The following is a 57,671-nucleotide window of genomic DNA, read 5'->3' on the forward strand; positions in this document are numbered from 1 at the left end:
ACTGTCCCTAGAAGGAGAATGGGCAAAACGGCAATACAAATATTTGTGAGGATCATCCGAAAGCTTAATCTATACTTTGTTGTATAGGACACCAGTTCTTTAAACATGAGATCCTCCGAGACATATGATGATAGCAACAATTTCTCAGTAGTTCGGACAAGGGTTAACGACTCAATAATGTCACAATATAATCAGTTTGTCTATGTGTTTTATTGTGGATTCGGGTGTGCTTTTATGTGTTTTTTATTGTGCGAACCCGCAAGCCTTCAACCAATTGAGAGCCATTAGCAAATTCCCTGTCGAGTTCATGTGAACTTGATCCACGGTTAGTGTTTTCCCGCGCTGCTCCCTTAAATATGCTGTAAATGACTGAAACTGAGGCACGAGAATGGCTTCGAATTCCGCCGCGACTTCTCTAATTATCTGATTATAGGGAAGAAGTCGTTCATTCTTCCCGTCGTTCGAATCTTCGGATAGGATTGTCGTTTCCATTAATATCAACGATGACCCCGTTTTGCTTTTCGTTTCAGCCAATAATTCCCGGTAGGTATCTCTGAAATCATCGCAGCTGACATTTTTCCATTCATCATTTATGCCAATAGATACGGATAGCCAGTCCGGCTTTAACTCGATTACATCTTCATTCCAACGTGCCTTTAGATCCAATATCGTCTCACCGCTTATCCCACGGTTCTCTACCTGCAAAGAGATCTCCGGTCGTACGATCGATAAGTAATCCCGAACGATGCGTACATATCCGCCTCCTATATTTTCAGGATCATCCTTTCTGCCGCAATCCGTAATGCTGTCGCCAATAAATATCATTTTCTGTCCTTCCTGTAGCAACATGTGCCATCGCTCCCTTTATTTATTCAATAGATTGTAAACGAGTTGGGCAGCTTCCGCCCGCGTCGCATTGCTCTGAGGTGCAAACAAGTTGCTTCCTCTTCCACGCACCAAGTTCGCTTCTTCGGCAGCGGYAATGTAGGGTAGAGCCCATCTCGGAATATCTTGCGCATCCGTATAGCCGACTGTCGCCACAGGCTTCGGTTGAATGCCGGCCGAACGCACGATCATCGTGACCATTTCCGCTCGGCTGATGAATTGGTCTGGGGCAAACTGATTTGCGCTTATCCCTGAAGTGATTCCAGCTTTAATTGCTGCCGCTATACTATCCGCATACCATGCTTCTTCTTTGACGTCGATGAACGAATTGCTCACACCATCAGCTTCCAGGTTTAAAGCATTCGCCAGTAAAGTTACGAATTCTGCTCTGGTTGTTTTTCCTTCAGGGTTAAATCTCCACTCATCCACACCATTGACAATATGCTTTGCTGCCAATATTTGAAGCACCCGCTTCGCCCAGTGACCTTCCTTCACGTCGCTGAAAGTCTTGTTATACTCCATAACCGAATACACGCTAAGATGCTGCAGCGTTACCTTAACTTGATTCATGACCTCATCGATTTCACCGCCGACATATTCCCATTGCATCTTCGCCTTATCGTAATAGTAAATACCGAGAAGCTTCTCATCGACTTGACCGGGATCATAAGGCAGAGATAGCGTAATGCCGCCTGAGACTATATCGGTTGGGATTTCACGATTATCGGCAGTCTTGAGTTTGACTTCAAAATCATAAACTTCACCTGCGATTTTCATCGTCGCTTTGCTGCCGCTGATCGGCACGTTTAATATAGCAGAATTGTTAATAGGGCTCATGGTCACTTCAATTAAAGTACCAGCGATAATGCCTGATTGTTTTCTGAGATCATCCAGCGTCTTTTGACTTATGGTAATCGCCACTTTGCCAAGATGCACTTGAAGCGGATAATTCCCGACTTCCGATAAGAGGACGACAGCTTTCGATTGACCTTCATCCAACTTCACTTGAGCCGCCCCGTCCTTAATCTCTACCTTTGAGTGAGCGTTGCCGACTTGGCTTCCAGGACTTCCGATACCACTCTCGCCTAAAGCGACGATTGATACTTCGTTAGAAAGACCGCTTTCGCCATATGCATCGTAGGCTTCCGCAACAAAGTAATAGGTCGTATCCTTTGTCAGCCCAGATACAGTAAGATGGGTGACGCTCCCTGCATCAATCTTGCTAGAATGCACTCCGCTAGCTGTACCGTACTTAATGTTATAACCTGTTGCTCCGGCTACCGCACTCCAACTTAATTGCGCCTCTCCATTTCCGGCTATCGCGCTAATCGTTGGAGTTTCAAATATCTGTTTGCTAAGAATCAAATATCCATATTGAATTGGGGCTTTTCCAGCTCCGATCCCACTATTGTATTCAATCCATCCATTTCGGGCATCTCCATTACCCGGGTTGATGAAGCTTCCGTCGCTATAATTGGCAAGTACAGAGATCCCTAAGGCGGAACCGTCTTTAACTGAAATTCCTCCCGGAATGATTTCGCCCCAAGGAATACTCAATTCGTAACTAGTAGACTTCGTCGCTTCGTCTCTGGTGATCTCCATTTCGCCTGCGGTAAACTCGCCTGCAGTTTTGCCGGCAATAGCATTGTAACGATACCCGACAGCCTGGCCTTCATCTGTTAACCCAAATGCGAATTCAGTGTATCCTTTGCTTCCTGGAATAGTTCCTCTATCGGGATCTATGGCGATCTGAATGCTGGAGCCTTTCCACAAATCGGCCGCATTCGAGATAGGCAAACGATGTACGTCTTCCATAACCTTAATTGCGATATACAAATTGTCATTATCCCACCGGGTATGCCCTATTGCATTTAACCTTTGCGGAGACCATTGATCAGAGAAAGTGCTTTCAATACTTTTCACCTGGGCTTTCTGATCCATGACAAACTCGGGCGTACCCCATTCTTGGATTGAGCCGTCAATTGTCGGCCTAGATTGTGTGAATAAGCTGCGCAGGGCGGTAACTTGTTTGTTTACTTTAATCCGTCTCGACTCGGTAACAGTCCCGGTCATATCGTAAACCTTGTATTGCAGAGTATGCTCTCCATTGCTTAAGCCCTTTACGGTATATGCATAAGGCGATACCGTCATTTCCTGAATCAATCTATCATCCACGTATAGCTCTACTTTTTGAATGGGTCGTATTCCCGCGATATAAGGCATAGTCTGTAAATCGGTAACATTTAATTGATAACCATCTCGAAAGGTTGCAAAATCAACCATTTTCGGTTGCTCGGTTTCCGGGACAGTCGGTCCGGTAGTTAGATGGACAGCCTCTGAAGCAGCCCCTACATTTCCGCTCCGATCTTCCGCTTCTACCTTGTAATAATACGTCGTGTTTGGCTGTGCTTCTTCCCTGTCAATAAAATTTGTCGTAGCGGATTCTCCCACCATATTGGAATAAGCTGGCGAAAAAGCCGCGTCTTCGCTTCTATAGATGTTATAGTGCAGGATCCCATTCCCTTGATCTTCTGCCTCCGACCAGGATAACTCAGGATAATCGTTAAGCGTCGCGGTAACTTGATTTACCGTCGAAGGAATCGATTCATCAATCGGCAGCACTTGTGTATTGCCGTCAAACCCTGTACCTTGTTGCCATGATCCAAGACTCGTATAGGTTGTTCCATGATAAATCGAGCTAAAGGCTAGTGCTTCATTAGTGACATCGTTATGATCAATAACATCAAAGTTCGTATTTGAAGCAATATCGAAAATATTGAAGTTCGTTATTCCTCTGGCAATCGCAACGTGATTATTATAAATCTTATTTCCTGTCCACGTTCCATGGGGATTAGAAGCGCTATTGATCGCGGCCGTATTCTCTATGTCTACGATGATCATATTATTTGCAACATCAAGATCATGCTCTCCTGATGAGAGATCGGGTCTACCCGTGAAATTCCCGAGCGCAATTTGACCATTCCCGTTCGATTGTAGCCCTTGATTGCCTCTGACTTTGTTATTCCATATTTTTGTTCCGTAATTACTCATTGTCGTTATTCCATTGCCTTTGTTATCGTGCGCGTAATTATACTGAACGGTAATATTGTCACAGTACCAATCCACGTTGACCCCTGATCCGTCATAACCCGATTCCGCGTCCTTCATGTTATAAACTTCGTTAAATTTAATTACAGAATCCCGGGAGGCAATGATCCACAAGCCACCTGGCCCCCAAGTGTCCACACCGAGACCTCCGTCATGAACAACATTTCTTTCTATAACGGAATGATGAGCATCTTGCAGAACGATTCCTTGGCTGGCAGTATGATGCACGTAGTTTCCGCTGATTTTAAATCTTCCAAAAAGCATCTGGGAGCGCAAATCCTCGTTTTTCGCGGTATCCCATCCAGCAGTGGTTATTCCATACCACCCCACATTATGGACCTCATTGTTAATTATCGACACATCCGTTGCAACCTCTTTGATGTCTGTTCCCGGAATCAACGCCGTAATCATAATTCCATTGCTATTACTGTTGTAATTAGCGCTGTATACCTCATTCTCTTCAATTCGAAGATTTTCGTACCGCTGGGCATTATCATAAATAACGTTTATTCCTGCTGTAATATTGCTCCATGATAACGTTGAAGAGGTTAGGATGTTAACGGCTAATCCCTTAATCGTCCAGTGGCTTAAATTATGTCCAGTGACTACACTTCCACCGTATGGAGCATTCCACGAAATGACAGGCTTAGCGCCTGAACCATAAGAAGAAACAGTAATCGGATATTCCTTCGAGCCGAACCCCTTCAAAACAAGCTGTTCATTCCATGCGTCGCCCGATTTCAAGAGGATGGAATCCCCTGCACTGAAAGTCGAAATATTGATTTTATTCAGAGTTTTCCATGGGCGTTCAGCGCTTAAACCATCGTTCGCATCATCGCCAGTGCTGGAACTAACATAATAAGCTGAATGACCATCCGAATTAACAGGTGCTAATACCTTTTGCACCTCGATATTATCAAAGTTCGCAGTTGCCCTCGACATCGTCAAAGCAATCTTTCCGGTTGCAAAAGATGTGTCTACTGTAGACAGTAGTTTAACGCCGTTAATATATAAATCGATGTATTTCCCCCCTGCTACACCTTTGAACGTATAGGACTTGCCCTTTTCCATGCTGAAAGCCGCTTCTGAAAGCGTTGTCACTTCTCCGTCCAAAACTTTGACAATCTGGATTTTCCCAGCTTCGATATATTGTAGATCGTATCTGTTATGACTATCCTTATATCTCAGGCTTAAGCCTACCGTTCCATCCTCGCTTATCGCTGTCGGCATAACTTGAGCTTGTACGGAATAATCAGCCCAAGTACTATTGCCTGTATTGGAAATACCGCCGCTACTCTCCGTTTGCGAATAAACTTGATTAGCAGACAGATCTGTCACGGCAACATGATCGAATTGCGCCGATGAGGCCCATGTGGCAAGCGCTACTTTACCGGATGGAATATAACCGTTATCGTCCGTAGTCTCTATGACCAAATCACCGTCTTTATATACTCGGATTTGATTCCCTATCACATCGATTTTCAGATGCACAAACCTCGAGACATCAAGTGAAGGACCATCATATGCCTTTAACCAATCTTGAGCGCTGCCGTTTTGTTTCATCAGCCTGATGTACGATTCACTCATATACAAATAGTAAAAATTCTGGTTATCCTGATGCCGAAAATCCAGCATCGCTCCAGCGCCGCTGATCAGCTTCACATCCGCTTCAAAGGAGTAATCTGTCCAAGCATTGCTCCCTGCAATTAGCTCTGCTCCCCCGTTGCTGGAACTCTGTTGATAGACTTTGGACGTTTCGCCTTGTACGCTAGACCACTCGCCCCCATTATTAGTCCACCCTGCAGCACTTCCATTCTCGAATTCATCAGAAAATAAAGTTACTCCCTTACTATTAACGGTAGCCCAGGTTCCACTTTCATGGGTCCAGGCTGCAGCTTCTTCATCTTCAAAATTGTCAAAGAAAATCGAGCTTTCACCTGCTTGAGCATATGAAATATTCGTTCCCGTCGGCCAACTCATCGTCAACAACATCACAATCATCACAACTAGGAAAACTCGATTCCAAATCATTGTTTTCAATTAAATACCCCCCGTGATAGTATCCCTTCTTAACATCATTATCCTATCACTTCGTCCATCTCTATTAACATGTACTTATCTTTGAAACTGCTATGTGTTTTGGTGGTATTTTAGCTTCAATATTTGATGAATCTGATCAAGCATAACTAGTATGGTTGGTAGACAACGTAGATTCTGTATAATATTCGGCAATAAAAATGAACCAACCATTGTGATGTCACAACGATTGGTTCATTCATCCTTATCGATTTCATTTCAATAACAATTAAGTGATACATAAAACATAAGCGTAGAGACAAATTCAATTAATGATATCTATGCTAAGAAGATGGTTGTCTCGGCAGTTTGACAAATGGAAACCATTTCTTGATTCGGTCTTTCGTCCGTAATTATTGCTGTGACAACTTTCAAATCCGCGAAAGAAACCAGCATGCTCGTACCGAACTTAGAGTGATCAATTACAATATACGACTCTTTTGCTTTTTGAATGGCAACACGCTTGATTTCTGCTTCATGCATATTGGAGTTGCTGAATCCGTGCTGAGGATGAAGTCCCGTTGCTCCTAAGAACACCTTGTCAAATGCCATACGAGAAATCGTCTCCAGTGTGACAGGCCCAACCATTGACTTGGTCGTATCCATTAATATTCCACCAAGAACTATGGTCGGAATCCTTTTTTCTGACAACTCGGCAGCTACGTTAATAGCATTCGTAACAACGGTAATATTGGCATCTTCCGGAAGATGCCGTGCAATCTGAAGCGTCGTAGAACCTCCATCAATAAATATCGATTCACCAGGCTGCACTAAGCTGGCTGCAAGACGCCCGATTCGTTCTTTCTCTACTCCTCGTACAATAGAACGCTCTCCCAGGGCAACATCTTTCGATGCAAGAATGGCGCCACCGAACGTTCTTTTAAGCAGGCCGCTGCGTTCCATTTTCTCCAAATCTCTTCGCACAGTCATATCCGTTACGTCGAAGTGTTCCTTCAATTCCGATATTTTGACCTCACCTTTGGTCTGTAACTGTTGAATTATTTGTTTTTGTCTGTCATTCAAGTCGTCCTTCATGGCACTCCCTCATATCTCCAGCAGATGGTTTTTAAGCAAAAGCAATAAACGATTACATTTCCGAAAGGTTGTACCTTTATTGTATGGAATGAATTCTTGGAAATCAACAAAATATGTTTCATTTCATAATGTTTTCGTCTATTTTAAACATTTTACTACTTGAAACTACTTCATTACTAATCGATGTTCAATCGATCAAATAGAAAATCCACGATATGGACAGCTTTCATTCGTTCAGGAGAGCCGTGCTTCTCAATCCCATGCTTCATTTGCAGCAAGCAGCCAGGATTGCTGGTCACAATGTATTCCGCCTGTGTATTATTCGCGTGCACCATCTTATGCTCCAGTATTTGTCCTGCCATTTCCGGTTGAGTCACATTATAAATACCTGCAGAGCCGCAGCAGCGATCCGCTTCTTTCATTTCAACATAATTTACGCCATCAATCTCTCCCATAAGCTTTCTTGGTGCATCCGATGCACGCATGACATTACGGAGATGACAAGAATCTTGATATGTTATACGGAGTGATTTCTCCGCTTTACTTTTACCTCGTTCTGAGAACTGCAGCTTGCGGCCTATCCGAACCAGAAGATCGGAAATGTCAATGACCCGCTCGGCAAACCATTTGGCATCTGCTTTCCAATTCGGATCATCATGGAGTAAATGATCGTATTCGACCAGTATTGCTCCGCAGCCTCCCGCATTGGTTACGATAAAATCGACGTTCGCATCCTTAAAGGCTCTGATATTCACCCGTGCCAGAGATTTGGCTTCTTCGGACTCCCCACTGTGGGCGTGCAAGGCGCCGCAGCAATTTTGAGTCACGGGTATGAGCACGTCAAATCCCGATTCCGTTAACAATTTAACGGTATGGATGTTGGTTTTCGTAAACATCATATCCATGAGGCAGCCTCGAAATAATGCAACGGTAGCGATTCTTTCCCCTTTAGCCAAGTGCCTGACCCCGATTTTCTCGGCCACTCCTTTATATGATGTGTCAGGTAATATGTTCTCCATCTCCCGCAAATGAGATGGAAACAGCTTCATCATCCCGCTGGCGTGAGCGACTTTGCGAAGCCCTGTTTTCTGGTAGGCCTTAAGAGCGCCACCCAGCAGTCGCATCCGTTTTTGATGAGGGAACATCTCTTTTAATACGGTGCGGCGAATCCCTTTTACCCACCAACGATGCCGATCGGTATGTTCTTCAATTGCATCCCGCGTTTGTTCGATAAGCTGCCCGTATTTCACGTCGGCGGGACAAGCAGGTTCGCACGCTCGGCAGCCAAGACAATGATCCATTTGCTCCTCAAATTGCTGGTCAGGCTCCATTATGCCGTCAACAACCGCTTTCATTAAGGCGATTCGTCCTCTTGGTGACTCTGCCTCAATACCGGTTTCCCTGAAGGTCGGACATGCAGGGAGACAAAATCCGCAGCGCATGCAATTAGTTAGCTGCTCATAATCCAGTTTGGCTGCGAGCTTAGAAGCCATCGGACTTCTCGGCTTGTCTATGCTTTTCTCATGCATGTCCGATTACCACCCTTTTCCTTGTTTCCTTCGCGAACATTTTTCCTGGATTAAGAATGTTCAGTGGATCAAACGCCGACTTGATCGCTTTCATTACTTCAATACCTGCCGTACCTACTTTCCATTCTAAGAATGGAGCCTTCACGATACCAACTCCATGCTCCCCCGTAATAGTACCTCCCAAACGGATAGCTGCTTCGAAGATTTCCTCGAACGCGGCCTCCACGCGATGCACCTCTTCATGATCTCGAGCATCCGTAGTCGCCGTAGGATGTAGATTACCATCGCCAGCGTGCCCGAAGGTGCAAATCTGAACATTATGTTTCTTGGCAATACGGTTTATTTCCAAAACCATGTCAGCTATCTTTGAACGTGGGACAGTTGCATCCTCAAGTATCGTCGTAGGCCTCAGTCTCGCTAACGCCGTGAACGCACTGCGGCGTGCTGTCATTAATTTCAGTGCTTCTTCTGCGGTTTCTGCAACATCAATACGATCAGCCTGCTCACTTCGGCATATTTCTTCAATCATAGCTATGTCTCGCTCAACTGTCTCAGCTTCGCCATCCTGCTCGATAAGCAAAATCGCTTCCATATCCCTTGGCAATCCGAGCTTCGCATAATCATCGACTACCTGAATGGTTGGACTGTCCATAAACTCAAGCGTCGCAGGAATTATCCGGTTTTCGATGATTTTGGATACCGTTCTCGCAGCTCCATTGATATCTCTGTACATCGCCAGCATCGTTTTTTTTGTTTTTGGAGGTGGAATAAGCTTAAGTGTAGCCTCCGTAATAACGGCAAGCGTTCCCTCTGAGCCGACAAGAAGCTTCGTAAGATCGTAACCAGCCACATCTTTCATCAGCTTTCCGCCCGTTCGCAATATATCACCATTGGCTAAAACTGCTTCGAGTCCGATAACATAATCTTTGGTCGTTCCGTATTTGAGACCACGGAGACCGCCAGAGCATTCTGCAATATTTCCACCGATTGTGGAAATGGACATACTGCTCGGATCAGGCGGGTAAAAAAGCCCTAGATTTTCAACCTCAGTGATAAACTGCTTCGTGTTCACGCCGGGTTGTACAACCGCCGTCAAATTTTCAAGATCAATCTCCAATATCCGATTCATTCTGTGCATAACCATTACAACGCCACCAGTAACAGGAACAGTTCCTCCGCATAAGTTGGTTCCCGAGCCGCGGGTGATCAAGGGAATACGATGACGATGGAGAACCTTCATAATTGCTGAAATCTGATCGGTCGTTTCCGGATAAATGACGCCATCAGGCAGTGCTTGCTGCATCGGCGTACCGTCATAGGAATGGGTAATCAGCGACTGGGGATCGTCTTTAAAATAGGAATCGCCTACAATCATTTTTAACTCACTTTTAACTTCAATACTCAACATCGCAAGTCCCCCCGGAATGAAAATGGACGAGAAACACAAACAGCTCTTAATAGCGCACAACAGACAGGAGCGTTGGTTTCTCGTCATAAAAACATCTAGTATTTATGGTTCAAACGGTAATATAGATCATTCCAACGAATCTCGTTCTCCAAGCTCGTCATCGTAGAGGTCTGATTGATAATGATGCATTCGATACCGGCCATCTTAGCCCAGTCAGCCATCTGCTCGCTTGTAACATGAAAAGAGAAACCAAAGTGGTGCGCGCCGCCAGCCAAAATCCACGCTTCCGCAGCATCTGATAACGACGGCTCAGGTTTCCACAGAACACGCGCTACCGGCAGGTTCGGCATTTCCTTCTCGTTCTTCACAGCAGTTACTTCGTTCACTATCAGACGAAATCTGTCTCCAAGATCAACTACGGTAGCATTGATTGCTTTACCACTATTCCCATTAAAAGTGAGACGAGCCGGATCGGCTTTACCGCCGACGAACAGCGGATGAACCTCAATCTTTGGCTTGCTGACGGAAACTGTCGGACATATCTCTAGCATATGAGAGCCGAGCACAAGCTGATTGCCTTCCTGCATGTGATATGTATAATCTTCCATAAAGGACGTGCCTTTGTTTTCAGCCATTATTTTCATAATGCGAACAAGAGCGGCAGTTTTCCAATCACCCTCTGCTCCGAAGCCGTATCCGGCAGCCATAAGTCGCTGCGCAGCTAGCCCGGGCAGCTGTTTCAAGCCGTGTAAATCCTGAAAGCTTGTTACAAATGCACTGTAACCGCTTTCTTGAAGAAACGCTTTTAATGCTATCTCGATACGTGCTTGTTCCCGAATCGCATCACGCTCGGTGCCTTCACGTTGGCCGTTCTCTGTGAAGTCATAAAGCTCTGTGTACTCATCCATCAATTCCTTGACTTGTCCATCCGTGACATCCTGCACACGTTCCGCCAGATCACCTGCAGGATAACCGTTAACCGACCAACCGAACCTTATTTGTCCTTCTACTTTATCACCTTCCGTGACGGCGACATAACGCATGTTATCACCGAAACGAGCGATCTTCATCGTTTGGCTTTCCGTAAAGCCGGCAGCCGTTCTCATCCAAGAACCGATTCTGCTCCGTACTTTCACGTCTTTCCAGTGACCTGCAATGATTTTACGGGCTATGCCAAGACGGGCTCCAATAAATCCGAATTCTCGGTCGCCATGTGCCGCTTGATTCAAATTCATGAAATCCATGTCAATGCTGTCCCATGGAATATCTACATTAAACTGCGTATGAAAGTGAAGCAACGGCTTACGCAGTTGGGTAAGGCCTGAGATCCACATTTTTGCTGGCGAGAACGTATGCATCCAAGTAATGATTCCCGCACAATGATCGTCTGAATTCGCTTCCAGACAGACACGACGGATAGCTTCCGGCGTTGTTACGACAGCTTTAAATATGATTTTATAAGAAAGAGCATCGTCTTGATCCAGCCCAGCGACCATTTCCTTCGCGTTGTCCTCCACTTTTGACAAAACATCTTCACCATACAGTCCCTGACTTCCGGTTACGAACCAAAATACATAAGGCTTAGTCTGCAGCATACCTTTATCCTCCTTAGAATGTGTTTAAATAAATCGCAATTCCAATCGATAATCGACGGTTTCACTCGGCTCTAATATACGGAGCGATCCTCTCTCCCTTTCGTCCGTCCTTCCTCTCGTCCAGCAATTAGAAGGCTCCAGTCCGAGTACATGCTCACCTGACCCTGGCATTCGCCACTGAACGAATTTCGGAAGCGTGACAGGATCCCATTCCAATTCTACCGATAAACCATGTGAATTGGTGTTTGCAGGACGAATCGGGAATGAGGGACTATGAATACGTGCAAAGACCGCATCCTTACTTTGATCAGGTTTATGATAATACACTTGTTCTCTAAAGGCAGGATCAGGCGATTGCCATAATCCCATCCTTCTCATATCCATATCGCTGTCGCGAGTTGACGTTCTTCCTTTGGGAAGTTCCACTGTCGTGTCCTCGGCAAGCAGCGGGAATCCGAAGTTGAAATGATATAGCATCATATGAGGCGCAGGACGGAATCCAACGTTCTGAACGGAATCTAGGATCGTTATGCGATTTTCACCTAAATGGCTAGTTATTGTTCTAGTCAGGCGTAGATGCTCTCCAAAAATCGAGGTCTCCTCTATGACTCCACGGACTCGCAGCACATAATCATCGCCCGCCCATTCTGACCAAGATGAAATTTGACGTGCTGGCGTATGATGAATTCGGCCATGAAGACCGTAAGCACCGTCGATGTCTTTACCCGGCGATCCAACCTGTGATAATCCGCAGGTCATAAGCAATCCACCGGATGCTGTTCGCAGCCATTCCGCTTCTCGCTGATCGTAATAAGAAGGGTGAGGCTCTCCATTGCTCGAGGACCAACTAACTGGTATGCCATGCATTTCAGCAAGTGAGATGTCCATTCCCTTGCTTGGCGTTACCCAGTAACATAACCCCCCTCCGGTTCGCACTCGGAACGTGTCTACTCCCGCTTCAGGCCCTTCACTTCTTGTATAACGTTCAACACCGCCAATTTGCTCAATGCGGCCAACTCTCGCTTCCAGCTCGCGACGTTTCCATTTCCTTCCGTAAAGCTCCACGTTTTCCTCCCCCTTAAGCAGTCCTATTCCCAGTTCAGCAAAACCGTATTATCTGTTTTCTCTGACTCCAAAGCCGCTGTGAATAGTCGATGGCTCATGGCCGCTTCTTCCGGTTTCGCACATTGGAAGGAAGATTGGTTGTCTTTTCCATTTGCGATCTCATCGCAGAAAGCTGCCCACATCTGTAAAATCGAGTCCGAGAAGCCGAATTCGAAAATACCTCCAGTAATCGTTCCATAGGTTGATTTATATGGAACATCTGAAATATGCCATGCCTGCTCGCCCCCTGGCTCGTATGGAAGGAATGCGACTTGCTTCGGGTTCTTGGTCGTGAACTCTGCAGAGCCTTTTGTGCCGTTAATGCGGATAAACCAAGTATTGGCATGACCTGGAGCAATCCGTTTCATGGAAAGCACCATCGGGAAATTATACTTATCTGTTTTAACGTCACATGCCAATATCGCATTATCCCATGTTTCACAAGCGGCCATGCCGCCTTTACCATCCGGACGTTCTTGCACGATTTTACTAAGCAGTGACCTTACGTTAGCTGGCTTCCAACCGAAACGGAACGGCAGATGTGCGACGTGCATGCCCAAATCACCCATACAGCCGTATTCACCATTAGTTCCGATACGACGCTTCCAATTGATCGTTTTGTTCGGATCGAGGTCACTGCTATGCCAGAAGCCGGCTTCAACCTCGATAATTTGTCCGAATTTTTCTTGATTAACCCATTCGACAATCCGTTGGGCTCCCGGGAAGAATGGAAATTCAGAGGAGCAGCGAACGATCACGTCCGGATTCTCCGCGATTGCTTTCATAATTGACTGATTGGCTTCTGCATCGATGCCAAATGGCTTCTCACCAAGCAAATGTTTTCCAGCTTTAATGATATCTATATATAATTGCTCATGCAGGTTATGCGGCACTGCGCAGTAGACAGCATCCACTTCCGGATCCGCAATGAGCTCGCGGTAATCGGAGGTGGTTTTCTTCACGCTAGGCACGTTATTCTCGAACCATTCTGTCGCAGGCAGATGCGCATCGCATACATGTGTAATCTCAGGAATATAATCCACATTGCTCAAGTGGCACCAACGCGCTGAGGCGCTTGCAAATTCTTTTCCCATTAATCCACAGCCGATAACGCCGAAGCGAATGACTTTTTTCGCCATGCCGATTACGCTCCTTTCAAAATAGCTAATGCTTGCTCAGGCGTCGCGCCTTGGTGAACTACAGCCATAAATGCGCGAGTCATCGCCTCTGGATTATTATGTTGGATGACATTGCGTCCATATACAATTCCTGAAGCTCCCTGCTGCATAAGTGCGTAAGTTCTCGACAATATTTCTTCGTCAGAAGCCCGTCCGCCGCCACGCGGCAATACCGGCTTGCCTGATGCCGCTTCTACAACCTTATGATAATCCTCTACGTTATCGCATGGATCGGCTTTGATAATATCCGCGCCAAGCTCCGTACCTTGACGAACAAGCGGAACGATCTTCGTAATGTCACCGTCGACCATATAGCCGCCTTTTTGCTCATTCGGAAGCATAACGAGCGGTTCAACCATAAGTGGCATGCCATAACGCTCACATTCCGTTTTCAGCTTTGATATATTTTGCACGCATTGACGATGAAGCTCCGGTTGTCCCGGCAGAAGCAGCAGATTTACAACGACACATGCTGCGTCCAGGCGAACTGCTTGTTCAACCGGATTATGAATGAGTTCACTGAATAAGTGTGAAGGAAGCTTCGTGCCATATACGTTAGCAACATCTGTACGCAGCACGAGTGAAGGCTTTTCTTTGCCTGGAATAGCTTGAAGATGCTCTGCTTGACCAACGCTAAGCTGTATCGCATCGGGATTGGCACGTACAATGGTCTCGATTGCTGCTTTCATATTCTCAATGCCGGCCAAGAATGAATATTCATTGAAAAAGCCATGATCAATCGCGACATCAAAGCACTTGCCTTGTTCACTAAATAAACGATTTAAACGAGCGGTAACGGACATATTTGACACACCCCATATACTTGTTTTATTGGTGATTACGCTTTGTTGCTGCTGCGGAACGTGCGCATAATATGCTGCGCGTCTTCTTTAAAGTCCTGAATGACATTCATCATGAATTCGTGATAGAACGTCTTCTCTTCCGACTGGATAAAACGTTCTTTAGCCCGGTCAACAACCTTAAGCGCCATCCCTGTGTAATAATTGATTTTAGACGCACCGTGATCGATCGACTTATGGAAGTCTTCCTCCGACAATCCAGATCCACCGTGCATCACAATCGGAACACCGGCCGTATTCCGAATTCGCTCCAAGCGAATTAAATCCAAAACTGGTTTTTTCAAATAAACGCCGTGCACAGTACCGAATGCAGCAGCAAGCGCATCAATACCGGTTCGCTCAACAAACTCCCTTGCCTGCTCGGGATCGGTATAAAGCGAAGTATCGTCAATGATGGAATCATCATCTTCACCTTCCGCCCCGCCGCTTTTTGGCCGAGTTACGTAGCCGAGCTCTCCTTCCACCGAAACGCCAAGCGTTTTAGCAATCTTCACGACCTCTGCGGTTCTGCGAACATTTTCTTCATACTCATACTCCGAACCATCAAACATGATTGCGTTAAAGCCTAAATGCATCGCATTCGTTACCGCGGAGAAGCTCTTTCCGTGATCGAGAAGGATGCTGACCGGTACCTTGGCACGGTTCATCGCTTCTACCATAATGGGTGCAATCTGCTCGAGCGGTGTATACTTAAAATGAATTTCAGCATGGCATAGGATGACTGGCGACTGTTCATCCTCAGCGGCCTCAATGATTCCGCGAACCATATCTAAATTTATTGCGTTAAAGCATGGGACCGCATAGCCCCTACGAGAAGCATCCCGCAGCATTTCACCCATGGAGACTTTAGACAAATTACCTTCCACCTTTCTATCAGTCTATATTATTTAATGTTCGTTTCAAACATATTATAGTTAATTCCTATGTAATAAGCAACCACGAAATTATAATATTAAAATTCGTTTTTTTCGAATATAGCATTTCGAATAGCAAAATTCCATTAATATCGCTACATATCAAAGTTTTCAGCTATTTTGTTTAAAAGATTATTTTCAAAATTTCTATTATACAAACAAACAAAAATTGTTTATAATGAACATATACTTATTATTGGAGGGATTATAAATTGTCACTAATGGGACTCGACATCGGAACGACTGGATGTAAGGCTTCGCTCTTTGATGAGGGCGGAACTCTTCTATCAGCCGCGTATATGGAATACCCTTTGGAACAGCCTAAACCAGGAGCTTTTGAGCTAAATCCAGAACGAGTCTGGGAGTCCGTCAGACGGGTTATCGCGGATGTGCTCTTAGCTGTTCCCGGCGTCATTGTTCACGCCCTCAGCATTTCTTCCTTGGGTGAGACGGTTGTTCCCGTCGACCATGATGGAAATGTATTAAGCAATGCCATTTTGTATACGGATTCAAGAGGTATAGAGCAAGCTGCAATCATTGAACAAAAAATCGGTAAGGAACGGACGATGGAGCTTACCGGAGTCCCTCTGCATCCGATGTTCTCCCTTCCGAAGGTCATGTGGATCAAACAATACCAGCCTGAGATTTACCAAAAAGTATGGAAGTTCATGCCGTTTGGCGATTTCATTGCTTTTTTACTCACGGGTATTTCGGTTACAGACTACACCTTGGCCTCTCGCACGATGGCCTTTAATGTGTCCAAAAAAGAATGGGACTCTGATATGTTTGATGCCGCCGGAATTGAAGCAGACAAATTTCCTGACCTCATTCAGTCTGGTCAAATCATTGGCCCCATTCGCAATGAAATAAGACAATCGCTAGGCTTCCGGTCAGAAACGTTAGTTGTAGCCGGCGGCCATGATCAAGCCTGTGCAGCTCTCGGTGCAGGTATTTTACATAACAATCATGCGGTGGACGGTATCGGAACCGTGGAATGTATTACGCCTGCCTATTCTTCACCAATTCTGAATACGAAGATGCTCCAGTATCAATTCAATTGCGCACCGCATGTCATTGAAGGTTTATATTTGACATATGCCTTCAATTTTACTGGCGGTTCCCTTATTCGGTGGTACCGAGACAAGTTCGGTCAAATCGCCGAAGCAGAAGCCCGCAAATTAGGCATTAACGTTTACGACTATTTGAATTCAACATCTGCAACATCACCTACCGATTTGCTCGTGATTCCTCATTTTGCCGGATCGGGTACGCCATACATGAATCCCGAAGCCAAGGGTACGATTTATGGATTATCATTTGATACAGATTCCACCCATCTGTACCGAGCCTTAATGGAAGGTGTTACGTATGAAATGCGCTACAACCTCGAATGCCTTGCGGAAGCGGGCATTCCTATTGAGTCGCTGCGCGCGGTAGGCGGTGGGGCTAAATCCGACCTGTGGCTACAGATTAAAGCTGACATTATGAATTGTCCTGTAGAGAGATTAAACGTTAGTGAAGCTGGAACGATGGGTAACATCATTCTCGCTGGAAAAGCTTCCGGGGTTTACCAAACTTATGAGGAAGCCGTAAACATACTTGTCAAACCGCTGCGGATATTTTACCCAAGTGAATCTAATACGTCCCTCTATCAGGATCGCTATGAGAAATACAAAGTACTTTCACGAGCAATTTCAACCTTATAATTTTGATAAATAAACATTCCAGGTAGCAGCAACCAAGCTGCTAAGTCTGGAATGTTTATTATTTTAAGTTTTATATTGTATTCATTGAATGCAAACCTTAATTGGGCGAAAGCCATCAGCGTGAGTCCGACAAGCACAAGCCATTGGGTCGTTTTTCCCGCCTGCTTTACTCGACACTAGTCTGGATAAAAAGAAAACCTTGAAGGTTTCATCCCTCAAGGCCAGTCATCTTTTCACTTATTTTGTTATACAACTCAAGCCTATCTGCTTCAAGAAATTGTAATGCCAATTCGTTCACTGCACCAAAATTAGTAAAATTCTCACGTGCTTGGGTAAGGGACATATGGTTAGGAGAACTATAATATTGGGCATTATGTTAATCGTATTTTTGATAATATGAAGAGTTGCATCTTCACGTTCCAATATGTTACACCTCACTTTAGAGGGTTATGTTGTTTTTTAAAAAAATTTTGACGTTTATTTAGCAGTCCTTTCTCTCTCAACAATTCTAATTTATGATATGGAACGCTATTTATAAGTCCTCCCTTTGATACATCCGATCCTTCCTAGTCTACATAACGATGAAATCGTCTGTAATGGGAATCGACTCTGACCAATCAAGCTCGTTTATAGCATAAGCAACCTCATGCCAAAGTTTCTTTCCTTGCACCCACCAATTGCTTTTAACACCCCAATAGTTGATGAGTTTTCTTAAATTTTCAAGCAATTCACTATTGTTTATAGAAACCTGATAATTACCTGGATGCTCTCCGGAATTTGATATTGATGTATATTAAACCTTGTTGATTATCAAGTACTTTGTATAAAGCTCCAGAAGCATCATATTCAAAAAATGTATTTACTCTAGATTCATAACCTCTTTTCCCGCTAAACTGAGGAACGGATCATTACTAACCTCTGTAATTACTGGCATCTTGAAAAAGAATTGCTTATTGCGGTTATATTGAGGCGTTATCCAACAAAATCTTAAAAATTGGTTAAACAGTTAAAAATATGATGATATTAATATGCTTCTATATAATGGTTTAATATAGATAACAATTTAATGAAGGAGAAATGCATGACTAAGATTTATATTCCGGTTGAAAGCGTTCTCTTATTCAGGTGCTTTTACAGTACATTGGGATAGAGGTTTAGTAAAAAGAGTAGTTCCATTTCGATCTAACCAGTGCTGATGTCCACAATCAGGCTTATAATAACGAAGGTTTAATAGAAGAATCCCTAGGATAGGTGAAGAAATATGTCAGTTATTAAGTCCCCAAAGGGAATGTTGTCCCGACTCAGGCTCAAAGATAAGACATCCTCTTTATTCATTAGATTACTAGTCAGCTTTTTAATTATTATTTCTCTATTGGTATCGTTCATTTTATTTTCCGTTGTCTTCTACAGGGGGAGTATTAAAGATGAAATTATTAAATACAATACGCTCAGCATGCAAAAAACAACTGAAAATTATGAGAACCTTATTGCAATGATTCATAGCTCAGTTCTAACTTTTTCTCTAGATATGCAGGGGACACAAGAGAAATCTATTGATTACGTAAATGCGGCTTCCACGATGCAGAAGCTCAACTTTTTTTTATCAAATCGATTATTACACTTAGAAAATATTATTATGATGTATAAAGAATCCGGATTTGTTCTTGAAAAAGGCCGAGGAGCTGATGTGGATGTCATGTTTGAACGCTATTACAACAGTCAAGATTACAGCGCCTCATTTTGGAACGATCAGTTTACACAGCCTTACAAGTTCCAAGTACTTCCTGCATCTTCGTTTGCTGAGATTGTTTCTAATCACCGAGCAGGAGAACGAATGTTGCTTCCAATCATCGTCAAAAATGACCAGCTCCCGAACTTTTATTTAATCGCTATGGCCGATGCAGACATGATTTACTCTGAACTTGGCCAGACGATTAATGACAAATTTTATATTTTGAATGATCACAATCAGCAATTGTATACCTCTTCAAGGTCTGAGCAAGTCTCTTTACCTAAGTTCACAGATCAGTCAGGTTATGTCATTCAAGATAGCATCTACTACTTCTACATGAAAGGTGAAAGTGGCTTAACCTATATTCATGTGGTTCCAGATACAACGATCTCGAGTCAGATTCGCTGGAATTTCTCATTCGTATTATTACTCATCCTTACTATTGCCATTAGCGTGATTGCCTCCTTCCTGCTTAGCGTACGCATCAATACACCCGTTAAACAGATTATTGATGCTATGCAGAAGTGGAACACCACTCAGCCTTCGATAAGTGGAATCAAGGAATTCAATATTATTCATAACAAAATAAGTGATATTTTGAAAACGAGCCGCGATATTCATCAGGATATGTCTGAGAAGGAGTCACTGCTTCAATATTACGCTTATTCCAATAAACTGAAGAAGATTCGTCATCAGAATGGAGATAGCTCCCCTTGGGTTCCATCGAATCGTCCATTTGTGCTGCTTTTATTCAAGGTAAGTTACAAGTCTATGCTGTATCGTATAGAGGTAGATGAGGAGCGAGCAACTTCTTTCATCAGAGAATATGTCAATCGAATTATTATGGAGACCTACCCTGACTCCCTAACCTTCCAAATGGAGAAAGATCAAATCCTATCGATTGTATTCACAGAGATGACCGATCCGAACATAAGGCTTACACTTGAACAAATCAATCATGTGCTAGAAGCCGAGAGAAAATATTGCTTCCTGACGATTACAGCTTCAGGTGGCATAGAGGATTGGAATGAGGCTTATCAAACCGGCCTAGAGCAGCTTAAAAAGAGAAAGTTCGATGATGAGACTCAAATTGTTGTCGATATAGAGCGGCAAGACGAGGATATTCAATTATCACAAGCTCAAGAAGAAGAACTAGATGCGAATCTTTACAGCGGAAATGACACCGATGTGATCCAACTGGTAAGACGAGTGCTTGGAAGAATGAAAAAGCGCAATGAAAGTGCATTGAGTGTCCTTCAATTCGCCGAATCGATCATGCATCGAACACAGAAGATTCTTCAGCAGCGCAATATCGACCCTGCTACCGTGCGCCATGCTCTCACTGAATTACAAATTTGTTACACCTATGAGCAGCTTGACACCATAATGTCCTCGATGATTCAGAGCTCCGCTTTTCTTGTTAAGGAGCTCAAAGATAAGCGAGACCATATTATTGACTTCGTTTATGAATACCTTGAAAAAAACTATGACAAGGAAATTACTTTGGATGCTATAGCGGATAAGCTTAATATCTCTCGCAGCTACTTGTCTACGTATTTTAAAGAAAAAACGGGCGATTACTTTGTAGATTATGTAAATTCAGTTCGAATCAATAAAGCCAAAGTATTGCTGCTTAAGCCAGACATTCGTATCCAAGATGCTGCGCAGTCCGCAGGCTACCAGAACATTAATTCCTTCAATCGTATGTTTAAAAAGCTCACAGGCTTCACCCCAAGCGAATTCCGTAAAAGCAAGTTGCATTAAGCGTTTAAAAAAGCAATACAAAAGCCCGTACACCGTCAAGCTCTCGTGTGCGGACTTTTGTTATACGCTATTAATATTTGTTTCCACTCGCCATTAATAGCTGACGATTCTAATAAGTATCCGGTCTCCTTTCACGAGCAAACAAGTTGCGTTTATCACCAAAAGTTGGCCCTACCGACATCCAATACTCCATGAATTTAGCATTTAAATCGATTTCCAGGCCTAACACTTTAGAATCTTCTGGACCGATTTCACCTAAAATTTCTCCATTAGGGTTAATAATTCGGCTTGGCTTACTCCCTGGGTCACCGATCCAATTGCCAAAGCCGCCATCTATTATATCACCATTAATTCCAGCAACTACGACATACATGCCATTATCAACCGCACGAGCGATTTGTTGGATTTTCGCTTCACCTGCCGTAGAAATACAGAGAATTTCCGCGCCTTTCATCCTAAGACACCGAGCAGACTCCACAAAACTCTGATCCCAACAAATCAAAAGGCCAATCCTACCGAAATCCGTATCGAAAACCGGATAATCACTTCCTGGTGATACACCGTCCTGGGCCTCAAACAAGGGAAGATGAACCTTGCGATATATACCAGCAACTTCTCCGCTGCGATTAATTAATAGGCTTGTATTATAAAAGCATAGCCCATCCTTTTCATAAAGATTAAATACAACATATGAACGGATTTCTTTCGCTTTTTGACAAATGGCTTTCACTAATTCACCATCAAGGGGTTGTGCAATCTCCTGTACGCTATAACCAGAAGAGCGATCATATAAGGTCTCAGATAGACAAACCAAATCTGGTTGTTCGTGTCCTGCAAGCTCAAGCGTATCCAGCAGTTCCTGTAAATTCGCGGAAAGATCCGATCTATGCTCGCCATATGGATTCACATAGGTAGTCACCAGCTTAACCTTACGTGACCTAGCTGGCTCAACCAGATTAAGTGATGCTTGCCTGAAAGTAACGGAGCTGCCTTTTGACCAACGAAATTCAAGCTCAATCTTCACCGCTCCTGAGCCTGCTGGGGAATCCAATCTCTTCTTTAGTTTTGTAGGACCATCCTCCGTATCCTCGTAAGTATCCACATATTCTCTTCCCAACCACTTTCCTGATTTATCCATCCAAGTCACAATCATATTTACGGATACAGATTCATAATCGATCTGCTTCGTTTCATATTCAGCCATGATTTCATAAGAAGTACCCTCAAGTACGTCATTGATTTCACAATTCCAAGCACCGTAAGCATGAAAGGAGTCTAAAGAAGATATGACAAGCAACGTCTCCTTATTTTCTAATCTTCTATCAAATATCGGCGCTATTTCCGGTCTAGGTGTCCACGACTTCCATTTTTCAGAAGAAAATGGAGGCATTAGGTTGTTATCTTGCTTACTTGTTTTCATTTGCAGCTCCCTCTAAATGAAGTAGGACAGATTCTTGTGGGACGATGCGGTAGCCACTGTTTTATCAGTACCTACCGCATCTGTAGCATAATTAAGAAATTACTATTCTATATCAAGCGATAAACCAAGACTAATATTAAGCATACGCATGATCATTAGCAGGGACTCTAGTCGGGTAGCATTAGCTTGAGGCTTGAATGACCCGTCAGCATTACCCATCACGATACCCCTTTCGAATAATGCATCAATTGCATTCTCCGCCCAGCTGCCAGAAACATCATTGAACTTAGATGGCTTTGGAATTGAGGTCGTATTTAATACTTTGGAAAGCATGGAAACCATTTCTGCTCTAGTGATGCTTTGATTCGGCTTAAATGTACCGTCCACATAACCGTTAATAATACCGCTTGATTTTAGTGTCATGATTTCGTTTTTTGCCCAATGCCCCTGGGCATCTTTATAGTTTGAGCTGCCTGTGCCTTCTAAACCAAGTGCCCTTACTAACATAGCAGCAAATTCTGCCCTAGTTACAGAAGCGTTAGCACGGAACAAACCGTCTGCATCCCCCTTTACGATTCCAAGCTTAGTTGCAAGCTCGACTGCTTTTCCAAATGAAGCACCCTTAGGTACATCCTTGAATGTAACGGACTGTACAGAATTCGCCTTTTCCGCTAACGCCTTAACCACTTCCAGACTTACCTTTTCGTTGTAGAACGGCAAAGCCGTTGGCGTTGGTGTTGGCGCCGATGTTGCTGTCATTGTTGCTGTTGGTGCTGCTGTTGGTGCTGCTGTCGGCGTTGCTGTGGGCGTTGCCGTCGGTGTTGCTGTCGGTGTTGCTGTTGGTGTTGGTGTCGGCGTTGCTGTGGGCGTTGCCGTCGGTGTTGCTGTCGGTGTTGCTGTTGGTGTTGGTGTTGCTGTCGGTTTGTGCAAGACTGCTTCCCATATTGAATTCCAATTACCTATCCCAACTACCCGAACATACCTTGCTCCGATCGGTGTAAAGAAGATATCCTCCAAGCCTCTCGTGGTTCCGCTGTTATAGCCTTGGAACACAGTCGTCCATTGCTTTTGATCATCTGAGACCAACACATCGAAATAATGCTTTTCTCCTTCGTACCAGGAACTACCTAGTCCTGCCACCATGTAGGATGCGCCCAGATCAAATTCGATCCATGCCCCCTTGTCTTCGCCCGTCCACATCGTTCCCAAATTGCCGTCAATAACCTCTTCTCCCTTGCCTCTAGAGGACCTTACAGCTTCAACCTTGTAATATGGCGTAGCAATGCGCATCTCTTTGAGTGATACTTCACCGCTGCCTCCCAGATCTGAGCGATATCCGTTCCCAATTAGCTTAACGAATCTAGCTGATGCAGGGGCAAAATACGTCGCTTCATAGGTATCATCGCTTCCTAAGCTCTCCCCAGTATATATGGATGTCCAATCGCTGCCATCTGGTGATGTTAACAGCTGGTATTGATAGTAACGATCTTGCCCATTGAGCCAGGCGAGATCGACATGATCGAACTTCCGAGTTTCACCGAGATCATAGACCAAGTAAGCACCTGGTACACTCTCCGTCCATACGGTGTTCAGATCGCCATCAGCTGCTTGTAAGGCAACATCTGCGGTCGTACTGGAATCAATTTCGACTACTTTATATTCGGTGCTCGGTTGAATCGAAGACACTTTCGCTTTTCGAGAAAATTCATCCCACTTGACCATGGCCCATTTGGCTATAGAGGCGACCTCAAGCGGAATATAAACGATTTCATTTCTTAGGGTTACCGGTGTTTGTAGGGTTGCGGGTTGACCATTGATGGTGATCGCATTGCTAGAAATGGTCATCACAACCGTTGTTCCTCGGCGACTCATTGTCAAAGTCGATCCTTGCAGATTGGTTGTCAGACCAAGCTCAGCAGCCAGCCGTTTATAAGGAATGATCACCTGACTGTCACTTATGCCCAGCTCTGAATTAAAAGCGAAGTCAACGCCATTAACTTGCATAACGACGGCATCCTTCTCAGCTTGTACCGGTAAGGTTGCAAGCGCTACTGGTACGGATAAAGTTCTTGTAGGAGAATGGTGTAAGGTATACGTACCTCCGGTATCGGCTGCAAAATATAACGTACCCTCATCAGGCGTTACTTCATATTCGACTGAAGATGTTTCCCCAGCTTTAGTTACCGTCCAATAGCCAGTGCTTAGATCAGTTATCAATACACGGACATCTTTGTTCGATACTGGCAGTTCGAAGCTCGCTGTGTTCGTTATATCAACACCCGTTTTAGAAAAAAGCACAGCCCGATCTTCAATCTTTACACCAACCATCTCATTCGAAACGATCGATTCCGTAGCGAGCGGCTGAGGTCCGTTAACAGCATCCATCACTTGCATAACATTTAAGAAGACATCTGTCTCGGCGTTATCCTTCGGAGAAACTTCCACGCGCCAGGAACCCGCTTCTGTGCTATCCTCGGACCAGGGTTCTTGCGGATAATTGACACCATCGACAATAAATTCTTTGCCTGGTCCGCCAATCTTGGTGATTTCAGCATTATTGCTAGCGGGCAGCAAAGTGCGATTGACCAATTTGCCATTATAGCCATTCTCTGTTCGTTCAAGGGTGACTGTATCGCCGGATATATCAGGTTCGTTCTCGCTATGCAGCAACCAAGTTTTCTTGAAGCTAGCATCCGCAGAAGTTACCTTATCGAATACAATCAATGCAGCGGGATGTTCATCATTCTTCAAGTTAAGAAACACAAAAGAACGTTTAAAATCCTCCATTTTGGACGTATAAGCCTTAGTCAGATCTCCCTTGATGTAGCTGTAATCCGGTGTAATTGCATCCGGACCAAACTGATGTTTGACGACGTCAGCAACTTCATAATTATTCGAGGGATTAAGCAAATCTGTCATCGTAGCAGGTTCTTCATATAGAAAGCGCTGACCGCCATCATTCGAACCTGCCGGGAACGTTTCGTCAGGGTCATAGACTAACATCGTATTATGGGCAATCGTACGTTTATTGTAATTAAGATCGTGGGGTTCAAAGTATCCCCCATTCACACCTTCATAAATACCCGAATCAATGGCCAAACCGCCTTTGTAATACAGCTGGAATTGTCCAGCATCCATATGCTGGTGGTTCGTGAATAAGGTGGTGCCAACCTTCATCGTCGCAACGACGGTAGAAGACTGTATGCCGCCTGTCCAGCTCGTACGAGCAGTCATCTGACCAGAAGGTTCGGGAAAATATTTGGTGAGCGGAAACGTTTGTTCATTCATTGTCGCTAGCTGAGGGTCATCAAATAATATAAGCCAAAGATCATCCTTGGATGATTTGTTGTAGCTATCTTGCCTAAGAAATTCATGCTTCAAATAAGGATCATTATAGTAGCTGGCAGGCAGCATATTAGGCATAGGCTCGGACCAATATTCTCCAAGTGGCCGTTGCGATTGAAAGGTGTCACCGTTACGCATGAGCTGCCCATCGGGACGACGTGCATAAATCCATTCATAGGGGGTCATCTGTTGATCGGAATTAAATACATTGCCAGCACCCATCCGCTTGAATATCCATGAGGCAAACACATCCCATTGATAGCGATAAGGTCCATAGGAATCACCCTGATGCTGAGCATTAGAAGCGTATACATAATTACGCGGCTTCACATACTCAGCGAAGAACCGTCCAGCTACTATGTTATATATAGCTGGATTCTCGTCATAAACCGCAATACCAACACTTAACTGATCACGCATCAGCTGCGCTTCGCTGCCATGTCCGACTACAGCTCCTTGTTCAATCGGAGGAAAGCCAATCTCCATGCCTTCGGCGATAGACACAAAGCGCTGAATGAAATGCGATCGCTGTTCCGGGCTCATCAGCGGGTAACACCAGTCATAGACAATGGAACCCAAAGTAATAACTTCACCCATTGGACGATAATCGTCACGGTGGAAGGCGACTGTGTCCAAATAATTGCTCATCATGCTGACGGCTTGCTGGCCGTTTGTTTCGTCTGCTTGCAGTAAATATAACAGGGCCTTCGCTTGGATTGTCTTCATAATGGCATCGTTCATATTATTCTTTCCTGAAATTGGAGCTGAAAGTATTCCGGTATAGCTTTGCCTTGCAGCATCCAGCATCCTTTCCCAAGCATCCTTGACTTCAGATTGCGCTAGGTGACTGCGAATTTCATCTAGATCACTTGCCCTAACGAACAGGCGCGGATGTTCGGCTGGCGGCAGCACAGGAGGAGCCGGGTATGGATTATCAATTGGTATTGTACCGCTATGTTTTCTTAGCACAAAATCATCTAAGTAATAATTACCAGTTGTATTATTTGTCCATGTCCAGATGACAATCTTCTCTGTACCCAGCGGAGCAGTGAATGTTTTAGATCGCAGCTTATAGTCTGTCGATGCAGTTGTGAATTTTGGTATGGAAGTTGTCTGGAGTTCCTGATTATTTATATCACGGCAAGTAACAAAAATGAGACCTTCTTGTCCGCCTTCAACCTTTCCATAGACTTCAAAATAGTAGGTTTCATTCTCTTCAACACCCGTGGTAATCATCTGGGCAAAACCTGTATCTCCGGCATTTACCCTTACACTGTTCGTACCACTGTGGGAATTGTTACTGACAACGGAGGAGGCAGCATCCCAAAAATCCCAGCCCGCATCTCCGGATTCAAAGCCTGGATTTTCCACTAAGTTTACCGCTTCGGTTGCTAATGAGTCCGCAACCGCTTGAACCTCCTGATTGCTTAATAAACCGTTGGAAATGGAAAAAACCATGAGAAAGGACAAGAAAAGCTGTAAGCTTGACCGCCACCTAAGTTTGAACATTTAACTAACCCCTTTTCAAAAAATAATAAAAGCTGTTAGACATTACTCCTCGCATACCATATATAGCTAGATTCGGCTTGAATAAAAAACGATTGATAATAGGTAATCGCATATTATTGTAAGCGTATACATTTAATCGTGAATACGCGCTTCGTTGATCAACTATCAGTTTATTAAATAAGCATGTACCTTGCTATTACAAAGGCCCATACGGTCTATCTTGACGTGTACGGGCCTTTTCTCTACACATTAAATACTTATTTCCATTCTCCCTTAATACCTGATGAATCTAAAATTTTATTTACATCGTCAATCATTTCTTTACCGCCCTTTTTCATATATTCGTCAACCATTTTGCTCCAGTTAGTAACAGGCTCCTGACCCACGATCATCTTCGTTTGCCATTCCTGAGCAATCAGGTTCAACTCCGATTCTTTTGCCGTGAGAACTTCGGAATGAATGCGGTCTAAAGGATTGATATAGAATTTAGTATTCTTTAACAATTCTACAGTTGAATTTACGAACCTCTGGATAAATGGATCGGTCACTTGTTTCCCAGGCTCGTTTGCTTCATCGTTTGGTGCCCAGCCTGCTACACCACTAAAATAACTGCTAGGCCGTTTATCATATAACGCTGCGTCATAAGCCATAACGCCATCCACCATCTGATAACCCACGCCTTCGCCGCCGTTTGACCAGTCGAAGTCAGGATTTTGCGGGTTACGATTGTCAACAGGTATGAATGTGCGGAAGTAATCTTGCATTTGCAAAATCCGATCAATTTTATCCGGATCGCTTTGAATCTTAGCATTCAACATCGTCAGCGTATAATAACCGGGAAGCGATGTGAACCCCTGCTCGCCATCCGCTTGTTTAAAAGCCGGAATAACGGTAATCTCAGCCGAAGGCATCTGTTCCTTCATACTCTCGAACAAAACTTGGTCAACTCCCATAGGCTGTTCATACCATATCCCATATTTCCCAGCATAGAAGTCTGCACGGATATCCGTATTTTTAGAGACAGCCCAATCCTTGTGAATCGCTCCTTCTTTATACAAATCCGCGAGCAATTGAGTCTGCTCCTTGAACCCTTCAGAAATGATACCTGGAATTAATTGCCCTTGCTCGTTCTTGTTATACCATCCTGTATCCCACTGAGCACCCATTTGAGCGCCATATACGATTTGCTTGGATAATGCGATTCCGTAAGTATCGTTTTTTCCATTCTTGTCGGGGTCATTCTTCGTGAATGCAATCGCCACTGCCTTCAACTCATCATAGGTTGTCGGCATCTTAAGATTGAGATTATCCAGCCAGTCTTGGCGAATCACAGGTTTCTTGCTATATTTCGCAGGGAAGTATTGCGGAATCGCATAAATTTTGCCATCAACGGTAACAGCATCCCATACATTTTTCGGTACAAGTTTTAACGACGGATACTTGTCAATATAGTCATTCAGCGGAAGGAAAGCGCCTTGCTTCACCCATTTAAAAAAGTTGGCATCCGCACTTTCCATTCCGATAATATCCGTCAAATCTCCGGCAGCCATAACAACCGGCAATTTGGTTCCATATTCATCGTAGGGGACAAACTGCGGCTTGTATTCCACATTGAATTTCTCGTTGAGCTTCTTCAGACCTTCACCTGTAGCACTCAATGGAATCTGCCATGTCCCTTCTATAGAAGAAATGGTGATCGTCTTTGGTGCTTCGCTGCTTGGTGCGGGTGAATCAGTCGTTGTTGCGCTAGATTCTGGCTTTTTATTACCCGTTGAACATGCGGCCAAGCTTGCAGCCAAACATACAACAAGCCCCATTTTGAGTGTCTTTTTCATTTTGTATTAACCCTCCTAGTATATTTGTTACCTATTCCCTTCGACGCCCTACAGGTTCTGTCCATCTAGAAACGATCAGCCTTTAACGGAACCGAGCATCACCCCTTTCGCAAAATGCTTTTGCAGAAAGGGATATACTACTAAGATAGGCAGAGTGGCTAATAAAATAGCCGCCATTCCAATCGTTTCCCCAGGTGGCAGGTGGCCCGATCTCGCTGCATCTCGAGCAGCTGAAGCAAGAGAATTCGTCGTATCGTTAAGTATTACAATTTGCCTCAATATAACCTGTACAGTCCATTTGGAAGGCTCATTCAAATACAGGATCGCATTAAAATAGGTGTTCCAATGTCCTACTGCATAGAACAATCCGAAAGCAGCAAGCGCTGGCTTGGATAATGGCAATACGATTCTTGTGAAAATCTGCAGGTCATTCGCACCGTCAATTAAGGCAGCCTCGTTTAATTCGCCCGGAATGCTCAGTATGAACTGGCGAATGACAATCAGGTTAAATGAATTAATGGCACCAGGAATAATTAAGGCCCAATAGCTATTAATTAGACCTGTAGCTTTGACGATCAAATAGGTTGGAATCATTCCTGCATTGAATATAAAAGTAAAGAGTACCAGAAACAAAAATACCTTCTGTCCCCATATGTTACGAGTTATAGCATAGGCCATCGTTGCAGTCAAAATGATATTGGCAAAGCTTCCAACTGCAGTCACATAAATGGTTACACCAATTGAATGAATAAACTCTTTGGAATTCAGAATGTAGGTGTACGCATCGGTAACCCATTTTTCCGGCCATAGAATTAGTTCGCTCAGCTTATACTCCTCGTAGGAAGTGAAAGAGATAGTAAAGATGTAGTAAAATGGGAAGAGCATTATTAATGCTAATAAGCCCAGCAAAATGATATTTATAATGTCTACCAATCGCCCTGACATAGATTTCTGATTAATCATAGATCGACACCTACCTTTTGATCTTCGGTAAATACATTAAAATCGATTAGAACACGCCTTCTTCTCCGTACTTCTTAGCTAACCGGTTCGCAACAAGGATTAGAATTAATCCAATTAGACTCTTAAATAAACCAACTGCCGTTCCGAAGCTAAAGTCCGCATTTTGAATACCTTTGAAATATACATACGTATCGAGCACATTCCCAACATCCATGGTAAAAGGATTTAGCATCAGGAAGATCTGTTCAAAGCCTGAATCGAGCACAGTGCCTAGACGAAGGATAAACAAAATGACGATTGTGCTGCGTAATGCAGGCAACGTAATATGCCAGATCTGCCGCCATCTGTTCGCTCCATCCACAACCGCTGCTTCATATAAGCTCGGATTAATACCAGACAGGGCGGCTAGGAATATAATCGTTCCCCAACCAGCCTCTTTCCAGATGACTTCTAATATAACCAAGGGCATGAACCATCCAGGTTGTTGGAGGAATGAGATCGGTTCTATGCCAAGCAGAGGGTGAAGGATGCGGTTAACGATGCCCTCATTCTTGAGGAATATGGTCACAATTCCGATTACGACAACCCAGGATAAGAAATGCGGTAAATACACAATGGACTGTATGATACGCTTATACCGCTCATTTTTGATCTCATTTAGCATAATCGCCAGAATGATAGGAACGGGAAAAGCAAAACCAATTTGTAAGAAGGATAACAAAAGCGTATTCCATAATACTCGTATAACTTCCTGATCACTGAATATCGTCTTGAAATGCTGAAACCCTACCCACTCACTGTTCAGAAAACCGCGAAACGGGCTAAAGTCCTGAAAGGCAATGATATTGCCAAGCATCGGGATGTATCGGTATACGATAAAATAAAGCAGACCCGGCATTAGTAATAGAAATAAATAACGTTCTCTCCACAGTCTGTCCTTCAGCTTCTTTGCTCTGAGAGGCACTGGATGCTTAGGAACTGCAACGGCTAGTAAAGGTGATCCATTGGATTGTTTCATATTGGCACTATGCTCCTATTCTCCAGCCTGAGTTGAACTTTCATGTAAGCCGGTTGATGATAGATCATTTTTCCCGATGATGCAGCCTGTTCAATGTCATCAACCAATCTCTGATTTAACCGATGCAAAGGCTGTTTGACTGTGTTCATATGTGAAATCTCACTCCTTTCCCTCACAATATCTGATTGATTAGAACATGAATATCGCTGTTATTCTTAGTCCTTCATCATTTGTATGAAAACCATAAAATTAATGAAAGTTTGATAAATTTGATGAATCAGAATACAGACTGCCACTGGAAAATCCTTCGATTATTGAACACAGAATGCTTCGCAACTGTGAAGAAATCTAGGCTATAGCAACAAAAAAACAGACGATTTTTTATCATCGTCTGTTTTTTGCTTCTTACTTCTATTCTTATATTAAACCTCGTCATTCACCAGATCACCTCACCAAGGAGTCAGCCTGCGGTATTGATTAAGAGTGACTTTACCGATTAAGGTTTCCCCCTGCACAAAACGGTGCAGCTCATCGACAATAAAATCGCAAAGCTCGCGCTTCAGTAGTCCGTGGAATCCGCCAATGTGCGGTAAACAGAGGACATTCGGCATCGACAGCAGCTCATGATTCGCAGCCAGCGGCTCACGATCGTAAACATCAAGGGCAGCATAAATACGTCCCGTACGGAGTTCTTCCACCAGTGCCTGCTCCTTGACGATAGGACCACGTGYCGTATTGACGAAGTGTGCTCCGTCGTGCAGCTTCTTCAACTGCTCCGCGCCGATCATCCCTTGCGTGCGAGGTGTCCACGTATTATGCATCGAAACGATGTCACTTCGCTCGAACAGCTCGTTGAGCTCGCAAAGCTCGACGCCTTGAGCGGCCGCTTCCTCTGGTGAACAGTAGCTGGAGTTTAGGAGGATTGTTGCATGAAAGGGCTTCAGCATCCGAATCACATGTTTGGAAATTTCGCCGTAGCCAATCAAGCCGATGACTCTTCGTGTTACACCAAGCGTTGTATCACGGCTGTTGTTGCTCCACTGCCCCTGCTTGAGCATAGCGCTGAACCCCATATGATTCCACGCTCCAGCTAATATAAGTGAGACTGCACACTCCGCAGTCGAAAGTCCAAGCACGGTATTGGCCGATGTCACGGCAATTGAAGTATTAAACACATCTTCATTGACGATTGATGCAACACTGCCTGCTCCATGGCCGATAAACTTCAGCTTCTCAGCTTGCTTAAGCACCTCAGGGGTAAAGAGCGGTGAACCCCATGTTGTAATACAAGCATCGTAATCACCGATTCGTTCAGCCAAGTCATCACTCGTGAATTTCTCACCCATTGTAATAAAATCAACCTTAGAAAAGCTGGAAAGCTTATTTATAGTGGCCTCCTGCCAAAATAATTCACGCAACTCAGCATCAGCAATTGCAATTAATGTTTTCACGAAGCATTCCTCATTTCATTCGAGTATGGAAAATCTCACGCATAAATTCAACATAGGCAGGAAAAATGACTGTAGGCTCCATACCAGCAACCTGCAGCTCCGTCCGCCATGTGCTTTCCCATTCCAGCGAGTAATAGCCGTTGTAGCCTGCTTGCTCAAGCTGATCTATTATTGAAGCAATCGGCACCTCCCCTTCAGCAACTTTTGTATATTTCCAGCTAAGCTCCATCGGATCATCAAACGGAATGCCATCCTTTATGTGTACATGAACACACTGCGATCCGAGTAAAGCAATTGTGTCTGAAGGCAGCTCAGCTTCCTCTAACGGATGGATAATATCATAAATAACCGCACAATTCGGCCTATCCACGTCGTCTAGCAGCTTGCGCAGCAAACGTCCAGTTGCAAATTCATTATGTGTTTCAATCCAGACCTGGACACCATAATCAGCTGCGTAGTCGCATGCCTTCTTGATCTGAGCAACAAGCTGAGGATATGGAATAGCTGGAACCGAACTGTCTCTGCGGTTATTGAAATAACCAAGAAATATTCGTACTCCACCAGCCTTCAAATCATTAGCAAGCTGAATGATTTTTACAAAACTATTGAATTGCTCCGTATCCCCGGCATTGCCTGTAAAACAGACACCCGAGCCGATATTGGTTATACTGATGTCAGCCTGCTCAAATTTCTGCAGCGTCGAAGTCCGCTCATTTGCCGTCATCTCGGTAGTAATTCCCCACATCGCGCCTTCTCTGAGTTCGATTCCGCTAAAGCCACATGTATGCGCCAAGGCAATCATTTCGTCCATAGACCAGCCCTCGCAAGGCAGTGTGCTGAATGCCAAACGCTCCATACTGCTTACCTCCTTATTTGTTAAATCGCTTGCTACTCTTTATTGTGGCATGGCTCTTTAGCTAATGCTTTCCCTTTTCCACGTTTCTTTTGCACAAATCCGCGAAGAGGGTGTCCCAAAAATCATCATAAATGACTTTTAAGACACCCTCTTCTATTTGATCAACTATTGCCCGCCAGCCATTTCTTCGAGAATTTCTCCAATAATATGATCATACTCATGATTTTCTAATGAGAATAGCTCTTCTCTTTTCTTCCTTGCATTCGGATGTACTTCCTTAATATCACTCCATAAGAATAGCTTCTGCATTTTTTGCATCAGCTTTTCTCTATCTCCTCCTTGATCGATATAACCTTTAATAATTTCAAAATCGCGAATTCCCTTTTGCAGCAGCTTATAACGGAGCGTTAGCATCGGCTTACCATCGCGGCCTGGGTATACAAAATTCGTATCCCCAGCAGGGAAAAACGGACCATGATAGGTGATTCGATTTAAGGGATCGTTAGGCCATACCGTATAATTCCAGCGTAAGAAGCCATCCACATTCCAATACCAAGCGAGCCAAGGAATGAGTCTACTCTCTAGTAAATGAGAGGTTATGAACGTATTGGGATATTGAGGCATACAGGCGACATAGTAAAGCATTTTACCTTTTATTCCTTGCTTTAGCTTCATAATTTGATCATAGTCATGAGCCATACAATCAATCACAGGCACATAATCCACCATTCCTTCTATTCCCTGCTCGATAAAATCAGCATGCCCAACAGCTGCCTTATATTGGAAGGAAGGTGCCATAGCTTTAAGTGCATTTAGCCGCTGAGTGAAAACGGCGATATCCGCCGGTTCATCTGCGAGCACTCTTACAATATTTATCCAGCCTTTTTCAATAAAGTTTTTCTCCAACGCAACAACGTAAAGCTCAAACTGCCGCTTCTCCTTCATATATTTATAAGTATGACTGCTCTCTTCGTAATATCTGATTCGAACGGCATCTCCATGGTCTTTGATAACGCCACCATAACCTGCATCCTCAAGCACCCAAATATTCAGTAATCCGAATATTTCAATTTCTTGCTTAATTCCATATTTCATGCACAACTCAACATATCTGTTTAATGCACTGAAATCGAATATCCACTCTTGATTCTTTAACTGGGTCACTCTTACAATATTGTATTCAAACATATTCGCAGGATCAATCCGATCGTAGCAGGAGGACTGTCCAGACCAAGGGATTTCGGAGACAATGACGGTAATGGCCTTTTGCCCAAGATCAGCTAAGGAGGAAATATAGCTTTCCATAATAGCAAAATGAGAATCACTCCAAAGCTCCACATCGTATTTTCGAGCGATATTGGAATTATGCTGCCACAAATCCAGATAAAACTCATAGTCTGCTGGCTTGCGCAGCTCGACATCCATCACCTTTACCTCGAATGTTAATGTGCGTATCAGCCTCTCATCCTCGAACATGCTATGCTGATATACACTTATTTGCGGGGTATAAACACCAGGCTCGACATCCTGATCGAACACTACCTCAACCCATACCGGCTGCACTCTTCTTTTCTCGACATAGATAGAGGATTGCTGCATAATCATATCTGCTTTCAATTGCCGATCGTCATCCTCTACAAGCCCAATAAGATTGGCTTTGACTCGCCCCCGCTCTAAACCCGGCACCTCAACACTCACTCGTGCAATCTCAATTGGCCCCCGCTCATAGAAGCAAGCCTCCTCATTTATACTAACCAGCATTTCCTGCTCTGAATAAACAAGGAGCTGTACAGCTGCCCGATCATTCCTGCCACACGTCAGAGAAATTGTTTTATTCTCGTCAAAAGGCAATGTGAAATTGTTCAAGATCCCAAACACATATTTATAGCTCTCATACTCTAAGCCCAAAAAAATATTCATTTCAATGTCCCCCCTCCGTTATTCTTACCAGTCAAGTGTACCCTTGAACGGGGCTGGAACCGTATACATATTTTCCGTGATAATATGGATTTTTCACGTATTTGTGTTAAGATATGACCAAGCAATTATGAAAGTGGTGCGGGAATGAGGTTTACAAATTTATATAGAGTGCCAGATGATGATGATCAAGGCTGTAGCGATCTAAGCCATCATTTGATAATAAATTCAGTGGGTTATTATTCATTTGAATCGTTTACTCGCATGACCCACAGAAAGGCAGGTCGCAAGGACTTTTACCTGTCTTATAATCTTGTAGGTCCAATGAAAATATATATAAAAGGACAAGAGGTGACCCTGCAGCCAGGGAGCTTTTTCTTGTATCGTCCTTTTGAAGAGCAGCACTACGGTCATAGTATTGAAAAAGAGTTTTTAGCTTATTGGGTGCATTTCACTGGCTATGGGGTTGAGGAACTGCTTGATCAAGCAGGCCTTTCTGAACAAAACAGTGGTTTTATAGGGCAAGATGACAAGATTGCCGCTCTGTTCGGAGATATGATGGACGAATTGCGTGATAAAAAAGCGGGCTATGTGCTTGCTTCCTCTTCGAAGCTTTCCTACTTGTTTTCAAACATTTCACGACATCTTAACTGTGGAGATACCATCAAATCCACCAGGATCAGGGATGAGATCTATCAATCAATAAAATATATCCATAATCACTATGCGGAAGAGATTTATGTGAAGAATCTTGCCGAAATGTCCCACCTCAGTAGCGATCGCTATACAACTCTATTCAAAATCATCACAGCAGCAACTCCACTGCAATACATCCTTAAATTCAGATTACAGAAGGCTTGCGATCTTATGAGGCAAACCAGCCTAAACATTCAGCAAATTTCAAGCCTAGTGGGATTTCAAGACCAGCTTTATTTCAGTCGGATGTTCAAAAAATATTATCATCAAACACCTACAGAATATTTAGCGAGGTTTAATCATGTGGACTGATCTCGTCGCCTCACCAGTTAGAAAAGTGGATCCATATAAAGACTTACAAAACAACGGAGGTCATTATGTCGGATTATCCAATCTATCTCTATAAAGAGTTGCTCGATGATCATTTCCCTTTCAAGATCGAGATTAGGACTCCAACCAATATGAATCAAGTCTTACATGCCCATGAGCACCTGCAGCTCTGTTATATACTGTCCGGCAGCTGTCTTCATTGGGCTGCAGGTCAGCAATATATCTTAACAAAGGGAGATCTTTTCTCCATTCCCCCTTTTCAAGAGCATCGCCTTAGCACCCGTGAAGCGATCGATTTCATTATAATTCAGGTTGATTTTATGCCCCATGCGATTAATGAGAGCTTTCGTGATCTGGCGCAAATGCAAACTTTTGTAGACTTCGCCTATATAAGACCACTTATATCCGAGAACGACCTTATGCCTAAGCTGGCACTTCCTCCACACATGCAGTCTGTGGTCGAAAGCTTGCTAAATGATATACTCACTGAGTGGAAGGAACAAGAGGAGGGCTATCAGCTGGCAATCAAGGCTGAATTGCTAAAGCTTCTCGTAATAATCGGGAGACAATACAAACGTTATTCCCAAACGCAGAGTCAGCACGAAACGCAAAAGCTAGCGCTTTATCGCGAAGCCTTCTATAAAGCCATCACTTATATGGAGACTCATTATAATGAGGATCTTCATTTGGAGGAGCTGGCCGCCAAGGCTTTGATGGCCCCATCTTATTTCAGCTATATGCTCAAGCTGGTGAAAGGCAAATCCTACATTGAGCTCCTGTCAACCATCCGGATTCAAGCCTCTATGGAGCTGCTCAGAGGGACGGACCTCAATGTTACTCAGATCGCTGCCCGAGTCGGTTATAATCACATTAGTCATTTCAATCGAACCTTTAAAAAGCAAACCGGAATTACTCCGGGGGATTTTCGAAAGCATCATTTCTAGTTGAGTGCTCGCTTCCGTCAGTTAGCCAGCCATGGAACATCCAGCATAGCGCCTACTAAAGACTTTCATATTCATGACAATTACGAGATTTATTTGTTTTTAGATGGAGAGGTCAACCTGCTCATTGATCAATTCTGTTATTACTTACAAAGAGGAGAATCGTTCCGTGAAGCGAGCTCCAAAGAGGAACACTCACTTTTTAAAAAAAGTTAATACTCCTTACATTCAAAAATAAGCGATCCCCCATGATTAGGGAGATCGCTTTATTATTTTGAGAAAACTGATTTTGTAGCTCTTATTTTGTTCCTGGTATTTGTGGACTTGTTGACGAGGGTGATCTTTTTGAGTTTGTTTCTGATTCTAGATCTGGTTGTGGCGATGGTGCAGGATGTGCCTTAATGTATTCGAGTACATTGTAGATTTGTTCCGCTGCCTCAGCGCGAGAGATTTCAGCTTTAGGATGGAAGTTCCCTTGTTCATCTAATTTCACTACGTTATAAGCTAGCGCGCGCTGGATGGATCCATCATAATCAACGGTTATATCCGTGCTATCGTTAATCTGGGCAGGAACAAGCTTAATCATTGGAAGATTGCTATGCGTTTCAATCGTGCTAATAAGCTGGTGAGTAAACTCTTCACGCGTCCATTTCTTGTTAAGATTCAGATCGGCTGGCAGTACGACTCCATTAACGCTTGCCGTAATTAAGGCATTCGCATACCAAGCATCGTTATCTGCGTTTTTAAAGTAATCCGTAGCTTTAGGTTCTACAAGGAATCTTACTAGATCTAGATTCAGATTCGCAGCATTAACAATAAGCTGAATTCCTTGTGCCGCTGTGATGGTGTCATTCGGGGCAAATAAGTCGTCCGAAATACCATGGACTAAGCCTTGTTCTTGTAAGGCAACAATTTTATCCTTTACCGCGATATTCGTTATATCCGAAAAAGGGTTAGCAGCTGCGTAGCTGTGACCTACAAAGGTTAATGATAATGCGGTAATAGTGGACATAGTAATCATTTTGAATTTTGTTTTCATTTCTTTCACCTCGTAGAGTTTTTAGTTAAAATTCAAATATTTTATTCGTTGTTTCTGATCTCGCCCTTACATTAGTAATACAATCGAAGAGCCTATTATTTTTCACACTAAAAAAATTTTTTTGGACAATAGATTAAAAAGGGCGCTAAGGCTATCGCCGAATTCGAGATGAGCTAGTGAAGGCAAAATAAAAAGGAATGAGCCCGGTACAGTACCGAACTCATTCCCAGAATGTCGCCTAATAAAATAACCTGTCTAACTTTTTAGGGTCACTTCAAAAGGGGATTAGAATTGAAATATTTTAGTGGATGTCCTTTTTCTTAAAGCTGCCACCTTTTACTTCAGCAACCTCATACACCATGATGAAAGCATTTTCGTCAATCTCACGAATAATTTCTTTCATTTTCCGCTCTTCCAGACGGTTAATGACGCATGTAATTTCTTTAAAATGCTCATTTGAATAGCCACCTTGCACCACGCTATACGTTGCGCCGCGACCCAAGCGATCGCGAATAGTGTCAATCATGCTTTCAGGATGTTTGGTAATGATCTTAAACGTTTTAGCTCCGCTGAGGCCTTCTTCTACGATATGTATCACCTTGGAAGCTATAAAATAAGCAATCCCCGATAATATAGCACCCTGCAAGCCAAATACGGTCGAGACGACGATAAATACGAATACGTTCAGGAATAAGATAAGATCGCTTGTACCGAAAGGAAGCTTACGGGAAAGCAATACCGCCAACATATCAATGCCATCCAGCGCGCCGCCGTTCCGAAGAGCAAGACCCATCCCCAAACCGATAATGATGCCTCCGACAACGGTGACGAGGAGCGTATCGCCTTCTACGATCGGAGTAATATGGTGCATAACGACGGTACCCACGGCCAGCGAAGCAATACCGATCACGGAATATATCGCGAAGCTTTTTCCAATCTGTTTATACCCTAAATATACGAACGGTATATTCAGAATCGCAATGAGAAGTCCCAAAGGCAACCCGAATAGATTCGACCCTACGATGCTAAGACCCGTCACGCCGCCGTCCGATACGTTGTTCGGAATTAATACTGCCTCAAGGCCATAGGCCGTAATAAAAGCACCGATGACAACGATGAGTCCTCGCAGCACCGCGACCAATACTGCTGTCTGTTTATTCTCTTTCTTCATTTTAAACCTCATTTCCTATTCTCGTTTCTTTAACTTCACTAAATGTAAACATTTTTCCCTTTAAAATTTTAAATATCTATTCGCCTAAAGTCAATTATTACATTCCTATAGCGGCTCGTCCACCCTATTCAATCCGCAACAAGACCGCTCCTAATTCATCTTGCCTTTGTTTCCACGTTGACCCCCAATTTGTCATAAGTAAAGCGACTAATAACTGACTGTAAGTTCGGCATCTCTATGCGTTTGGAAAGAAGACGTATCTCTACGTCCTCTCTAACTGAATGCGATGTACAAGGTGCTAGCTACATTTTTTTCTGGGTGAACGGCTTCGTCTTACCTTAACGAGGTTACAGTTGTGTGTTTTGTACGCAAGCGCGGCGCACTTGCCATCCTATTTTAACAAATAAAAAATTGTTTAAGTTGCCATGCTGACCCATCGCATTCGAAAGGATGCCCGCCATGTCGGCGCGTGCCGATTATTTAAATCATAAGTGGGCTATTTGACATTTACCAAGGAAACAGATTGGAAGGCAAATAGAGGAACACCATAAATAATGACCGTCAGCATGGGGGAGCCACAGCATCTCTTGACCTCTATGCATATTACGGGTATGGATTCTGGCTAATACCTCCGCAACCCTTGGCGACCAATCTAAACCACTTTCTCATTATTTTTAAAACAAAAAAAGGACAGAAATGAACATATCGTTCATTTTCTGCCCCCATAGGGAATTGACTAACGGATAACATGATTTCTCCATTCAAACAATTGTCAAAACAAAAGAGTCTTGACAATTAGAGCAGAATGTAAAAAAACCGTGATTGAGAGCACGGTTCCACAGCCAACTAGAAGTAGTCGATGTCCCATGGTCTTAACTAATGCAGGGTTATTCCATTTATTTCATAAAGAAATAAACCGCTTAAATAAGCGGATTTTTGCAATTTAAATGGAATAAACCTAATGCAAATAACTAGCTAAGAACAACAGCAGACACTCAATACTTACCCCTAATATTGAAAACTGCGAATAATCAAATCGCTATGCATCAGATCAACGTTATAGGCTCACCTACCACTGTTGTGATAGGGTTCAAAGGCAGTAGGTAAAGCCGACATGTCCGCGACCTCATACACCTTCAGATCCGAATACAGCAGCAGCAGCTTCGCTTTTTCGATTCGGAAATATTCAAATAGTTGATGAAAGAATCTCCGCTATTTTTTTGAATAGCACACAAAATCTCGAAACGCTATGATACGTAAAATCAGCCATTTGCGTCAGCGAAATATCCTTGTCGTAGTTTTGCTGTATATATCCATTGACTTTTTTCAGTAGCAAGCGGCTCTTTCTTTCATCTCGATTATGATGCCTTGACCATTGCTCCAACAGTTGAAAAAATAACCCTGAATTAGATCGATATCCTTCTCATTCTCCAGCGCCAACCTCTGGTAATTAGGTATGATATTTTCCAGTTGATCATTTAATTTATTGGAGAAAATTCGCAGCAGGCTCGCCTGCGCGCCGAACGCTTCAGCACAAGAGCGACGACAAAAAATCCTCCGGTTAATCGTGATTTTAAACTCCATGATCACATGGCATAATATTCACCGTTACCGTGAAGGTATTAAGATACTCCATTTATGCCGTTTCGATAGCCGTTAAGTTACTTTAGGGACTAGGTCCGCGGCCACGCGGAAGCCAATGTTGCCCGTTGAGCTGTCTTGTGTATTGCCGCTTCTCGCCGCTACCCTGTAGCGGTTGCAGTAGGAGCGATGGCACAGATACGAGCCGCCTCTCATCGACCTTTTGCCTGTATCATGTGTGTATCGTGGATTCACTGAAGACGTTTGACGGTGATAGGCAGGACTGAACCAATCCGCACACCATTCCCATACATTTCCTGCCATATTATACAGTCCGTAACCGTTCGGATCAAACGACTGAGCAGGAGCAGTACCGATATAACCATCGCTTGCATTATTTTTAATTGGGAACTTTCCCTGCCATATATTGCACATATGCCTACCGTCCGGCTTGAGCAGGTCCCCCCAAGGATAGGTCCTGCCCTGTAAACCGCCTCGTGCCGCATATTCCCACTCCGCTTCCGTCGGCAGTCTTGTCCCAAACCAGGAGCAGAACGCCGCGGCATCATTCCAAGAGACATGAACGACCGGATGATCCATACGACCCTCAATACTCGAATCCGGCCCTTCCGGGTTGTTCCAATTTGCTCCATCAACGACAAGCCACCAGGGGACTTGCCGAGGTACATTTTTAACCCTGATGTTCGTTTCGTCTGATACCAGCAAATGGAAGACATATGACCATCCATAGCTTTCTGCTTCAGTTCGATATCCGGTTGCATCCACGAATGCCCGAAACTGCGCATTCGTCACGGGGCAAGTCGAGATTTTGAAGGCTTCGAGTTCCACACTCCGAACCGGACCTTCCCCATCGCTTGGAAACCCTTCGCTAGTCATTGTTCCCATTTCGAAGGAACCGCCTGGTATGATAGCCCAATCCAAGTCGATGTGATCCGGCTCCGGAACGGCAGTTTGTGACGGTGCTGGGACCGCTATAACACTGTGCTCAATGTTCGCTTGCAGCCTGCTTGCCGCACAGCAGGATTTCATTTGTTCCACTCCTTCGCCTCCCTCCACACACATGAAAGCCACCAGAAATCCTTTAAATCATTTTTTTCACTGAAGTGAACAACTCTCTCATGAAAATTGATTTAAAAGGACTGCTGGCGTTTCTTCAAACATTAATTTTTTCAACATTTTCACTACTAATTCTCTTGTGGATGTCTCTTTCTCAATTCCTCCACGTAACGTCCTCTGCCCGACTCGATAAGTCTTTCGGCATATTCGCTGAGATTGCCCTTGGCATGATAGGGCCCGCCTTCTCGTATGACGGTCCAGAGCGGGTCAACATCGTGCTCCATCGACATCATCATCTGATCATGCCAGTCGAGCAGGCGGTATGCAGCCTCTCTGCATATGTCAGGGCGGGCGGGAGCCAAGTTATGCAGCTCATGAATGTCATCCTTGATATGAAACAACATCTCTTTGTCGAACAAATGATAGCCATCGTGGTAGGTGCGGATGTAGAGCCATTCGTCGAACCTTACGCTGCGCTGGCACACATGTGCACATTGCGAAATAATGAGGCTGTCGCGTCCCGTATCTTCGCCCGTCAGTATCGAGTCGGCATAACTGCGGCCGTCCCAGCTCGGCGCCTGCTGAAGTCCCAACAGCTCCGCCATCGTCGGCGGCAAATCCAGATGGTAGTGAAGGCCTCTATCCACATGACCGGCTATGCAGCCCGGCCAGCGGATGATCATCGGGATCCGGCATGTCGCTTGGTCTGCCGTACCATGTTCGCCGTAGATGCCAAGCTCGCCCATATTCTCTCCGTGATCAGCCGTTATAATAATTACGGTATCGTCCAGAATGCCTTTCTTCTCCATCGCGTTCAGAATCATACCGATGTTATCGTCCATATGGCGCACACCGCAATCGTACCCGTCAATCATACGGCGGAGATCATTGCGATCCACAAGCTCCCCGGGATGACGGGGATATTGGGGCGAGACACGGTTGTTATACATGTTGATCTCGTGCGCGCTGTGCGGTCCCACCTTTTCTCGGTGCGCTGCAAATATATCATCGGTAATCCACTCCGGGAGCGGATCGTCCTTGAACGGGTTCCCGAATTCCTCCGGCGCACGATATGGCGTATGCGGGTCCCAATAATTTACGTAAAGCATCCAATCATCCTGCTCGGCATTGCGCTCAAGCCACTCGAGCACGACCGGCGTCACCTCCTCGGCCGACTCCATGCCGCCCTTGCCCGTATTGTAAATTTCATTGAATCCGGCATAGAACGTCCAGGCGGTGTGCCTTTCTCCGAACGGGCTGACAAGTGAGGTTTTCATCCCCGCGCTGCGGAACAGCGAAGGGAAGCTTTCACTGGCCAGCCTGCTGCGGAAATCGCGGGATTCGCCTTCATGGCGCACATCCGCAGCTGTCCCTCCGTGACCGACAACCCCGTTATGAATGCCGAATCTCCCTGTCATAAGCGCCGTTCTAGAGGGGAAGCACGGCGCATCGGACGTGTAATAATTATCGAAACGGACTCCTTCGGCGGCGATCCGGTCAATATGGGGGGAGGTATTCCTATGGTACCCGTAACAACCAAGATGGTCAGGTCTGGTGGAATCAAGATCAAGCAGCAATACTCGCATTGTTCAATCTCCTTTACTTCGATTATTAGTCGTTCGTCCCTGCAACTGCTGCAGCTCCCTGCAAGTAATTAGCCCTTGACTGCTCCAAGATTCCCATCGTTTTCGGATGGAAGCTGCCGTCATCCTTCATCCCTTCGAATAATGCAAACACCTCGTCCTTGAGGACTGAGCTGCGTGTATTCGATTTTTATATTCGGGTATTTCTCCATAATTTCTTGAGAAATTCTTCGCGGACAGTCTTGATGCTGTCGCTCTTACGCAGCATCACCTGCTTTGAGAATTCGCCCTAATCTCCCGCAACGGTATCGCTTGCCGTGCTCTCATTCGCCCGGTGACTTCCTTGCTTTCATGTCGTTATCCCTTTCCCTAGAATGATAACGCCTTCTTTAAGCATTATTTTCAGTATAAGAGTCACCCCTTTTCTTTGTCGATGTACATAATCTCCGGAAGATGTACATTTCAACACTAACTTGAAGATTTCAACATGTTTTCGTTTACATTATGATAATTATCAATGCTATAATAAAAGCAACCATTTTCATTAAACGGGTGATGCTTATGCTGACAATTAGAGCTGTACATTTTGACGATTTCATCCCGAATTGGCGTACGCATTCCGAGGTTATCAATTACAATGTGCTTGTTCTTGTCATGGAGGGCAAAGTTACTTACAGGATTGAAAACGAAGATTATACCGGTGAACGGGGAGACTTTATGTTTATTCCAGATGGCTCGCGTCGCGCCGGTGAAAATCACCCTTCCGGCCCACACCAAAAGTTTACGATCATCTTCAACTATGAAGTTGATGCTATGCCATTCATTCCTTTTCTTCACGATAAGAAATTTATACATTACAAGCTGTGGAGGCTCCAGTACTTGCATAGAAGATTTGAACGTTTATATGAGGAAATGCGGCAGGGGGAGAACTTTAGAACCTTCATTTGTCACGGCATCCTGCAAGAGCTGATTGGCATCATCGCAAGAGAACTAGAGAAGCCCGAGGTTATACCGATCAAAACGAAATATGCCGATATGATAAAACACTATTTGCTAGAACACTACCGCGAACAGATTGAGATCAAGGATCTGGCACGATTAATTCAGCGTTCACCGAACTATACGATCGCCGTATTCCGAGAGGTTATCGGACAATCGCCGATCAAATACATCCATCAATTGCGCGTGATAGAAGCATGTAACCTGTTGTTGAACTCCGACATGTCCATCTCCAATATCTCAAACTATTTAGGCTACTATGACACCTCTTACTTTTTCCGGGTATTCAAAAAATACACCTCGATGTCACCTACAGACTTCATGACCTACGGGAACCAGCAGGACGCGGCCCAGTTGTTCACCTGAGCTCTGTACCATAGCAAAACAGCCCGCAGGTATCTGCGGGCCCAGTTATAAAGAAGGAAACTATCCATTGTCGCTATCCGCGACGACGCGAAACCTGATACTCCCCGATAATCCCCTCAATAATATCTGCCGTGCGATTGATATGCTGACGCTTTAATTTCCACGGAAATATAAGTAAGTTACATTTATGAATGAAGTTGTGAATTCCAACTTGATGCCCCTCATCATGAATTCTTCGTGTCAAATGTGGATACTGTTCAGCTTTACTACCAAGTACAAAGAACGTTGCCAACACATCATATTGCTTCAGCAAATCTAGTAGTTCAGATGTATAGCGTGGATCAGGGCCGTCATCGAAAGTAAAGGCGACCTCAGCCTGTTGTGCTTGTATACCTTTCTTATATACACCTAGACCAAAGACTCGTGACAATATTACGGGAATCATCATTTACACAAAGGAACCGATTAAAAACAGGACAGGTAGCCATTGAGTCATGATTGCACTTCTTTTTGATAATGATGTAACAACGATTGTCTAGACATCATCAACATCATTGAAACCAGCTTTGAAGAGCTCTGCTTCACACGTTGCCTACCTACGGGATGTAGCACTCGTAGTAGAAATCTCAGATATAATGTTAGCCATATTCTAAGACACTTTGATTGAATTGGATGTTGTTTAAAACCTAATCCGTGAATGATCCCTCTGTGAAGGAGCGTGATGCCAGTTAAAGCTTTCACTTTCCTAAATTCAGGATTATGTTCCATCGCATAACTGATTTGTTCAAGCGATTTACGCAGCATCCGTGCTGTCATTAATGCTGTACGATCCGCACCTTTTGTGAGCGACAGCTCCAACAGCTTCTAATTATCCAAATGCAGTTTCCCCACATAATCTCCTGCATTTATATAGTATCCATCATGAAAGCTATGCTGTCTCTCTTTTCTCTTATTCATACCTTACGAATTTCTTAAGCCAATATAAAAGTTAATAATAAGGGAGGACACCGCTCCATAAACTATACACAATTCCCTCCGCGTGAAATCAAAACATCCAAGACTAAATTAGCCAAGTACCAATCCAGCATGTCATAACGTGCACGAGCGATACTGTTACATCTCAACCATTGTTAGCACCTTCAATATTAAACACTCCACATGTCCCGTATGCGGGAAGCGACCGCTTTGCCGCGACATCTGTTACAATCGCTTAATATCGTATCGAATCTACGTTCTTACAGCCAATTATCTTTGTAATCTTTTTCTTTGGTATGCTTTATCTCTAGCACGAACTTAAAGTTTTCTTTGAGTTTCATTAATGGGCTAATCTATCATGATAATATACATGGAGGAAAAACTTTATGAAAAGGCGAATGGTCAGCTTGTTTTTAGCGTTGCTACTGAGCTTCCCCCTCCCTGCTGCCTATACAGCAAGCGAGAATACAAAGTCAGACTCTCATTAAGGGTTATGGGGATGGTAGAAAGTTAATGCTGCAGGAGGCAATTTGGAAACTTCAATTGAATTGAATGAATGATAATTCTCGTAAAATAAGTTCAAATCATATAAAGGTCCTTCACTGTAAAGGAGTGAGTCTGATGCTGGTTCTTGGAAGAAAACCCGGACAATACATAGTAATCAACGAAAAAATTATCATAAAGGTAATTAAAAGTGAAGAGGGGCACTTACGCTTGGCTATTGAAGCGCCAAAAGATATCTCTATCGTTCGCGGAGAATTACTTTCAGAATTTTCTAACTAAATGATTCTGAAGATTTATGCAACACTAGTGACCCTTCTATTTACTTGCAGCTTTCCTTAGATATTTAAACAAGGACTTGCTTCGTCTGGGCAAAGCCCGCCAATGAAATCGACCTGTTCTTAAAGCTGCTTGCCTACAATCTGTTTGAACGATTTAAGCTGCATTGCTGTGAGCCGATCCAACAACCCTATACCGTTCAGCGACATTTGGGAGCGAGGTAACGGCTTATTTCATCCACTCTGGATTGAATCGCATATATCGCTTCCATAACTGGATGAGATGCCCAATCCCATTTTTCCCAAACGACTGAAACCATAGGCTTTCGTAATTTAGGATAATAACTTTTAAATTTTTTTTTCAAAAAGACTAAACATTTCAAATACATTGTCGATATATAAATTAATCTCATATTCGATTACTCATGGACGAGTAAATACGCATGTAGTTTCAAGGAGGAACATTTGAAACAGATGCCTATTTATTCGTCTTTTTGCTGTTTAAATGTAGTTTTTTACAATTGAATACTTATTAAATAATTACGAGACTTAGGATGAGCAAATGAGTCGCCGTCATTCTTCAGGAGGAAGAAGGACAGTGGTTTGTTTGCTCATTTTTTTATGTCAATTTACTGAGCGGGATAAGGGGATGAGCTAATGCTCGTGTTAGGGAGAAGACCCGGAGAATATGTGCTGATCGACAACAACATTATGGTAAAGGTCATTAAGAGCGATGAAGGCCATTTACGTTTGGCGATTGAAGCACCAAAGCATATTTCTATTGTTCGTGGAGAGTTATGGGAAGAAAACAATATAGCCTTAGAAACGGCAAAAAAGGTCGAAGCTCCTGCCACTTAAGGACGAGTGGTGAAGTCAAGGAAGATAACAGTTTGACTTACAAATCCTTGTTTTGGATTAGCGCGCAATCCATCAACGACTTGTGAGTAGAGGGTATGCGCTTCAAAGGATGCCAACGGATAGGCACCTAAAACACACCACATGGAGGTAATGAGAAATGAGAATTAACCACAACATTGCAGCACAGAACACCCATCGGCAATTAGCAGGTAACACAGGAGCAACAGGGAAATCTTTAGAGAAATTGTCTTCCGGTCTTCGTATCAACCGTGCGGGCGACGACGCTGCAGGTCTTGCGATTTCCGAAAAAATGCGAGCACAAATCCGCGGATTGGATCAAGCACAGCGCAACGCGCAAGATTCGATATCCCTGATTCAGACGGCAGAAGGTGCTTTGACCGAAACACATAGCATCCTTCAACGTATGAAAGAACTCGCAACGCAAGCTGCCAACGATACGAACACTGCTGATGACCGCGGCGAAATTCAGAAGGAAATCAACCAATTATCAGCTGAAATTAACCGTATTGGTAATACGACCGAGTTCAACAAGAAAAAACTGTTAAATGGGGACATTTCGGAAAAATCCGGTGTTGTAACGATTGATAAAACAACTAATCCTTTCAATGCGGGAACGACGACTATTTCGAATCCGGACTTAGATAAGAACAGTTCTCTGAAGACAGGAAATTATACAGTTGATGTTACAGACACTGTAACGAAATCCGCAACCCATACTGCTGATAATGCAATTAAAAACGTTAGCGTTGGGGCAAACTCAAGTCTTAACAGCGGCGATTATGAAATTCGTATTGGCCAAACGCAAACGAAAAATGCATCGCTTGATACTCCGGTAGGCTCTGTAACAGGCGTTTCGATTGCTCCTACTTCTACTTTGGCTAACGGTGCACATGAAGTAACAATTACAAGAACAGATTCTGTTGCAACCGGCGCATTCACCGGTGCCAATACAGGCCTTACGGCCGATGGTATTACGGTTACAGGTAACAATCCAGTGTCTGGAAGCTTTGATATAAAAACTGTAGGCGTTTTAGGTGCGGTAAACAATGGTACTGTTGCCGCAGGTGCGGCTGGTGCCCTTACTTTGAGTTTAGATAATTCTTCGGCACTGAGCAATGGAGTAGGATATCAACTTGCTTATGCAGATGAAGGCAACGGTATTTTTAGTGTTCAATTAATGGATACCGACGGCACTACAGCTTTAACAGACAAAGTTATTCTTGATAACAACGTACAAAATTATCAATTCAAGGCATTGGGAACATCTAATGACTTTGGTGTGAGCTTTAAAACCGCTACTGGGGTTAACACCACATTAACTGGAGCTAACGCAGCCGGAAATCACCAAACATTTGATGTAAGCAGCATGGTTACATTAAGTCAAGGCGGCAGCACTGTAGGTACTACATCTATTGCTGCAGGTGCTGCTGCAGGTAGTGTAACAATTGGAGATTTCACGATTGCCCACGGCGTTGGTAACACAATTATCAATGGAACTGATAGCTTTACTGTCACTAATGAGCTTGCAGCATCATTTGACGGCGGACCTGACGTAACCTTTACTGCCGGCAGCACAGTTACCTTCGCAAACGGAGTAAGCATTGATACACGTGCTGATAGTACAACGTATAGCGCTTCTAACACTTTTGACCTTACCGTTGGTACCGCAAATGCTTATACTGCAACAGTCCACGATGCCAATGGCGGCGTTGTGGTTGGCACGCAAACTTTAACGTTTGAGGATGGCGGCACTTATAACCTGGGTAATGGCGTAGATCTTACTATCGGTACACTTACTGGCCCTACTACACATGGATTTAGCGTTACTGCCGCAACAACAAAAACCGCTACGCTGACAAACACAACAACTGGTGATACAACTAAGAAATCTGATATTGCAGCCAACTCCACGATCGATTTTGGAAATGGCCTCAAAGTAAATATTGGCGCAAAAACGAATGGTCAAGCCGCTTTTACAGTTGAAGGTGGTGTTGAGGACAAATCCTTGTCGATGCAAGTCGGAGCAAACCAAGGTCAGTCCTTGTCCATGAATGTTACAGACATGCGTGCAAGTGCTCTCGGGTTAACTTCTTCTGATACATCTGCAGTAATTAAAGATAAAAATGGAAATGTGATTACGGGTGCTGCTTGGACAACTACGAAACAAACCAATAATGGCACTAATAACGTTAATGTTGAGTACTCCCTTGATGTTTCGGATGCTACTAAGGCTTCTGGAGCAATTGCAGTACTAGATAATTCCATTAATGCTGTATCCGCCGAACGTTCCAAATTAGGTGCATACCAAAATCGTTTGGATCACACCATTAACAACCTTGGAGCTGCTTCTGAAAACCTTACTGCCGCTGAGTCGCGTATCCGCGACGTGGATATGGCGAAGGAAATGATGGAGTTCACTAAGAACAACATTCTTACTCAAGCAGCACAATCTATGTTGGCTCAAGCGAACCAACAGCCGCAAGGCGTACTGCAATTGCTCCGTTAATTCCCTGAAATTCCGAAGGGGTTTTCCCAAAGGCCCATTTATAACTTTTTGGTTTCCACTTATTACTAATTTTACGTGTAAAAACAACCTCCATCTCCACTTTATCATAGGTGGAATTGGAGGTTGTTTTGCATGAAGTCTGGGATCCTCTCCAGAACGTCTGCCACGGATTTCGCTCTATTTATGATACGGTTCAGCTCACTACACTTAAGGCAGCTTGGTTCTATCCCTTCTAGCTGTAGTGTGTTAGCGGCAGTCGTGGTCACACTACCAACCTTAACGCTACTATGTTCTCGCTTGTAACGCACTTCTGGCAACCAGCATATATCCGGCCCCCCGAATCGTAATGATTCTCTCAGGATTGACAGGGTCAGCCTCGATTTTTTTACGTAAATTACTGATGTGTACAGCGACGGTTCTCGTATCCTCCAGACTCTCCATTCCCCAGATCAGCTGAAACAACATATCGACAGTGACGACACGGTTAACGTTTTGTGCCAAATAGGACAGTAGACTGAACTCTTTTTTCGTTAAAAAAATGGTTTCACTACCCATGATGGCGGACTGTGCGTAGTAATCCAGCGTCAAACCCGGAAACTCTAGCAGTTGTTCCCTTCTGCCAGTCGACACTCTGCGAAGGTGAGCCTTGATCTTGGCCATGAGTACTCCTGGACTAAACGGCTTGGTCACATAATCGTCGCCGCCATAGGATAATGCGCTGATTTTGACCTCGTCCTCCTCACGGCTGCTCAGAAACACGATCGGCGCATTCGTGTAGAAACGTGCGTTCCTACACCAATCAATGCCGTTTTCATTAGCCAACAATACATCCAGTACAATCAAATCCGGCTCGAACGACGTAAGCAGTTTCATGGCTTCTGCCCCGCTGTAGCTGTAGGAGCATATGAAGCCCTCACGCTCGCAATACACCTGAACAATCTCGCATATATTGGGATCATCATCGACGATCATAATTTTGTGCATGTCCATCATGCTGTCACCTTCTTTCTTCTACAATACAAGAATACAAGGAAGCGATACATAGAATATTGCCCCCGTCTTGCCGTCGCTCTCCGCTCGAATCGTCCCTCCATGCGCTTGGACGATTTCCCTGCAAATCGCCAGCCCGAGCCCGCTGCCCTCTATACCCTTCTCCAGGCCCGGTCGATCATACCTGTAATTACGATCGAAGATTTGCTCGAGCTGCTCTGGGGGAATACCTGTGCCTGAATCTTGCACGCTAATGATTGCACGGCGGATATGATCCTCTTCTTCAACAGCTAATGCAATACGCACCGACCCACTGTTAGAAGTGAACTTCATCGCGTTCGACACTAGATTAAACAATGCCTGCTCTAATCTTTGCACATCCATTTCGACAACAGGCATGTCAGGGCGTTGATCTTCCATATCTCTGAAATCCAGCGTGAAATCCAACCCTGCGTCACGCACAACTAGCTCATATTGTTCATAGAACCGGCGCAAGAAGTCAACCACATGAACCTGCTCCATTCGGTACGAGACTTGTCCCGTCTCCAAATGCGACAAGAAGGACAACTCCTCGATCATGCGGTTAACCCTTATCGTGTTATCCCGAATATACTTCAAGTACTGTTCATTACGTTCCGGCTTGACCCTGTCCTGCACAGCTTCTACATAACCAAGCATACTGGACAGCGGCATACGCAGATCGTGCGTTATATAGGCAAGGAGCTTCTTCCTCCCTTCCTCGGAGTGAAGCAACCGGTCATACGACGTGCGGAGATCATCATGAGCAGCGGATAAGGCCTGTGTGCGTTCCTGCACGGTTCGTTCCAAATTAAAATTCATTTCGGTCAGCTTGTTGTTAGCATCCTGCAGTTCACGTGCAATCCTCTCCTCGTTCGATGCCGCCCTCGTAAATCTCGAAGAAAGCAGAATCATCTGTGCGATCGTAAACACCAACAAACCAAGCGGAGATGTATTTCCGATCAGCGACCATTCGTTGTAATATAAAAAATCGTTGACGACAGTAACTAAACCAACCACCGACACGAGCAGGAAGATTAGCGCTCCCTCCATACGCCGCATAGCCGCTTTGACTAGCCCAACCATCAGATAAACCATATGCAGAAAAACCATCACACCGATCATCAGTAACATTTTGGTATATATAAGTGCAGGGGTCACCACAACAACGATACAGAATGCGCCGGTAACGATCCGCGTGACAAGATGAAACCAACGCGACACATAATTCGGAAAAATGCTATCAAAGTACATCGTCATGATATAACCAATGCTGCAAAGAATCAGGTATTCGATCTTGAACTGCAATCCCCATGGAAAAGATGGCCACAATTGTGTGAGTAAGAGCTCGCCGACCAGCAAGGATCGGATACCGGACAACGTGGTGAACAGACCAAAATACAATGGAGCCCTGTCTTTGCGTCGCAGTCCGAATAACAGCAGATGATATACGCCAATCACAAGCAGGCCTGCGGTGGTGAACATTTCTGCGGCGATTCTCAGATTTGTCCTAACCGTTAACACATCACTGCCGCCGAGCTCTATATACTTGGTGATGCCGCCTCGCTTATGATGGAAGTTGGCTACTTGCATAACCAGCTCTACCCTGTCATTTTCGGGCTGAAAGAACACCAGCTTCGTTGCCAGATGCGGTGTCACGCTGCTCTTGTCCTGACCAACTACACCAACCTCTGCCAACAGCTCGCCATTAACCCATAATTTATACGCATGAAAAATGGTAGGCATCCGCAGAGCAAGCCGCTCATTCCTATCCTGCTCGCTAAGCTTTATGACCACCCGAAAGGTTGCAAAGCCTGTACCGTTCAGCTGCTGACCATCTAATTGATAGCCTAACCATGACCCCGGGATGCTGATCCAGCGATCATGATTTCCGTCCCTTGCTAAGCGATTCTGTATGTCCTCAGGCGACAGCAGCTCTTGCCAATAGAACGCCCAGTCCCCTTTTAACTTTACCGGATTCTCACTGACATGGGCCTGCGTTATATCCAGAATGCCTTTTTCACTTTGGAACTTAGGGGAGTCCGGTGCAGGGACGACGGCATAGCTTACAACCGAACCAATAACAAGGGCAGCAATTATATAAAGCAAGATAGAACGAGAACCGAATCGGAGAATACCCCTCATTATGAACCCAACCCCAATCTCCAAGAGCGCAATAAGTAAGTCGATTATCTAAATCATATCATCATTATAGGTAAATGTACCCTGCAAATATCTACGAGGCGTTGAACACAAACATCACGATGAGGTCCTTTTTTGAACGTAAGAAAAACCGTCCACCCCCGGACGGTTAATTATCGTGCTAACCCATGTTTTAAGCAAGAAGAATATAGCGGGTAACCTGGGTGCCCCTTTGAACATGTTTTTATATTCGTTCCCTGCATGGAATCTTAGCTTTGTTATTACTTTCATCGTTTTTCACACCGTTACCGAATTGCGTCTTCAGGCCGTTCACGGCAATGGCTGGCGTCTTGGACGTTAACTGGAAGCCATCATGCAGCTTGATAATGATCGTTTTCTTGTCCTCAGACAGAACGTAGCTGTCCAACTTCGGATTCAGCGCTATGCCGTTGATCGTAATCTTGGACAGGTCAATGGAGTCTACGTCGATCCCCACTATCAGCGTCAGATTCAACATATTCCCCGCCGCGAAGCCTGCTCCAGACACTTCAAGATGTTTGGTCTCTTCGAATGTTCTAGCTGTTTCGAAGCCTCCAGTAGCAAGCAGCCCGCGACTCGCCTCCTCCTTACCGCCGAATGTACCGTCCGGAGCGTTCTCTAGCAAGCCTAGATCGAGCGCCTTCTGGACATATCCAGCAGCCCAATTGGAGACAATTCAACTTTCTCCTCCATACCTAATCCTCGAACTAGGAATGTGGCCAATTGCTCCTTATTCACTAAGCCCTCTGGGTTGAACTCTCCATTACCCATACCACTCGTTATTCCCGCCGCAGGATCGCCTCAATATAAGGCAGCGTAGGATTGTCCACTTTTACGTCACTGAACGACGATTTCCTTGGAGTAGTGTCAACTTTCAGGTCAAAAATAAGCGCAGCTACCTTTGCAAATTGGGCCCGATTCATTTCGTCATTCAGTCCGAAAGTGTTATCGGAGACTCCTTGGAAGATACCTGCTGAAATCATCGCATCGAACTTCGCCTTCGTAGCCGCGTCTAAATCATTTAGATCGCTAAAATCCGCTGACGACCGTACAACTATCATATCTGTTTCTGCTGCTAGTACCGTTGTTACAGATAAACATAAGACCAATACCATGGAACTTAACACCAAGCGATTAACGCGATTAAACATAACCACCCCCCTCATTTTAGATGAATATTAACCTATCATAATACAGGTGGACTTTTCTTAATGAATTCTTAATGAATGTTATTAAATATGTATTTCTCTACTTATTATTGTTATGATTTGATCGTGATCAAAATTGATTTCATGTCGCTAGAGAAGGAGGAAGGATACACCATCAATCAGATCTTAATTGTAGATGATGAACTAGAGATTCGTCAGTTAATTCGCATGCATTTAGAACAAGCAGAACTACAAGTCATTGAAGCTAGCTCAGGACGTCAAGCTATTCAATACTTACAGGAACATCCTATAGAATTATTGATTCTGGATCTCATGATGGATGATGGCAACGGGTTTGAGGTGCTGCACTATTTACAAGAAGAAAATTCTGGATCGTTAGTTATTGCCCTGAGTGCAAGAAGAGAAGTGCAAGACAAAATCCTGACGCTCGGATTAGGTGCAGATGATTACGTCACTAAGCCTTTTAGCCCAGTGGAATTGGTTGCTCGCGTGCAAGCACAGTTAAGAAGACATCGCCCTTCTTCTTATGCTGCTAAGCTTCTACGTTTAAATAAATTAGTGCTAGATATAGACAATTATATTTTGCAAAATGATGGGAGGTCATTTCCTGTAACCCCGGTAGAATGCCGACTTCTAGAAATGTTCATGCAAAATCCAGACCGCATTTTAACCAAAAGGGAGATTTACAAGCAGGTGTGGAATCATGAAAACTTTGATGCAAACAATTTAAGTGTTTTTATAAGCAAACTGCGAAGCATTCTTGAACCCACGGGGAGCTCCTCTCATTACATTCATAGCATACGTGGAATCGGTTATCGATTCTCAGGAGATGGACAATGAAAAGTCGAACAAAGCTTTGGTTACTTATGCTCATCAGTGCAATTATTAGTATTCTTGTATTTGCTTCTCTTAGCCTCATTATGGGCAAAATAGGAGATAAGGGTTATGATCTGAACAGCCTGAACGCCATCTCACAAGAAGTCCTTGATCCGATTGCGACGCGTCCCGCTTTTCAGATCCAAGACATAACGCCAATACTGGATAATGCTCATAGCAACCACCCTAATATTCGTTATGAATGGATTTCAGCAGATGGATCGACGATTTATGATACCTTCGGAGAAAAGAAAACCTATGATTTCGGGCAGTTTGCAAATCGAATGCTCAATATGCCTCAGAACCTATGGGGGGTCGATAAACCGATTACGCTTACTTACTCCATTAGCCAAGAGGATCAACCCTATTATTTATTGATGAGCTTATCCAGCGACGACATGAAAAATGGGCAAATTTACTTCTTCATGCGAACTTTTAAAGCCATGTCTACTTTTATGCTACCTTTAATTGTTGCTTTATTAATTCCCTATCTGCTATCTCTAGGGTTTTTCTCTTCCATGAATAAACGAATCAGTAAGCTTAATCAGGCTATAGGACAGCTTAACCTCCAAAGTGAAATTACTGTACTAGAGGACACGAAAAAGGATGAAATTAGCCTGCTCACTGCGCATTATAATGCCATGGCTCACCGTATTCAAAATCAAGGCGAACAAATCAAACAATTTGACACCAGACGAAATCTGTTACTGTCTAATCTCTCCCATGATCTACGCACCCCTCTAACGATGATTTTAGGCTACGCAGAAACGATTCGTGCTGGATTGTATAAGGATGAGACGGAGCTACAAGCGAGTGCCAAAGTTTTGCTACAGCGTTCTCGTTACATTGATAAGCTTTTAGATCAATTGTTAGATATTACTCGCCACGATGAGGGGAATTTAGAGCTTCATGTTGAAGTGCATAATGTATCTGAAATGATGCGAAAAATTGCTGCCGACTACCTGATGTTTCTTGAGGGACAGAACTTCACTGTTGAAGTAAATATCCCTGATGAGGATATCCAATCCTGGATTGATGCCTCTCTAATCGAACGTGCACTGCGAAACCTATTGGACAACGCGATTCGCTACGGATCAGAAGGTCATTATCTTGAAATCGGACTTTTGGAAAAGGTTGATACCATACTCATAATGGTTATCGACAAAGGACGCGGCATTTCTTTACAGGATCAAGAGCATGTTTTTGAACGTTTCTACCGTATCGATGGCAGTAGAAAAGGCGAAGGACTCGGCATTGGACTTTCGATTGTTAAGGAAATCACCTCTCTCCATGACGGGTCAATTTCCTTGACGAGTGCCCCCTTTGAAAAAACAGTATTTGAGATTCAACTGCCAAAGAGTCAGCGTGATCAATAACGCTGACCTTTTCCTGCGTCCAACCAATATGCCATAACAGCTAGCATGAATTCATACGCTGCTGAATGTAATTATATCTACATTAGAACAAAACGAGGGTTACTCCTAGGCAGTTTATTCCAACCGCCTTCAGAGTAACCCTCCATTTATTATGGCTCTACTTGCTCATTTGCTCCAACATCTTCAATAGAACCGTTACAGCCTCTGCTCTTGTAGCATGATCTTGAGGCGCGAATTTGTTATCCCCTTTTGCCATGTACGATGTCCGCTTGCTGTACGTAAGCCACGCTACTTATCGCCCACGCTGGAATATCATTATTGTCAGCAAATCCTGTTGCAGGATTAGATGCAAGCGACTGACCTAAACGATGATTCATACTTCACTTGCTCTTCTGTTCCAGCATTCTCAAAAGAAGTGTCACAGCTTCAGCTCTGGTTGTCTTATCATTTGGGGCAAATTCATTCATACCTTTGCCTTTGATAAGGTCCAAATTCTTAATTGCTGCTACTGCACCCTTCGCCCATGTCGGAATTTGATGATCATCCTCAAAATCGGTTACTTCATTTTCTTTCAGCCGTAAGTTGAGCGCCCTAGCAATCATGACCACCATCTCAGATCTTGTCACTTCTTCATTCGGACGGAAGCTGCCATCCCCAAATCCGCTAATAATACCTGCTTGCACCGCTTGCGCCACCGATTCCTGTGCCCAAGCTCCAATTAATGCTGTATCGGTATAGGTCATCTCCGCTCTTTCCACTTGCAGCTTCAATGCATTCATCAGCATGACCACAAACTCAGCTCGAGTCACATTAGCATCCGGCTTAAACATACCGTTTGGATAACCGCTAACGAATCCGTTTAGCACCGCTTGTTTGATGTTGGTCGCCGCCCAATGATTGGAAATATCACCAAATTCATCCTTTGGTTCCA

At 44.1% G+C, this 57,671-nt stretch carries 43 protein-coding genes and 3 pseudogenes (1 of these 46 cut by a window edge); 12 read left to right on the forward strand and 34 right to left on the reverse strand.

From position 1 onward, the window contains the following. Positions 1-243 precede the first annotated feature (243 nt). The 10 genes from AB4Z50_RS13860 to AB4Z50_RS13905 form a co-directional block, all read right to left on the reverse strand. The gene (locus tag AB4Z50_RS13860) at positions 244-849 is read right to left on the reverse strand and encodes an SGNH/GDSL hydrolase family protein (protein ID WP_441879671.1); all 606 of its coding nucleotides are present in this window, start codon (positions 847-849) and stop codon (positions 244-246) included. Positions 850-864: 15 nt separating this feature from the next. Continuing rightward, the gene (locus AB4Z50_RS13865) at positions 865-6,024 is read right to left on the reverse strand and encodes an S-layer homology domain-containing protein (protein WP_441879777.1); all 5,160 of its coding nucleotides are present in this window, start codon (positions 6,022-6,024) and stop codon (positions 865-867) included. A gap of 324 nt (positions 6,025-6,348) precedes the next feature. After that, entirely contained in the window at positions 6,349-7,104 is a 756-nt protein-coding gene (locus AB4Z50_RS13870) for a DeoR/GlpR family DNA-binding transcription regulator (RefSeq protein ID WP_339208108.1), read from the reverse strand. Positions 7,105-7,280: 176 nt separating this feature from the next. Next, positions 7,281-8,633, reverse strand: a complete 1,353-nt coding sequence (locus tag AB4Z50_RS13875) for a (Fe-S)-binding protein (RefSeq protein ID WP_441879673.1) — start codon at positions 8,631-8,633, stop codon at positions 7,281-7,283. Beyond that, entirely contained in the window at positions 8,626-10,041 is a 1,416-nt protein-coding gene (gene glcD / locus AB4Z50_RS13880) for a glycolate oxidase subunit GlcD (protein ID WP_339208105.1), read from the reverse strand. Before glcD ends, AB4Z50_RS13875 begins: the two co-directional genes overlap by 8 nt. Before the next feature lie 95 nt (positions 10,042-10,136). Continuing rightward, positions 10,137-11,636 (reverse strand): L-arabinose isomerase, encoded by a 1,500-nt coding sequence (araA, locus tag AB4Z50_RS13885; protein WP_441879676.1) that lies wholly within the window; start codon positions 11,634-11,636, stop codon positions 10,137-10,139. A 24-nt stretch (positions 11,637-11,660) separates the two neighbouring features. Beyond that, on the reverse strand, positions 11,661-12,701 hold the full coding sequence (locus tag AB4Z50_RS13890; protein WP_441879678.1) for an aldose 1-epimerase family protein: 1,041 nt from the start codon (positions 12,699-12,701) through the stop codon (positions 11,661-11,663). A gap of 23 nt (positions 12,702-12,724) precedes the next feature. Further along, a complete protein-coding gene (locus AB4Z50_RS13895; protein ID WP_441879680.1) occupies positions 12,725-13,879 on the reverse strand; it encodes a Gfo/Idh/MocA family protein in 1,155 nt (384 codons plus the stop codon). A gap of 5 nt (positions 13,880-13,884) precedes the next feature. After that, positions 13,885-14,721: a class I fructose-bisphosphate aldolase gene (locus AB4Z50_RS13900; protein WP_339208100.1), complete on the reverse strand. Its 837-nt coding sequence runs from the start codon at positions 14,719-14,721 to the stop codon at positions 13,885-13,887. Positions 14,722-14,756: 35 nt separating this feature from the next. Continuing rightward, positions 14,757-15,632 (reverse strand): class II fructose-bisphosphate aldolase, encoded by an 876-nt coding sequence (locus AB4Z50_RS13905; RefSeq protein WP_441879682.1) that lies wholly within the window; start codon positions 15,630-15,632, stop codon positions 14,757-14,759. Between the two features lie 281 nt (positions 15,633-15,913). Here AB4Z50_RS13905 and AB4Z50_RS13910 point away from each other — a divergent pair, with 281 nt between their 5' ends. Continuing rightward, positions 15,914-17,398 (forward strand): FGGY-family carbohydrate kinase, encoded by a 1,485-nt coding sequence (locus tag AB4Z50_RS13910; RefSeq protein ID WP_441879780.1) that lies wholly within the window; start codon positions 15,914-15,916, stop codon positions 17,396-17,398. A 208-nt stretch (positions 17,399-17,606) separates the two neighbouring features. Here AB4Z50_RS13910 and AB4Z50_RS13915 read toward each other — a convergent pair. Both AB4Z50_RS13915 and AB4Z50_RS13920 read right to left on the reverse strand, forming a co-directional pair. Continuing rightward, positions 17,607-17,756: pseudogene (locus AB4Z50_RS13915) on the reverse strand (CPCC family cysteine-rich protein); the annotation flags it as partial. Between the two features lie 213 nt (positions 17,757-17,969). Then, positions 17,970-18,125: a hypothetical protein gene (locus AB4Z50_RS13920; protein ID WP_441879684.1), complete on the reverse strand. Its 156-nt coding sequence runs from the start codon at positions 18,123-18,125 to the stop codon at positions 17,970-17,972. 801 nt (positions 18,126-18,926) lie between these two features. On the opposite strand from AB4Z50_RS13920, the gene AB4Z50_RS13925 reads away from it, so the two are divergent. Continuing rightward, entirely contained in the window at positions 18,927-20,894 is a 1,968-nt protein-coding gene (locus AB4Z50_RS13925; protein WP_441879686.1) for a helix-turn-helix domain-containing protein, read from the forward strand. Between the two features lie 109 nt (positions 20,895-21,003). On the opposite strand, the gene AB4Z50_RS13930 is transcribed toward AB4Z50_RS13925, so the two are convergent. The 8 genes from AB4Z50_RS13930 to AB4Z50_RS13965 form a co-directional block, all read right to left on the reverse strand. Next, positions 21,004-22,314: a carbon-nitrogen hydrolase family protein gene (locus AB4Z50_RS13930; RefSeq protein ID WP_441879688.1), complete on the reverse strand. Its 1,311-nt coding sequence runs from the start codon at positions 22,312-22,314 to the stop codon at positions 21,004-21,006. A 102-nt stretch (positions 22,315-22,416) separates the two neighbouring features. Next, on the reverse strand, positions 22,417-27,117 hold the full coding sequence (gene hepB / locus AB4Z50_RS13935) for a heparin/heparin-sulfate lyase HepB (RefSeq protein WP_441879690.1): 4,701 nt from the start codon (positions 27,115-27,117) through the stop codon (positions 22,417-22,419). A gap of 308 nt (positions 27,118-27,425) precedes the next feature. After that, positions 27,426-29,003, reverse strand: coding sequence for an extracellular solute-binding protein (locus AB4Z50_RS13940; protein ID WP_441879692.1), 1,578 nt, complete (start codon positions 29,001-29,003; stop codon positions 27,426-27,428). 75 nt (positions 29,004-29,078) lie between these two features. After that, on the reverse strand, positions 29,079-29,966 hold the full coding sequence (locus tag AB4Z50_RS13945; protein ID WP_441879694.1) for a carbohydrate ABC transporter permease: 888 nt from the start codon (positions 29,964-29,966) through the stop codon (positions 29,079-29,081). Between the two features lie 46 nt (positions 29,967-30,012). Continuing rightward, positions 30,013-30,984: an ABC transporter permease gene (locus tag AB4Z50_RS13950; RefSeq protein ID WP_441879696.1), complete on the reverse strand. Its 972-nt coding sequence runs from the start codon at positions 30,982-30,984 to the stop codon at positions 30,013-30,015. Positions 30,985-31,433: 449 nt separating this feature from the next. Next, complete coding sequence (locus tag AB4Z50_RS13955; RefSeq protein WP_441879698.1) at positions 31,434-32,435, reverse strand: hydroxyacid dehydrogenase; 1,002 nt, start codon at positions 32,433-32,435, stop codon at positions 31,434-31,436. A gap of 10 nt (positions 32,436-32,445) precedes the next feature. Continuing rightward, the gene (locus AB4Z50_RS13960; protein ID WP_441879700.1) at positions 32,446-33,291 is read right to left on the reverse strand and encodes a sugar phosphate isomerase/epimerase family protein; all 846 of its coding nucleotides are present in this window, start codon (positions 33,289-33,291) and stop codon (positions 32,446-32,448) included. A 165-nt stretch (positions 33,292-33,456) separates the two neighbouring features. Next, entirely contained in the window at positions 33,457-35,211 is a 1,755-nt protein-coding gene (locus AB4Z50_RS13965) for a DUF4091 domain-containing protein (protein WP_441879702.1), read from the reverse strand. Positions 35,212-35,379: 168 nt separating this feature from the next. Here AB4Z50_RS13965 and AB4Z50_RS13970 point away from each other — a divergent pair, with 168 nt between their 5' ends. After that, on the forward strand, positions 35,380-36,216 hold the full coding sequence (locus AB4Z50_RS13970; protein ID WP_441879704.1) for an AraC family transcriptional regulator: 837 nt from the start codon (positions 35,380-35,382) through the stop codon (positions 36,214-36,216). A gap of 65 nt (positions 36,217-36,281) precedes the next feature. Continuing rightward, entirely contained in the window at positions 36,282-37,178 is an 897-nt protein-coding gene (locus AB4Z50_RS13975) for an AraC family transcriptional regulator (protein WP_441879706.1), read from the forward strand. 295 nt (positions 37,179-37,473) lie between these two features. On the opposite strand, the gene AB4Z50_RS13980 is transcribed toward AB4Z50_RS13975, so the two are convergent. From AB4Z50_RS13980 to AB4Z50_RS14000, 5 genes are all read right to left on the reverse strand, one after another. Next, positions 37,474-38,214 (reverse strand): S-layer homology domain-containing protein, encoded by a 741-nt coding sequence (locus tag AB4Z50_RS13980; RefSeq protein WP_441879708.1) that lies wholly within the window; start codon positions 38,212-38,214, stop codon positions 37,474-37,476. Between the two features lie 301 nt (positions 38,215-38,515). Further along, on the reverse strand, positions 38,516-39,385 hold the full coding sequence (locus AB4Z50_RS13985) for a YitT family protein (protein ID WP_339208096.1): 870 nt from the start codon (positions 39,383-39,385) through the stop codon (positions 38,516-38,518). Between the two features lie 1,326 nt (positions 39,386-40,711). Further along, the gene (locus AB4Z50_RS13990; protein ID WP_441879711.1) at positions 40,712-40,969 is read right to left on the reverse strand and encodes a hypothetical protein; all 258 of its coding nucleotides are present in this window, start codon (positions 40,967-40,969) and stop codon (positions 40,712-40,714) included. Between the two features lie 72 nt (positions 40,970-41,041). After that, positions 41,042-42,016, reverse strand: coding sequence for a formylglycine-generating enzyme family protein (locus tag AB4Z50_RS13995; RefSeq protein WP_441879783.1), 975 nt, complete (start codon positions 42,014-42,016; stop codon positions 41,042-41,044). A gap of 155 nt (positions 42,017-42,171) precedes the next feature. Beyond that, the gene (locus AB4Z50_RS14000; protein WP_441879714.1) at positions 42,172-43,629 is read right to left on the reverse strand and encodes a sulfatase family protein; all 1,458 of its coding nucleotides are present in this window, start codon (positions 43,627-43,629) and stop codon (positions 42,172-42,174) included. Positions 43,630-44,187: 558 nt separating this feature from the next. Between AB4Z50_RS14000 and AB4Z50_RS14005 the strand changes: the two genes are divergently transcribed. After that, complete coding sequence (locus tag AB4Z50_RS14005) at positions 44,188-44,991, forward strand: helix-turn-helix domain-containing protein (RefSeq protein ID WP_441879717.1); 804 nt, start codon at positions 44,188-44,190, stop codon at positions 44,989-44,991. Positions 44,992-45,064: 73 nt separating this feature from the next. Here AB4Z50_RS14005 and AB4Z50_RS14010 read toward each other — a convergent pair whose 3' ends face one another. Next, positions 45,065-45,439, reverse strand: coding sequence for a polysaccharide deacetylase family protein (locus tag AB4Z50_RS14010; protein ID WP_441879720.1), 375 nt, complete (start codon positions 45,437-45,439; stop codon positions 45,065-45,067). Between the two features lie 44 nt (positions 45,440-45,483). Then, complete coding sequence (locus tag AB4Z50_RS14015) at positions 45,484-45,849, reverse strand: YkoP family protein (RefSeq protein ID WP_441879723.1); 366 nt, start codon at positions 45,847-45,849, stop codon at positions 45,484-45,486. A 669-nt stretch (positions 45,850-46,518) separates the two neighbouring features. Here AB4Z50_RS14015 and AB4Z50_RS14020 point away from each other — a divergent pair. The 3 genes from AB4Z50_RS14020 to AB4Z50_RS14030 all read left to right on the forward strand — a co-directional run bounded on the left by AB4Z50_RS14020 (position 46,519) and on the right by AB4Z50_RS14030 (position 50,130). Next, positions 46,519-46,749 carry a carbon storage regulator gene (locus AB4Z50_RS14020; RefSeq protein WP_441879726.1) on the forward strand — a complete coding sequence of 77 codons (231 nt, stop codon included), beginning with the start codon at positions 46,519-46,521 and terminating at the stop codon, positions 46,747-46,749. A 653-nt stretch (positions 46,750-47,402) separates the two neighbouring features. Next, positions 47,403-47,603 carry a carbon storage regulator gene (locus AB4Z50_RS14025; RefSeq protein WP_076269472.1) on the forward strand — a complete coding sequence of 67 codons (201 nt, stop codon included), beginning with the start codon at positions 47,403-47,405 and terminating at the stop codon, positions 47,601-47,603. A 157-nt stretch (positions 47,604-47,760) separates the two neighbouring features. Next, positions 47,761-50,130 (forward strand): flagellin N-terminal helical domain-containing protein, encoded by a 2,370-nt coding sequence (locus AB4Z50_RS14030; protein ID WP_441879730.1) that lies wholly within the window; start codon positions 47,761-47,763, stop codon positions 50,128-50,130. Between the two features lie 285 nt (positions 50,131-50,415). Here the strand turns inward: AB4Z50_RS14030 and AB4Z50_RS14035 are convergent, their stop codons facing one another. The 5 genes from AB4Z50_RS14035 to AB4Z50_RS14055 all read right to left on the reverse strand — a co-directional run bounded on the left by AB4Z50_RS14035 (position 50,416) and on the right by AB4Z50_RS14055 (position 54,470). Beyond that, a complete protein-coding gene (locus tag AB4Z50_RS14035; RefSeq protein WP_441879733.1) occupies positions 50,416-51,120 on the reverse strand; it encodes a response regulator transcription factor in 705 nt (234 codons plus the stop codon). A 21-nt stretch (positions 51,121-51,141) separates the two neighbouring features. After that, complete coding sequence (locus AB4Z50_RS14040) at positions 51,142-53,247, reverse strand: ATP-binding protein (RefSeq protein WP_441879736.1); 2,106 nt, start codon at positions 53,245-53,247, stop codon at positions 51,142-51,144. Positions 53,248-53,524: 277 nt separating this feature from the next. Then, positions 53,525-53,944, reverse strand: coding sequence for a hypothetical protein (locus AB4Z50_RS14045; RefSeq protein WP_441879739.1), 420 nt, complete (start codon positions 53,942-53,944; stop codon positions 53,525-53,527). Positions 53,945-53,946: 2 nt separating this feature from the next. Further along, positions 53,947-54,090: a hypothetical protein gene (locus AB4Z50_RS14050; protein ID WP_441879742.1), complete on the reverse strand. Its 144-nt coding sequence runs from the start codon at positions 54,088-54,090 to the stop codon at positions 53,947-53,949. An 8-nt stretch (positions 54,091-54,098) separates the two neighbouring features. After that, positions 54,099-54,470, reverse strand: a complete 372-nt coding sequence (locus tag AB4Z50_RS14055) for an S-layer homology domain-containing protein (protein WP_441879745.1) — start codon at positions 54,468-54,470, stop codon at positions 54,099-54,101. A 225-nt stretch (positions 54,471-54,695) separates the two neighbouring features. Between AB4Z50_RS14055 and AB4Z50_RS14060 the strand changes: the two are divergent. The 4 genes and pseudogenes from AB4Z50_RS14060 to AB4Z50_RS14075 all read left to right on the forward strand — a co-directional run. After that, positions 54,696-54,923, forward strand: a pseudogene (locus tag AB4Z50_RS14060) (response regulator); the annotation flags it as partial. Further along, positions 54,900-55,005: pseudogene (locus AB4Z50_RS14065) on the forward strand (DNA-binding response regulator); the annotation flags it as partial. The pseudogenes AB4Z50_RS14060 and AB4Z50_RS14065, both read left to right, overlap by 24 nt. A gap of 41 nt (positions 55,006-55,046) precedes the next feature. After that, entirely contained in the window at positions 55,047-55,328 is a 282-nt protein-coding gene (locus tag AB4Z50_RS14070) for a winged helix-turn-helix domain-containing protein (RefSeq protein ID WP_441879786.1), read from the forward strand. After that, complete coding sequence (locus tag AB4Z50_RS14075) at positions 55,325-56,740, forward strand: sensor histidine kinase (protein ID WP_441879748.1); 1,416 nt, start codon at positions 55,325-55,327, stop codon at positions 56,738-56,740. Before AB4Z50_RS14070 ends, AB4Z50_RS14075 begins: the two co-directional genes overlap by 4 nt. Positions 56,741-56,979: 239 nt before the next feature. Here AB4Z50_RS14075 and AB4Z50_RS14080 read toward each other — a convergent pair whose 3' ends face one another. Together AB4Z50_RS14080 and AB4Z50_RS14085 are read right to left on the reverse strand one after the other, a co-directional pair. After that, positions 56,980-57,117 (reverse strand): hypothetical protein, encoded by a 138-nt coding sequence (locus AB4Z50_RS14080; RefSeq protein WP_441879751.1) that lies wholly within the window; start codon positions 57,115-57,117, stop codon positions 56,980-56,982. A 3-nt stretch (positions 57,118-57,120) separates the two neighbouring features. Continuing rightward, on the reverse strand, positions 57,121-57,671 hold part of the coding region annotated (locus AB4Z50_RS14085) for an S-layer homology domain-containing protein (RefSeq protein WP_441879754.1) (this coding region is incomplete at its 5' end). 716 nt of the annotated region lie beyond the right edge of the window; 551 of 1,267 annotated nt are visible.

Origin of the sequence: Paenibacillus sp. 2TAB26 (assembly GCF_052115145.1) — a bacterium.
Classification (GTDB): domain Bacteria; phylum Bacillota; class Bacilli; order Paenibacillales; family Paenibacillaceae; genus Pristimantibacillus.

Excerpts from the sequence above, each read along its gene's own strand:
- AB4Z50_RS13860 (WP_441879671.1), bottom strand. The coding sequence starts at position 849 with ATGTTGCTACAGGAAGGACAGAAAATGATATTTATTGGCGACAGCATT.
- AB4Z50_RS14055 (WP_441879745.1), bottom strand. The coding sequence starts at position 54,470 with ATGTTTAATCGCGTTAATCGCTTGGTGTTAAGTTCCATGGTATTGGTC.
- hepB (WP_441879690.1), bottom strand. The coding sequence starts at position 27,117 with ATGGTTTTTTCCATTTCCAACGGTTTATTAAGCAATCAGGAGGTTCAA.
- AB4Z50_RS13990 (WP_441879711.1), bottom strand. The coding sequence starts at position 40,969 with ATGGAGTTTAAAATCACGATTAACCGGAGGATTTTTTGTCGTCGCTCT.
- AB4Z50_RS13895 (WP_441879680.1), bottom strand. The coding sequence starts at position 13,879 with ATGGCGAAAAAAGTCATTCGCTTCGGCGTTATCGGCTGTGGATTAATG.
- araA (WP_441879676.1), bottom strand. The coding sequence starts at position 11,636 with ATGCTGCAGACTAAGCCTTATGTATTTTGGTTCGTAACCGGAAGTCAG.
- AB4Z50_RS14050 (WP_441879742.1), bottom strand. The coding sequence starts at position 54,090 with ATGGGTAATGGAGAGTTCAACCCAGAGGGCTTAGTGAATAAGGAGCAA.
- AB4Z50_RS13875 (WP_441879673.1), bottom strand. The coding sequence starts at position 8,633 with ATGCATGAGAAAAGCATAGACAAGCCGAGAAGTCCGATGGCTTCTAAG.
- AB4Z50_RS14005 (WP_441879717.1), top strand. The coding sequence starts at position 44,188 with ATGCTGACAATTAGAGCTGTACATTTTGACGATTTCATCCCGAATTGG.
- AB4Z50_RS14030 (WP_441879730.1), top strand. The coding sequence starts at position 47,761 with ATGAGAATTAACCACAACATTGCAGCACAGAACACCCATCGGCAATTA.
- AB4Z50_RS14010 (WP_441879720.1), bottom strand. The coding sequence starts at position 45,439 with ATGATGATTCCCGTAATATTGTCACGAGTCTTTGGTCTAGGTGTATAT.
- AB4Z50_RS13995 (WP_441879783.1), bottom strand. The coding sequence starts at position 42,016 with ATGAAATCCTGCTGTGCGGCAAGCAGGCTGCAAGCGAACATTGAGCAC.
- AB4Z50_RS14080 (WP_441879751.1), bottom strand. The coding sequence starts at position 57,117 with ATGAATCATCGTTTAGGTCAGTCGCTTGCATCTAATCCTGCAACAGGA.
- AB4Z50_RS13950 (WP_441879696.1), bottom strand. The coding sequence starts at position 30,984 with ATGAAACAATCCAATGGATCACCTTTACTAGCCGTTGCAGTTCCTAAG.
- AB4Z50_RS13925 (WP_441879686.1), top strand. The coding sequence starts at position 18,927 with ATGCAGGGGACACAAGAGAAATCTATTGATTACGTAAATGCGGCTTCC.
- AB4Z50_RS13985 (WP_339208096.1), bottom strand. The coding sequence starts at position 39,385 with ATGAAGAAAGAGAATAAACAGACAGCAGTATTGGTCGCGGTGCTGCGA.
- AB4Z50_RS13930 (WP_441879688.1), bottom strand. The coding sequence starts at position 22,314 with ATGAAAACAAGTAAGCAAGATAACAACCTAATGCCTCCATTTTCTTCT.
- AB4Z50_RS13910 (WP_441879780.1), top strand. The coding sequence starts at position 15,914 with ATGGGACTCGACATCGGAACGACTGGATGTAAGGCTTCGCTCTTTGAT.
- AB4Z50_RS13980 (WP_441879708.1), bottom strand. The coding sequence starts at position 38,214 with ATGAAAACAAAATTCAAAATGATTACTATGTCCACTATTACCGCATTA.
- AB4Z50_RS14020 (WP_441879726.1), top strand. The coding sequence starts at position 46,519 with ATGAATGATAATTCTCGTAAAATAAGTTCAAATCATATAAAGGTCCTT.
- AB4Z50_RS13965 (WP_441879702.1), bottom strand. The coding sequence starts at position 35,211 with ATGAATATTTTTTTGGGCTTAGAGTATGAGAGCTATAAATATGTGTTT.
- AB4Z50_RS13975 (WP_441879706.1), top strand. The coding sequence starts at position 36,282 with ATGTCGGATTATCCAATCTATCTCTATAAAGAGTTGCTCGATGATCAT.
- AB4Z50_RS13940 (WP_441879692.1), bottom strand. The coding sequence starts at position 29,003 with ATGAAAAAGACACTCAAAATGGGGCTTGTTGTATGTTTGGCTGCAAGC.
- glcD (WP_339208105.1), bottom strand. The coding sequence starts at position 10,041 with ATGTTGAGTATTGAAGTTAAAAGTGAGTTAAAAATGATTGTAGGCGAT.
- AB4Z50_RS14075 (WP_441879748.1), top strand. The coding sequence starts at position 55,325 with ATGAAAAGTCGAACAAAGCTTTGGTTACTTATGCTCATCAGTGCAATT.
- AB4Z50_RS14035 (WP_441879733.1), bottom strand. The coding sequence starts at position 51,120 with ATGGACATGCACAAAATTATGATCGTCGATGATGATCCCAATATATGC.
- AB4Z50_RS13945 (WP_441879694.1), bottom strand. The coding sequence starts at position 29,966 with ATGATTAATCAGAAATCTATGTCAGGGCGATTGGTAGACATTATAAAT.
- AB4Z50_RS13960 (WP_441879700.1), bottom strand. The coding sequence starts at position 33,291 with ATGGAGCGTTTGGCATTCAGCACACTGCCTTGCGAGGGCTGGTCTATG.
- AB4Z50_RS14025 (WP_076269472.1), top strand. The coding sequence starts at position 47,403 with ATGCTCGTGTTAGGGAGAAGACCCGGAGAATATGTGCTGATCGACAAC.
- AB4Z50_RS13870 (WP_339208108.1), bottom strand. The coding sequence starts at position 7,104 with ATGAAGGACGACTTGAATGACAGACAAAAACAAATAATTCAACAGTTA.
- AB4Z50_RS14000 (WP_441879714.1), bottom strand. The coding sequence starts at position 43,629 with ATGCGAGTATTGCTGCTTGATCTTGATTCCACCAGACCTGACCATCTT.
- AB4Z50_RS13900 (WP_339208100.1), bottom strand. The coding sequence starts at position 14,721 with ATGTCCGTTACCGCTCGTTTAAATCGTTTATTTAGTGAACAAGGCAAG.